53 protein-coding genes and 4 pseudogenes (1 of these 57 running past the window's edge) are annotated in these 55787 nt (G+C 58.7%); 15 read left to right on the top strand and 42 right to left on the bottom strand.

From position 1 onward, the window contains the following. The 3 genes from EV281_RS26585 to EV281_RS26575 form a co-directional block, all read right to left on the bottom strand. Positions 1 to 424, bottom strand: partial view of a Rieske 2Fe-2S domain-containing protein gene (locus EV281_RS26585; RefSeq protein ID WP_132657341.1) — the 5' portion only. The gene continues 218 nt to the left of window position 1, outside the view; only the first 424 of its 642 coding nucleotides appear in the window; it begins with the start codon at positions 422 to 424; the stop codon falls past the left edge of the window. Positions 425 to 567: 143 nt separating this feature from the next. Continuing rightward, positions 568 to 843, bottom strand: a complete 276-nt coding sequence (locus EV281_RS26580; RefSeq protein ID WP_132657339.1) for an acylphosphatase — start codon at positions 841 to 843, stop codon at positions 568 to 570. Positions 844 to 1242: 399 nt separating this feature from the next. Further along, entirely contained in the window at positions 1243 to 3852 is a 2610-nt protein-coding gene (locus EV281_RS26575; RefSeq protein WP_245508363.1) for an autotransporter outer membrane beta-barrel domain-containing protein, read from the bottom strand. Positions 3853 to 4347: 495 nt separating this feature from the next. On the opposite strand from EV281_RS26575, the pseudogene EV281_RS26570 reads away from it, so the two are divergent. Further along, positions 4348 to 4481 (top strand): annotated as a pseudogene (locus EV281_RS26570) (type II toxin-antitoxin system RelB/DinJ family antitoxin); the annotation flags it as partial. Positions 4482 to 4552: 71 nt separating this feature from the next. On the opposite strand, the gene EV281_RS26565 reads toward EV281_RS26570, so the two are convergent. Then, complete coding sequence (locus EV281_RS26565; protein ID WP_348631034.1) at positions 4553 to 5338, bottom strand: TetR/AcrR family transcriptional regulator C-terminal domain-containing protein; 786 nt, start codon at positions 5336 to 5338, stop codon at positions 4553 to 4555. Positions 5339 to 5399: 61 nt separating this feature from the next. On the opposite strand from EV281_RS26565, the gene EV281_RS26560 reads away from it, so the two are divergent. Continuing rightward, complete coding sequence (locus EV281_RS26560; protein WP_132657337.1) at positions 5400 to 6623, top strand: multidrug effflux MFS transporter; 1224 nt, start codon at positions 5400 to 5402, stop codon at positions 6621 to 6623. Between the two features lie 289 nt (positions 6624 to 6912). On the opposite strand, the gene EV281_RS26555 is transcribed toward EV281_RS26560, so the two are convergent. The 3 genes from EV281_RS26555 to EV281_RS26545 all read right to left on the bottom strand — a co-directional run bounded on the left by EV281_RS26555 (position 6913) and on the right by EV281_RS26545 (position 10088). Then, positions 6913 to 7947, bottom strand: coding sequence for an ATP-binding protein (locus EV281_RS26555; RefSeq protein ID WP_245508373.1), 1035 nt, complete (start codon positions 7945 to 7947; stop codon positions 6913 to 6915). Between the two features lie 310 nt (positions 7948 to 8257). Next, a complete protein-coding gene (locus tag EV281_RS26550; protein WP_132657335.1) occupies positions 8258 to 8614 on the bottom strand; it encodes a response regulator in 357 nt (118 codons plus the stop codon). 22 nt (positions 8615 to 8636) lie between these two features. Then, complete coding sequence (locus EV281_RS26545; protein WP_132657333.1) at positions 8637 to 10088, bottom strand: ATPase domain-containing protein; 1452 nt, start codon at positions 10086 to 10088, stop codon at positions 8637 to 8639. A 1709-nt stretch (positions 10089 to 11797) separates the two neighbouring features. Between EV281_RS26545 and EV281_RS26540 the strand changes: the two genes are divergently transcribed. After that, positions 11798 to 12031 carry a DUF982 domain-containing protein gene (locus EV281_RS26540; RefSeq protein WP_245508362.1) on the top strand — a complete coding sequence of 78 codons (234 nt, stop codon included), beginning with the start codon at positions 11798 to 11800 and terminating at the stop codon, positions 12029 to 12031. A gap of 938 nt (positions 12032 to 12969) precedes the next feature. On the opposite strand, the gene EV281_RS26535 is transcribed toward EV281_RS26540, so the two are convergent. The 4 genes from EV281_RS26535 to EV281_RS26520 form a co-directional block, all read right to left on the bottom strand. Next, positions 12970 to 13353 carry a VOC family protein gene (locus tag EV281_RS26535; protein WP_132657329.1) on the bottom strand — a complete coding sequence of 128 codons (384 nt, stop codon included), beginning with the start codon at positions 13351 to 13353 and terminating at the stop codon, positions 12970 to 12972. A gap of 251 nt (positions 13354 to 13604) precedes the next feature. Further along, entirely contained in the window at positions 13605 to 14732 is a 1128-nt protein-coding gene (locus EV281_RS26530) for a PAS domain-containing sensor histidine kinase (protein WP_132657327.1), read from the bottom strand. Then, positions 14733 to 15533, bottom strand: a complete 801-nt coding sequence (locus EV281_RS26525) for an alpha/beta hydrolase (RefSeq protein WP_132657544.1) — start codon at positions 15531 to 15533, stop codon at positions 14733 to 14735. A gap of 173 nt (positions 15534 to 15706) precedes the next feature. Next, positions 15707 to 16114: a GFA family protein gene (locus tag EV281_RS26520; protein ID WP_132657325.1), complete on the bottom strand. Its 408-nt coding sequence runs from the start codon at positions 16112 to 16114 to the stop codon at positions 15707 to 15709. Positions 16115 to 16740: 626 nt separating this feature from the next. Here EV281_RS26520 and EV281_RS26510 point away from each other — a divergent pair. Beyond that, positions 16741 to 17457 (top strand): hypothetical protein, encoded by a 717-nt coding sequence (locus tag EV281_RS26510; protein WP_132657323.1) that lies wholly within the window; start codon positions 16741 to 16743, stop codon positions 17455 to 17457. A 231-nt stretch (positions 17458 to 17688) separates the two neighbouring features. Continuing rightward, positions 17689 to 18045, top strand: a complete 357-nt coding sequence (locus tag EV281_RS32080) for a hypothetical protein (RefSeq protein ID WP_348631035.1) — start codon at positions 17689 to 17691, stop codon at positions 18043 to 18045. Between the two features lie 586 nt (positions 18046 to 18631). On the opposite strand, the gene ugpC is transcribed toward EV281_RS32080, so the two are convergent. The 16 genes from ugpC to oiaX all read right to left on the bottom strand — a co-directional run bounded on the left by ugpC (position 18632) and on the right by oiaX (position 36600). After that, complete coding sequence (ugpC, locus tag EV281_RS26500; RefSeq protein ID WP_132657321.1) at positions 18632 to 19702, bottom strand: sn-glycerol-3-phosphate ABC transporter ATP-binding protein UgpC; 1071 nt, start codon at positions 19700 to 19702, stop codon at positions 18632 to 18634. Between the two features lie 17 nt (positions 19703 to 19719). After that, entirely contained in the window at positions 19720 to 21240 is a 1521-nt protein-coding gene (locus EV281_RS26495; RefSeq protein ID WP_132657319.1) for a DUF5060 domain-containing protein, read from the bottom strand. A 31-nt stretch (positions 21241 to 21271) separates the two neighbouring features. Further along, complete coding sequence (locus tag EV281_RS26490; protein WP_132657318.1) at positions 21272 to 22156, bottom strand: carbohydrate ABC transporter permease; 885 nt, start codon at positions 22154 to 22156, stop codon at positions 21272 to 21274. Further along, positions 22153 to 23052: a sugar ABC transporter permease gene (locus EV281_RS26485; protein WP_132657316.1), complete on the bottom strand. Its 900-nt coding sequence runs from the start codon at positions 23050 to 23052 to the stop codon at positions 22153 to 22155. The genes EV281_RS26490 and EV281_RS26485 overlap by 4 nt, the downstream gene beginning before the upstream one ends. Before the next feature lie 94 nt (positions 23053 to 23146). After that, a complete protein-coding gene (locus EV281_RS26480; protein WP_132657314.1) occupies positions 23147 to 24400 on the bottom strand; it encodes an extracellular solute-binding protein in 1254 nt (417 codons plus the stop codon). Between the two features lie 182 nt (positions 24401 to 24582). Beyond that, on the bottom strand, positions 24583 to 26427 hold the full coding sequence (locus EV281_RS26475) for a hypothetical protein (RefSeq protein WP_132657312.1): 1845 nt from the start codon (positions 26425 to 26427) through the stop codon (positions 24583 to 24585). Further along, the gene (locus EV281_RS26470) at positions 26424 to 27458 is read right to left on the bottom strand and encodes a Gfo/Idh/MocA family oxidoreductase (protein WP_132657310.1); all 1035 of its coding nucleotides are present in this window, start codon (positions 27456 to 27458) and stop codon (positions 26424 to 26426) included. Before EV281_RS26470 ends, EV281_RS26475 begins: the two co-directional genes overlap by 4 nt. A gap of 1 nt (position 27459) precedes the next feature. Beyond that, entirely contained in the window at positions 27460 to 28524 is a 1065-nt protein-coding gene (locus EV281_RS26465) for an ABC transporter permease (protein ID WP_132657309.1), read from the bottom strand. Next, entirely contained in the window at positions 28521 to 30071 is a 1551-nt protein-coding gene (locus tag EV281_RS26460) for a sugar ABC transporter ATP-binding protein (protein WP_132657308.1), read from the bottom strand. The genes EV281_RS26465 and EV281_RS26460 overlap by 4 nt, the downstream gene beginning before the upstream one ends. After that, positions 30068 to 30712, bottom strand: a complete 645-nt coding sequence (locus tag EV281_RS26455) for a DUF2291 domain-containing protein (protein ID WP_132657306.1) — start codon at positions 30710 to 30712, stop codon at positions 30068 to 30070. Before EV281_RS26455 ends, EV281_RS26460 begins: the two co-directional genes overlap by 4 nt. A 77-nt stretch (positions 30713 to 30789) precedes the next feature. Next, entirely contained in the window at positions 30790 to 31731 is a 942-nt protein-coding gene (locus tag EV281_RS26450; protein WP_132657304.1) for a D-ribose ABC transporter substrate-binding protein, read from the bottom strand. Positions 31732 to 31868: 137 nt separating this feature from the next. Next, on the bottom strand, positions 31869 to 32696 hold the full coding sequence (locus EV281_RS26445; protein ID WP_132657303.1) for a phosphogluconate dehydrogenase C-terminal domain-containing protein: 828 nt from the start codon (positions 32694 to 32696) through the stop codon (positions 31869 to 31871). Between the two features lie 70 nt (positions 32697 to 32766). Continuing rightward, a complete protein-coding gene (locus EV281_RS26440) occupies positions 32767 to 33207 on the bottom strand; it encodes an RpiB/LacA/LacB family sugar-phosphate isomerase (protein WP_132657301.1) in 441 nt (146 codons plus the stop codon). 35 nt (positions 33208 to 33242) lie between these two features. Beyond that, a complete protein-coding gene (locus EV281_RS26435; RefSeq protein ID WP_132657299.1) occupies positions 33243 to 34007 on the bottom strand; it encodes a triose-phosphate isomerase in 765 nt (254 codons plus the stop codon). Next, positions 34007 to 35341 carry a four-carbon acid sugar kinase family protein gene (locus EV281_RS26430; protein ID WP_132657297.1) on the bottom strand — a complete coding sequence of 445 codons (1335 nt, stop codon included), beginning with the start codon at positions 35339 to 35341 and terminating at the stop codon, positions 34007 to 34009. Before EV281_RS26430 ends, EV281_RS26435 begins: the two co-directional genes overlap by 1 nt. Before the next feature lie 2 nt (positions 35342 to 35343). After that, complete coding sequence (oiaX, locus tag EV281_RS26425; RefSeq protein ID WP_132657295.1) at positions 35344 to 36600, bottom strand: 3-oxo-isoapionate-4-phosphate decarboxylase OiaX; 1257 nt, start codon at positions 36598 to 36600, stop codon at positions 35344 to 35346. A 182-nt stretch (positions 36601 to 36782) separates the two neighbouring features. On the opposite strand from oiaX, the gene EV281_RS26420 reads away from it, so the two are divergent. The 5 genes and pseudogenes from EV281_RS26420 (at position 36783) to EV281_RS26400 (ending at position 40919) form a co-directional block, all read left to right on the top strand. Beyond that, positions 36783 to 37487: a transcriptional regulator NanR gene (locus tag EV281_RS26420; protein ID WP_132657541.1), complete on the top strand. Its 705-nt coding sequence runs from the start codon at positions 36783 to 36785 to the stop codon at positions 37485 to 37487. Positions 37488 to 37705: 218 nt separating this feature from the next. Then, positions 37706 to 37909 (top strand): annotated as a pseudogene (locus EV281_RS31840) (type II toxin-antitoxin system RelE/ParE family toxin); the annotation flags it as partial. A 171-nt stretch (positions 37910 to 38080) separates the two neighbouring features. Next, complete coding sequence (locus EV281_RS26410; protein WP_132657293.1) at positions 38081 to 39337, top strand: sensor domain-containing diguanylate cyclase; 1257 nt, start codon at positions 38081 to 38083, stop codon at positions 39335 to 39337. A gap of 11 nt (positions 39338 to 39348) precedes the next feature. Further along, a pseudogene (locus EV281_RS26405) lies at positions 39349 to 40079 on the top strand (OB-fold nucleic acid binding domain-containing protein); the annotation flags it as partial. A 405-nt stretch (positions 40080 to 40484) separates the two neighbouring features. Continuing rightward, positions 40485 to 40919: a hypothetical protein gene (locus tag EV281_RS26400; RefSeq protein ID WP_207896895.1), complete on the top strand. Its 435-nt coding sequence runs from the start codon at positions 40485 to 40487 to the stop codon at positions 40917 to 40919. A gap of 343 nt (positions 40920 to 41262) precedes the next feature. On the opposite strand, the gene EV281_RS26395 is transcribed toward EV281_RS26400, so the two are convergent. The 3 genes from EV281_RS26395 to EV281_RS26385 form a co-directional block, all read right to left on the bottom strand. Then, the gene (locus EV281_RS26395) at positions 41263 to 41520 is read right to left on the bottom strand and encodes a hypothetical protein (protein WP_132657291.1); all 258 of its coding nucleotides are present in this window, start codon (positions 41518 to 41520) and stop codon (positions 41263 to 41265) included. 1014 nt (positions 41521 to 42534) lie between these two features. Next, positions 42535 to 43857 carry a hypothetical protein gene (locus EV281_RS26390; RefSeq protein ID WP_132657289.1) on the bottom strand — a complete coding sequence of 441 codons (1323 nt, stop codon included), beginning with the start codon at positions 43855 to 43857 and terminating at the stop codon, positions 42535 to 42537. A 326-nt stretch (positions 43858 to 44183) separates the two neighbouring features. Then, entirely contained in the window at positions 44184 to 45215 is a 1032-nt protein-coding gene (locus EV281_RS26385) for an ABC transporter substrate-binding protein (RefSeq protein ID WP_132657287.1), read from the bottom strand. A gap of 1160 nt (positions 45216 to 46375) precedes the next feature. On the opposite strand from EV281_RS26385, the gene EV281_RS26380 reads away from it, so the two are divergent. Next, on the top strand, positions 46376 to 47215 hold the full coding sequence (locus EV281_RS26380; protein WP_132657285.1) for an SDR family NAD(P)-dependent oxidoreductase: 840 nt from the start codon (positions 46376 to 46378) through the stop codon (positions 47213 to 47215). A gap of 245 nt (positions 47216 to 47460) precedes the next feature. Here EV281_RS26380 and EV281_RS26375 read toward each other — a convergent pair whose 3' ends face one another. Together EV281_RS26375 and EV281_RS26370 are read right to left on the bottom strand one after the other, a co-directional pair. After that, positions 47461 to 47832 carry a helix-turn-helix transcriptional regulator gene (locus EV281_RS26375; protein ID WP_207896894.1) on the bottom strand — a complete coding sequence of 124 codons (372 nt, stop codon included), beginning with the start codon at positions 47830 to 47832 and terminating at the stop codon, positions 47461 to 47463. An 824-nt stretch (positions 47833 to 48656) separates the two neighbouring features. Then, positions 48657 to 48890: a DUF982 domain-containing protein gene (locus EV281_RS26370; protein ID WP_281027641.1), complete on the bottom strand. Its 234-nt coding sequence runs from the start codon at positions 48888 to 48890 to the stop codon at positions 48657 to 48659. A 256-nt stretch (positions 48891 to 49146) separates the two neighbouring features. On the opposite strand from EV281_RS26370, the gene EV281_RS26365 reads away from it, so the two are divergent. Then, positions 49147 to 49452: a DUF1515 family protein gene (locus tag EV281_RS26365; RefSeq protein ID WP_132657282.1), complete on the top strand. Its 306-nt coding sequence runs from the start codon at positions 49147 to 49149 to the stop codon at positions 49450 to 49452. On the opposite strand, the pseudogene EV281_RS31835 reads toward EV281_RS26365, so the two are convergent. The 4 genes and pseudogenes from EV281_RS31835 to EV281_RS26345 all read right to left on the bottom strand — a co-directional run. Beyond that, positions 49442 to 49765, bottom strand: a pseudogene (locus tag EV281_RS31835) (thermonuclease family protein); the annotation flags it as partial. The gene EV281_RS26365 and the pseudogene EV281_RS31835 overlap by 11 nt on opposite strands. Next, positions 49762 to 49950: a hypothetical protein gene (locus EV281_RS31830; RefSeq protein ID WP_132657280.1), complete on the bottom strand. Its 189-nt coding sequence runs from the start codon at positions 49948 to 49950 to the stop codon at positions 49762 to 49764. The pseudogene EV281_RS31835 and the gene EV281_RS31830, both read right to left, overlap by 4 nt. Before the next feature lie 5 nt (positions 49951 to 49955). Next, entirely contained in the window at positions 49956 to 50225 is a 270-nt protein-coding gene (locus EV281_RS26350) for a hypothetical protein (RefSeq protein WP_132657278.1), read from the bottom strand. Between the two features lie 30 nt (positions 50226 to 50255). Next, positions 50256 to 50651: a hypothetical protein gene (locus tag EV281_RS26345; RefSeq protein ID WP_132657276.1), complete on the bottom strand. Its 396-nt coding sequence runs from the start codon at positions 50649 to 50651 to the stop codon at positions 50256 to 50258. A 265-nt stretch (positions 50652 to 50916) separates the two neighbouring features. Between EV281_RS26345 and EV281_RS26340 the strand changes: the two genes are divergently transcribed. Then, on the top strand, positions 50917 to 51210 hold the full coding sequence (locus EV281_RS26340) for a hypothetical protein (RefSeq protein WP_132657274.1): 294 nt from the start codon (positions 50917 to 50919) through the stop codon (positions 51208 to 51210). 249 nt (positions 51211 to 51459) lie between these two features. Beyond that, positions 51460 to 52506: a non-homologous end-joining DNA ligase gene (ligD, locus tag EV281_RS26335; RefSeq protein ID WP_132657273.1), complete on the top strand. Its 1047-nt coding sequence runs from the start codon at positions 51460 to 51462 to the stop codon at positions 52504 to 52506. 41 nt (positions 52507 to 52547) lie between these two features. Here ligD and EV281_RS26330 read toward each other — a convergent pair whose 3' ends face one another. The 5 genes from EV281_RS26330 to EV281_RS26310 all read right to left on the bottom strand — a co-directional run bounded on the left by EV281_RS26330 (position 52548) and on the right by EV281_RS26310 (position 54988). After that, positions 52548 to 52856, bottom strand: coding sequence for a hypothetical protein (locus EV281_RS26330; RefSeq protein WP_132657271.1), 309 nt, complete (start codon positions 52854 to 52856; stop codon positions 52548 to 52550). A gap of 21 nt (positions 52857 to 52877) precedes the next feature. Continuing rightward, complete coding sequence (locus tag EV281_RS26325) at positions 52878 to 53309, bottom strand: hypothetical protein (RefSeq protein WP_132657269.1); 432 nt, start codon at positions 53307 to 53309, stop codon at positions 52878 to 52880. Between the two features lie 212 nt (positions 53310 to 53521). Further along, the gene (locus EV281_RS26320; protein ID WP_132657267.1) at positions 53522 to 53812 is read right to left on the bottom strand and encodes a CopG family transcriptional regulator; all 291 of its coding nucleotides are present in this window, start codon (positions 53810 to 53812) and stop codon (positions 53522 to 53524) included. A gap of 47 nt (positions 53813 to 53859) precedes the next feature. Further along, positions 53860 to 54465: a hypothetical protein gene (locus tag EV281_RS26315; protein ID WP_132657265.1), complete on the bottom strand. Its 606-nt coding sequence runs from the start codon at positions 54463 to 54465 to the stop codon at positions 53860 to 53862. Positions 54466 to 54685: 220 nt separating this feature from the next. Beyond that, positions 54686 to 54988, bottom strand: a complete 303-nt coding sequence (locus EV281_RS26310) for a hypothetical protein (protein WP_132657264.1) — start codon at positions 54986 to 54988, stop codon at positions 54686 to 54688. Between the two features lie 40 nt (positions 54989 to 55028). On the opposite strand from EV281_RS26310, the gene EV281_RS26305 reads away from it, so the two are divergent. Beyond that, complete coding sequence (locus EV281_RS26305; RefSeq protein ID WP_132657262.1) at positions 55029 to 55316, top strand: pyocin activator PrtN family protein; 288 nt, start codon at positions 55029 to 55031, stop codon at positions 55314 to 55316. Positions 55317 to 55457: 141 nt separating this feature from the next. Here EV281_RS26305 and EV281_RS26300 read toward each other — a convergent pair whose 3' ends face one another. Beyond that, the gene (locus EV281_RS26300) at positions 55458 to 55658 is read right to left on the bottom strand and encodes a helix-turn-helix transcriptional regulator (RefSeq protein ID WP_132657259.1); all 201 of its coding nucleotides are present in this window, start codon (positions 55656 to 55658) and stop codon (positions 55458 to 55460) included. Between the last annotated feature and the right edge of the window lie 129 nt (positions 55659 to 55787).

The following is a 55787-nucleotide window of genomic DNA, read 5'->3' as shown; positions in this document are numbered from 1 at the left end:
CCGGAATGCCGGCCTCGACAGTCAACGAGCGCAACGGCAAGAGATCATCAAGCGATGGCTGTGATGCCAAGGGTTCTCCGACGGCAACCCAGATGACGCCACGCGATTCCTGGACCTTATGGCCTGCGACACGGATCGTTTCCGGCGGCACGAGGTCGGGGTGGGCAGGGATGCGGATGCATCCTCCTGCCGGAGAATAGCTCCAGCCGTGATAGATGCAGGAGAGTGCCTCGCCGCGCACGAAGCCGTGAGACAATCGCATCCCGCGATGCGGACAGCGATCCGACGATGCCGATACGCGTCCCGACTGAGTGCGCCAGAGAGCGATCGATCCTGCTGGCGTCCAGGCCGGTATCACGGTTGCCGGTGGCAGATCAGCAGAAAGGGCGACTGGCGTCCAATAGCCGGCCGTATCAGATAGCATAACGTATAAGTCCTAATTTCCTTACGGCCTTTGTACCGCCGGGCCGTGCACGGTTGCCGAGCTTTCGGCCTCGGTTGGTCAGAGGCTTGCATAAAAAAACTGCATTGGCAACAATGATTAAATAAAGGGCAAGATCAATGTGGTCAGGCCTGCGGTGTGTCGGCAATGTCCACAATCGTGCGCTGTATCTCGTCCACCCAGACGTCGATCGGGCCGAGCGAACACCCCATTTCCAGCATGTCAATCAACTCAACAGGACCTGCGACCTCAAGTTCGATTTTGTCGGCGCCGATGTGAAAGAAACTTTGGGATAGTCCGAGCTTATCGGCATGGCGACGGATCCACGGGATGAACGAGTCTGCATCAATCTCGCCGAGGATCGTCATCCTCTCGCGCAACTCGTTCTGCCGTGACTGCATTGTCGAATTTCCATTGTGCGTGCCGCGATGACAGCATAGCGCCTCGATTCATTTATGAAAGAGGCAGGGCGGGAACACGGTCAGCAATCGCAGCAATGCTATATCGCGTTTGCGTCGCGAAGGTCGATTTACGCTTTTGCGTTGCAGAACATAAACTTGCTTACCGTGATAAAGCATCCATTGATCATCCGCATCGTCTCGGTGGGAGGAGCGGTGCCGGCGCCTCTCCCAATGCCCGTCCATGAGGCAGCGCATTCTTCGATTGCGGCTATCGGCGTGCTCTGCTGGATGCGCGCCATGGTCCCTTGTAATGAGTTCCCCCGTCCCAAAATCAATGTGAAGGCTCTTGGTCTCCATTGGCGCAACGGCCGCTGGCGGACTGAGCAAATGCGTCCGCCTCTACCACTTCACGCGCAGGCCAGCGGTGCCACTAATCACATAGCTGTCGCCGAAATCTTTCAGCGAGGATTTCGCGGCGACCTCGCCATAGAGCGAGTAGCGGTCGTCGCTCCAGTTGTAGCTGCCGCCAAGCGTCAGCCCCGCCCAGAGCGGATCATTCTTCGTTTCGAAACCGGTGCCGGAGACGTCGACGGCGGTGCCATCCAGGAACTCGCCGTAGAGATTGGCGCTGCCATAGACTTTCGCCAATGCCCTCTGGCCATCGGCCCGCCGCATTGTCTCCTCGCGGTCGAGCGCCACGCCGAGCCGGCCGATCAGGCTGTCGCCGTCATCGAGCGACACCCGCGCGCCGAAGCGATCATTGAACGTGTCGAAGTCGACGGAGGAATAAATGAGCTGCGCCTGTGGCGTGATCGACCATGGACCGGAGGCTGCAAAGCGCCGTCCGGCCTCCAGGCTCAGCGCATAGCCGAAGCCGTTGTTGCCGCTTTCCATGGCGCCGTCGACGAGGTCGGATTTGAGATCGCTGTCATACCAGGTGACCTGGCTCTGCGCGTCGACATAAAAGCCGTTGTCGCCATACCACGTCAGCGTCGCGCCCAACCCGAAGCCGGTCGTGTCGATATCGCCATTGCCGTAGAGGGAGCCGATATCGTCGGAGACGGTGCCGTAATGGACGGTCAGCCCGCCGATCAGCCGGCCGCTCTGATCCTGATAGAGCTCGCCATCCAGGCCGCCCTCCAGCTTGAACAGATCGTAGTCGTAGCTGTCGACGGTGGTGCTGCTGTCAGGCTCGAGGCTCGCATGCGCGCCCTCGGTGCGCAGCCATACATTCTCCAATGCCTTGGCCGATGTCGCCGCACCGTCGCCCGACCAGTAGCGGTCGCCGACGCGCTGCTGCAGCGTGGAAAGTCCGTTCAGGGCGAGCAGGAGCTGCGGATAGGCCTCGTAGAGCGGAACGCCGGGCTGATAGAGCGGCCCTGCGGCTGCGGCGGGTGCAGCGGGATTGATCAGTGCGGAGCGAAGATACCAGTCGCCATCACCGGGTGTCGCGATGCCGTTCTGGTAGAGCCGATAGGCATAGGCGCCGCCGACAAGGGCCTGATTGCCCAGGAAGACGTAGTCGCCGAGCAGCGAAAAGCTTCCGGCCGAGGTGCCGCCGACATCGACGATCTTGATGCCTTCGACGGTCTGCGCTCCGCCGCCGCCGAGATTGGTGACACGCACATTGGTCGTGCCTGCCGTATTGCCCGTTACCACAAGGCGATCGGTCGGCGAGGTATCGCCGCCGAGCACGCTTTCGATCGCAAGGGTGCCGCCATTGCCGGTGTAGTTGCCATTGATCGTCAGCGTGCCGATCGAATTGCCGGGGGCGACCGTGTCGGAGTTGCTCACGTCGCCGATGATGGTTCCGCTGCCGCCGAGCCTGCCGAAATTGGTGATATCGCCGGTGACGCTGGAGGCGGCGCTGTGGTCGCCGACGAGCAGCGTGCCGTCATAGATCGTCCAGTCCGTCGTCACAGTCCCGTTGCCGGTCAGAAGCCATGTTCCGGCGCCGGTTTTTTCGAATGTGTCGAAGTTCTGGTATTGCCCGGCGGTACCGATCGACGACACGTCGAAACTGCCGGTTCCTGTACCGCCGAGGCGCAACGTGTCGGTGCGCGTGGTGCTGCCGACAGCGTTGCCGATAATGACCGAACCCGAATGGAGTTCGAGGGTCATGGCGCCTGCAGCCGTGCTCATGATGATGGCATCGGCGCCGCCGGCTCCGGCCTGAAGGGTGCCGTTGTTGACGATCAGTGCATTCGGCAGCTGGATGGTGATCGCAGCCGCATTGCTGCCGCCGACGATCGTCCCATTGTTTTCGGCCAGCAAGGCACCGAGGGAAAGATGGACGCCTTCGCCCGAACCGGTGGCCCCATCGCCGCCACGGATCGTGCCGTTGTTGATTAGGGAGGCCGGGCTCGCGGCAGTGGCAAATGTTCCGAGGCTTACTCCCGCGCCACCGGGTCCCCCGGCGCTCCTTCCACCTTGGATCAGCCCGTTATTGGTGATGGCGAGACCCCGGAGGGCATTGATGCCCTGGCCGCCGGCGGCAGCACCCGTGCTGACGCCGCCGGTCACCGTTCCGTTATTCACGAAGGTCCCGGGTCCGGCAAATGCGACACCTGAACTGGAGGTCGAGCTTCCGTCAGCCCCGCCGGTGATCGAGCCGTTGTTAACCAGCGAGGAGGGGATCAGGGTGTTATTGAACCAGAAACCGCGTTGGGCTGTATTTCCGATGAGTGTACCGGAAAAGGTCAATGTCTGACCGTTGGTTGTCGTGGTCTGGAAGCCGGTCATGGTGAAGCCGTTGGTATTGATGCCGATCGGCTTCGTGATAGCGGGCAGAGTGGCAATCGGTCCCGTGATATCGCCAGTCAGCGTAATCGTCGCGCTGGCATCGCCGTCGGCATTGGCGACCGTGACCTTGTTAAAGAAGTCGGTAGCGTCGCCGGCCGTGTAATCACCTGCCGACGCGGGGAAGGAGAGGCAGCATTGCAGTGCCAGCGCAGCGAGACTTGCGCCCGCAAAGAGTTTTGCTTTCCTGTCGACGACGCTGCCGCTCATGTCTGCCTCTGTAAAGTTGTCGTTAATATAAATACGATCTCAGGATGTACTTTTGTGCGCCGCTTCGGTCTAACTCACAAGCGATCGGCTGATCACCGAGCGAGCCTTGCTGCGCCAAAGGCGACGGGTTGTTGCCGGGCGGCAACAAAACCGTCAAATGCAGACGGTTTTGTGGATCGATATGTTAGGGTTTTGGTAACCTCCGGGGCTGTCGCCGGGTCTCCGCATTCCGTTGATGGCGCTAGGAAAACGACTGATGGTCGGATTGCATGACCTCAACAATGCGCTGAACCGTTAAGCGGAGCTCACAGTAATTTCGGTTGAATGCATTTCATCCCGCTTCTAAGTCGCTGAATTGTCCCCAGAAGGTCTCGACCTCTGGGGCCGCGAGTTCAATTCCGTCGAAGAGCTTAAAACGACGCGAGTGAGCGAAGACGACCGAAACCTGCCATTGCGTTCGTCATTCATTTGCAATAGCTCGAAATGGAGATGGCTATTGCTGCAAACGCACTCGTCCAAACCGTAGGGATGCCGAAGTTCGGGATTGCGCCTCCGCCGTGCTTGAAAACATGGGCCTAACGGTATCGGATGCGGTTCGTATCTTGCTCACTCGGACGGCCAACGAGGGGTTGTAGGTAACGCGCAGCAGGGACGAGAGGTTTGCCCGCGACCGTGTCATTTTTTACATGCGGCCGCGATATTAGCGCTTGCCGAATGCGCGCAAAAATGTCTTCGTTGCCTCTCTTGCCATGCGGTCGACCTCCTCATCTGGAGTTGGACGGCCGATCTGTTGGTTGATCCGCAGGTCTGTTGCGAGCAGCGCCATGTACTGGCGCGCGGCAAGTGCCGGATCCTCTATATCGAGGTGGCCAGCCAGTGTGAGCTGTGCCAGGCGAGCCGCGATGGCAGGATACTTCTTGCCCGGTCCGTATTCCTTCCAGGTCTCAAACAATTCCGGAAATCTGCTGCCTTCGGTCTCGACGAGCTTGCGTAGCCAGCGACCATTCGGATCGCAGACCGCCTTACGCAGGAGCAGCGCTGAAAATTCGGTCAGTTCCCTTTCGAGATCGATAGGGGCCACGGGAAATGTGTCCAAAACCCGAAAGAAGCCAGCGCTCGATTTCTCCGTGATCTCCGCAACCACGACCTTGAATAGATTATCCTTGTCGCCGAGTTGATTGTACACCGTCTGACGCGACACGCCGGCTCTTGCAGCGATGGCATCGATGCTGGCCGCCGCAAACCCGTCCTCGGCAAAAACGTCTGCGGCCGCGTTTAGGATTGCCTGACGTTTGCTAGTGGCGGGCTGACTATTCTCTGTCTCGCAAGAAGCGGCTGCGGGCGAAGTTTTCATGACACCACCATATAGGACTTGACGGGTTGGACAATACTGTCCAAAATATTTTACAGGTCTGACGGAATAGCTAGAGAACCATCTCCGTCTTACCGCCATCCCATCTATAATCGCCCACTTAGCCCCCGTCATATGTTTTCATATGAGACTTCGCTTCTTCGCCCGGAGGATGGTGTGCGGGAAAGGTTTTTCCATGCAGAGCAAGAATTCCATTTCATCTCCAGTCGTCGGCGGCTCCCATCATGCCATCGTCCTTGGCCTTCTTTCTGCCGTCGGTCTCTTTGCCCTCGACATGTATCTGCCCGCGTTGCCGACGATCAGTCTGGATCTTCACGCCGACAGCCATGCAGTTCAGGCAAGCCTGATCTCCTTCTTCGCCGCCATGGCGGTGTCGCAGATTGTCTATGGTCCGCTGTCGGACATGTTTGGCCGCAAGCGGCCTCTGTATGTCGGTCTGGTGCTCTACCTTCTTGGCGCGATCGGCTGCGCGCTCTCCACCGACATTAGCTGGCTGGTCGCCTTCCGTTTCATTCAGGGCACCGGCGCCTGTGCCGGCGTCGTGATTGCCCGGGCCATCGTGCGCGACCTGCATACGGGGGCGGCGGCCGCGCAACTTATGTCGCGGCTTATGCTGGTCTTCAGTATCTCACCCATCCTGGCGCCGCTCGCCGGCAGCATCGTGACAGTGTTCGGGAACTGGCGACTGATCTTTTGGGTCATGGTCTTCGCCGGCGTTGTCGGCTTCGTCGCGGGCCGCTTTTTCCTTGAGGAGACCCGTCCGGTTGCGGCTCGCAGTGAAAGCAGCCTCGGCGGCGCATTAAAAGCCTACGGGATACTCCTTAAAGACCCGTATTATCTCGGTCTAGTGCTTATGGCCTCCTTCGGCATGTCGAGCTACATGATCTATGTCGCCAACTCGTCCTTCGTACTCATCGGCCACTACGGGCTCTCTCCCTCGTTTTACAGCGTGGTCTTTTCGGTGAATGCTATTGGCTTCATCGGCATGTCGCAGATGAACGGCTGGCTTGCCCGCCGGATTGGTTTGCGCAAGGTGATTCGCGGTGCAGTTTCTGGTTATACGCTGACGATGTTGGCGCTGGCTGTCCTGATGGTCGGTGGCACCGATCGCCTCGACATCATGGCGGCCTTCCTGTTTGCGGGCTACGCTTTCCTTGGAATGATCGTGCCGAATGCGGCGGTACTGGCGCTCGAACACCACGGTCGCATCGCTGGTACGGCCTCGGCAATGATGGGGACGGTCCAGTTCATGACGTCGGCGCTGGTAGTTGGCATCAGCGCTATGTTTATGGACGGGACGGCGAGACCAATGGTGGTCATCATCGCCATCTGCTCGGCCGTTGTGTTCCTCCTTTCGATCGCAGTGCTGAAGAGCAGGTATGTGGTGGCGGCTCAATAGATCCTGGTGCCACCGATGACAGCGGCTCGTTGCAGGCCGCTCGCGCCGAAGCCTCTTCAGCCCGGGCGGAGTGCGCTTTCTAAAGGGGGTGACGCTTGGCGAAAAGGACCGTTGCTTAGCTGTTGTCGCGCGATTGATACGAAGGCGACGACCGCTAACTAGACCTGATGGGGCCGGCCATGGTCGTGGCCATCATCATTTGAGCGAGGCATCGCCGGTTCGGTTCCCTTTAACTGCGGGAATTGAACGTAGCACGCGAACCTTCTGTCGAGAGGCTCAAAACTCCAGGTCAGGCTTGTCCGATGAGAGTGGCAGCCATGGGAAGGGGCATTGCGGTAACATCATTCTTCAACGGAAGGCTTTCCTGACCCGGGTAGATAACTATGCGCCTTTCCGGCTGCAGATCCACGCATGCCTGGTAAAATCCTTTTTCGACCTTTGGAGAAAGACTGCGCTTAATCTCGATTGCCCATGGGCGCCCAGCCGGTGGTGTCAAGAGAAGGTCTATTTCCGCTCCGGCTGCTGTGCGATAGAAATTTGCGGATGTCCCCGCCGGAGCCGAAGCGATCATGGTTTCGACTGCAAAGGCTTCCCAGCTGGCGCCGGCAATTGGATGGCCAAGCAACTGTTCGGTCGGTCCCAGTCCGAGCAGGGCATGCGTGAGGCCGCTGTCGCGGACATAGACCTTCGGCGACTTAACGAGGCGCTTCCCGACGTTGGCGTGCCAGGGTTCCAGTCGTCGGACGAGGAGCAGATCGACGAGCAGGTCGAGATAGGAGGCGACGGTCTTGCCATCGACGCCGAGCGAGCGGGCAAGCTCGGCAGCGTTCAATAGGCCCGACTGATGATGGGCCAACATCATCCAGAAACGGCGCAGCGTTTCCGCAGGAATCCTTGGGCCGAGTTGCGGGATATCGCGCTCAAGATAGGTGCGGATGAAATCCTGTCGCCAGCGTAGGCTCACCCGATCGTTCGCCGCTAGAAAACTATCGGGAAAGCCGCCGCGCAACCACAGTGTTTCGAGCTCCGTAGGAGGCACTTCCAAGCCGTCGATCGGATACATTTCGAGATAGGATATGCGCCCCGCCAGCGTCTCGCCAGATTGCTTCAGCAGGTCGACCGAAGCTGAACCGAGGAGCAGAAACTGTCCGCTTCGACGACCGGCGCGACGTCCTCGATCGATAAGTCCCCTGAGGTTTTGGAATAGGTTCGGCAAGCGGTGCACCTCGTCGAGGATGACGAGTTTGTCCTTATGCTGATCGAGATAGAGTTCCGGTTCGGCGAGTTTTGCGCGATCCGCGTCGGATTCCAGATCAAGATAGATGGATGCTCGCTTCTTACTTACATCCAGTGCAAGCGTCGTCTTTCCGACCTGGCGGGGGTCCGATAAGGGCCACGGCGGAATTGGAATCTAGGAGCTCGTTTAGCACGGGTTCGATTCGACGCGCAATCATCCTCGCATTTATGGAATGAGTTTCCAGAATTGCAAGGATAATTTGTCTGCGGGAGCGGCTTTGGCTCTGCAATGGCCGATCTGTAGCGACTGACGACAGCCGCTCCGTGGGATTGCCCGACACGCGCTCTCGACTTATCTCAATCCAGAATTTGCTTCACCGCAGCATCGTACCAGGATTTTAGGGCAGTAGCCGGGACACCGTTTGGATCAGTTTCTTCTCACTGTAAGGTTTGTCCAGAACAGCATCAAAGACGTCTGGGTGGGCACGGCCAATGCTGCCTTGGGCCCCGCTGACGAGGATGATTGGGATATGAGCCAGCTCGCCGTCCGCGCGCATCGCCTGCGCCAGCTCTAGACCGGTCATCAGCGGCATCATAAAATCGGTGATGACGAGGGATGGACGCTTCTCGCGCACGAGAGCGAGTGCTGTTTTTCCGTGCGAGGCGGAAGCAACTTCATAACCGGCGTCTTCCAGCATGATAGCCAGCACCTGAGCGATCAGAAACTCATCCTCGGCAATTACGATCAGTGGCATCTGCTTTAGCTCATGCTTTCTCTCAGGCTTGTGGTTCGGGACTGACCGCGCTCGCCACTCCAGTTGTCGCTCCGGTCACCGGCTCAAGAGCAGAAATGACCTTCAATCCATTGTTGCCGAAGCCAAGCTCATGAATGACAGGTTCGTATTCCCTGTCCCTCACCTTCAACACCGAGATGGTGCGCTTGAAGCGGGAGTTGATCTCTACATGGCGCAGCATCACCAGATTATCCAGAAGGCTTGAAATTTCTGAACCGGGGGCCGTTACCGTCGGGCCGAAAAGATCGCGCAGTTCCCAGGTCGCAAGAGTAGTAACCCCTAGAGCGCGAAGTTCGTTCGTCAGGGCCGCAAAAAATTCAACGAGGCGCGAGGGATGGACCGCAGCCCGCTCGAAGCCGCCGAGCCCGTCGATCAGAAGGCGTTTGACGCCACGGGACTGGATCGCATCGAGAAGCCGATGACCGAGCTTGTCGAGCAGGTTTTCGGTCATCGGATTCCAGATCACGTCCAGAGCGCCCGATCTCATGGGCCTCTCGAGATCAACGCCGAGCGCTCGTGCCTTCCTCAGCAGGCGGGGAGGGGTTTCGTAGAACCCGAAATGCAGCGCCGGCTCGCCGGCGTTCGCCTGGCTCAGGAAATTAAGCCCCAATGCGGTCTTGCCGCATCCGGAGGGGCCGAACACCAGCGTCACGGAGCTTTCCGGCACTCCGCCGCCGAGCATGGCGTCAAACCCGGCCGTTCCTGACACAACTTGTTTTGCGCCCGGGTCGTCGTCGATGGACTCCGTCGACTGGATGGCCTCAAGACGGGGATAAGCCACTAGACCCGCGGAGGTGATCTCGAACTGGTGATAGCCGCCAAGCCCGGCGCTTCCCCTCGACTTTTTCACCTGTAGGCGGCGTATGGTTCGCACACCGACAAGTTCGTTGTGCAGCTCGATGACACCATCGACCATGGTGTGCTCGGGGCTGTCCTCAGTAATGCGCGTACTGGTCAGGAATAGGACGGTGCAGCCGGCGAAGGCAGCCTGGCTCTGAACCTCTGCCACGAAGGTTTTCACATCCAGATTGGTGTCGGCGCGATCACTGGCATTGAGGAGGCCGTCGAAAACCAGCAGCGTTGCTCCCTGTCGGGCGATCTCCTGCCGGATAAGGCTGACGACTGCGGAAAGGCCCTCGTCGCGCAGCGTCTGAAACACGCCGACGTAAGAGATGCTTAAGCCAAGCTGTGTTCGGTCAAAGAAGTCCAGCGTGCCCAGCGCCTGAAACAGACGATCATGGGTCTCCGCCAGCAACGTCACATACAGGACCTTGCCGCCGCGGGAGACGTTGGCAAACGCCACCTGGTTGGAGAAGATCGTTTTTCCTGCGCCGGGGTGGCCCTGGACGATATAGGAGGCACCTTCGACGAGGCCGCCGCCGAGGATGGTGTCGAGGCGGGGGATGCCAGTGGATAGTCTTGGGAGCTCTTGCATTGAGTGGGTCAACCGCTAGGAGAGAGTTATGGCACCGTAGGTCCCGCGCACGATATTGCAACAGCCAAGTCCTACAAAGTGCTTTATTTCGCCTGCGGAGGAGCTATGTTTGTCGCGATGGGTGCGTGCCCCCCTCGTTCAGGTTCTTTTCGATTCAGATCCTGGGGTACAGAACGCCAATGGGAGACGGGGACTATGACGGGAAGGCGGCAGCGCCCAGGACGGGCTCGAGCGACTTGAAGCGAGTGTCAGGGCTGCGCGGCCAGGGCAGATGCGGCGGCCTTTCTGGCGGCGATCGTTGAGTCCTCAGAAGGCCCCATCATCAGCATGCAGGGGATCATTATCACCAAGCCGCCCCGTAAGAGCGACCAATTGACGATTACCGGTGATCCGGGTACTCGACCGCCGCCACACTCACCTGACGAGGTGGCAAGTCGGAGGCCCGGTCAATACCAGTGACCGGGCCTCCGCCTTCGGCCAAAAATGACTGTCGCACCGGGAACTTTCGTAACGCCGCGAAGTATTACACTTGGGTTGCACGACGAAGGTTAGTTCAGCTCACCAGTCTTCACAGCAGTCGGCGGCCCGTCCTAACTTCCCGACTCGCCCGCTTCGGCGGGCTTCTTTTTCCCCTCAAGTGTTAGCGTTAGACACCGAGCCGGCATCCTGTTCTTCTCCTGGCAACAAGGAGGCAAATCCATGAATTGTTTCCACATCGCATTGCAGCTCGACAGCGGGCTTAGCGGTAATTGTCATTCACTCGAACGGCGTCGTTCACACCGTGATGGACAGCAATGATTTCATGGATCTGATAGCCAAGGAGGCGCGCAGCGGGGCCTGACTCCGTGCGGGTGGTGGGGCGGCCCGAGCGGTAAAGAAAAGCTTTCCGCTGCATAGACTCCATCCGTACGGAAGCGTGCAATTCGTCCACCACCGGCAGATCTCGGCTTGTTGGCGCTGATGGCTGAGTGACGCGTGCACCCGCTAACTAAGTTAGGAAGGGGGCTAGCGTTGAGCCATCTGCATTTACCTGCCATTGATGTCCTGAAAAAAGGTGCACGCGGCTACGCAAAGTCGGAATGCGACGCAGCTCGTCTAGTGGAGCGAACAGTTCAGGTAATAGCTGACGATCCGTCCCTTTTGGATGGCCCCGATATCGATGAGGCCTTGCTTCATGTTCTTCACCACGTTGCGCAGCAAGATTTCCGGCCCACGTGAACGTGAACGATATCGGATCGGACTTGAGTCCGATTGACGCCAGGAGCCTCAGGGCTAGCTGGCCAAGAATGATGCGGATTGAGATCCTGATTGCGATTGCATTAACCCTGATCATGGTGTCTGTCGCCTATACGGTTGCGGAACTGTCGACGCTATTGGCCCCGTAGCTCCAGACCCTGGCTTTCGCATCGCAATTTCGGGGCGGGCGGCACTGTCCATTTCTTCTGCTTGCGTTTGATCCTCTTCAACGGATTTGCGGTCAACTCGAACATCTTCCGAACGCGAGCGGTCTCCAGTTTTGGTCACGGGAGCGGACATTTGCCGAAACGACCCTATTTCGGCGGTACAGTGACTATCCGAATATGTACGCCGTTGAATTCGGCCTACGAATCCATTCACTACGACTGGCGGTTGTCGGTTTGATTCAACACCTCCCGCGCTTTTCGGGCGCTCCGAGCGTACTATCACAAAGGTCGTCGAGGATGCTGGTCTTGCGCGAGCGCCGTGCGCGGTCGATCGTCCAAACAATTAACGGATATCGCAGATGTCCTATTGAAGGGCGCCGGCCGGACGACGACAGCGAAGAATACGTCACGGCCGTCAAATCGTGCGCCGATGCCGTCACTGGAAAAATCGGCATTGAAGAATTTCGGCAACCTTTCCTCAAGGCAGCTTCGAAAACAAACATCGCGACCTTCTTCCTTGCTTCCGGAAATGCGGCATGACGCGCTTTACGGCTTGCCATAATCGGTCTCAAATAGCTTTCGTTTAGGGGGCCGCTGGACCGCCTCAACGCAATGGCGGTCTAACGCTTCGCGTTTCAGGATAATGAATGTCCCCAGATCCCCTGAAAGGACCACGAGCCCACACGGCGACAAGCCGATTGTGCTCATCGGAGAAGACGAATATTTGATCAAACGTAGTCTTGAAGAGGTCGTGGCGGACGCGGGTTTCGCGATCCTCGTCTTTGCAAATGCGGCCACGGTAATGCTCGAGTTCGAGAAGGACCCGGCTCACTTTTGCGCCTTGATCGGACCTGAGGATGCCAGGAAAAGCAGACGGCTGGGACTTCATCATGGGGCAGTCCTTCACGAACGTGCCTAGAGTGTCTGCGCCGTCCGTTCTGGATGACTACGGGTTTTGGCATGCGAAACACATTTGTCGAGCAGCCAAACACTCAACTCTTTCAAGCACTTGACCTGCAGGCGCGGCGAAGAAGCCCTCGAACAAGCCAACGATGGCATGCTGGCTATGGGATGCACGAGATATTGCTTGCACATCTGCAGAACCGGCGATTGTAGCGGATGATAGCCAGCTTCGGATCCTGATCTACGGCAAGGCCACAAGGTCGACCATGTTATGAGTAAAGACGTAGCAGACTCCTATCAAAACCAGGAGCGTGATCGCTCCAGCGATAGGCCGGACAGATTCACGCATTCAATGCAGTGCCGCCAAACGCTCATCTCGCCCAGTAGGCGTCCGTAGTCTGTCGTAGACATCGCGTGAAGGTGCCGACGCAAATGTCTGCGCGAACCTTACTCGTCATGCGAAAGCAGGATCCGTTCTAAAGGCATGAGGGTCGGATCACGCATCTTGGGAACCGCAGGGCGAACGATCGTTGGCCGCCAAAGGCTCTGTCCTCCTAAGCCGTACCTCCCTTTCGCTAACTCCGCGCCGGCTGAAACAGTTCGACCAGGTTCCCCGACGGATCAACCAGCAAAACCTGGGCTCCTCCTGGCCCGCGAACGACGTCGTTGCGGAACTGCACGCCGGCCGATCGCAGCCGTTCCACTTCGTTTTCGAGATCGTCGACGATCAAATGGATCCGGTTCCACCCTCCTGGACAGGGCAGCTCACCATCGGCCATGGGGCGGCCCGCTGAACTTGATGGGCCGCTCAAGAGCAAGCGAAGTGCGCCTCGCTGGACATCGGCGAAGGCAGGGGGATACTTGGAGATAACCGAAAAGCCCAGATGAGTGACATACCACTTGATCGAAGTTTCCACGCTTTCGACCATATAACGCACATTGACCGTCTCGTTTTCCATCTCGGCCTCGCCAGGTTCTGGAACGCCGGCAGGATAGCTAAAATTAACAGGGTAGGAAACTGGCTGATGCTGTCACTTTCGGGAGTGGTTGTGACGCGGGGCAGAAATCCGCTCAGAGGAACCTTAGCCCGATACCAGCAAGCGCTACAGGACTACTACCGACGGTGAGAAAAGACATCAACTCGTCCGCATCGATGCAGTTGTTACACCGTGACGGCTTCGGCGATGCAATCGTAGAGGCGCCGATCGCGCTACCCGAGCTCCAGCCGGAAGACCGTTTTCTCTTCATCCGACATCGCGGTGAGGGACCCTCCATGAGCCTTGGCAATCTCGCTCGCGATATAAAGCCCAAGGCCAAGCCCCTCCTTGCCGTCGCCGGCTTCTCGGGTGAACGGTTCAAAGAGACGGGTGAGGGCGCCCGGAGGAATCGGGTTTCCGACGTTTTCGACAGCGAGTTCGAATCCAGCGCCGACCGACCCCGCGGAGATCTTGATCGGTCCGTCGGCCGCGCCATGGCTTATAGCGTTCGCAAGCAGATTCGACGCAAGTTGTGCGATCTTCGGGCCATCGCAATCGACGTTGACCGCGAGCTGAAAATCGACCTCGATCTGCCGCTCGGGATGCGCGCCCGCGACTTCGTCGACCACCTGCTGAAGAATCGGGGCGAGATCTGTTTCCGTGCGATTGATTGGGATGCCGCCGCCGAGTCTGCCGCGCGCGAGGTTCATAACGTCGTCAATCAAGCCGGCCATGCGCCGGACGGCAGCGTCCATCAGCGGGATCACGCGCGCCTGCCGCTCATCGAGCTGGCCTTTCGCGAGAACGCGCAATCCCGCGTTGAACGCGGCAAGCGGGTTACGCAAGTCGTGCCCCAGAACCGCGATGAACTGCTCGCGTAAGACCGCGGTCTGGCGCTCGTCAAGGAGTGTCCCTTCCGCGTTTGTAAGCGCGTCGCGGGCCTGTTTTCGAGCCTGGCGGAGGTTCTGTTCGTACAGAAGCCGGTGGGATGCCCTGACGACGGCGATCCTGGTCAACACGGGACGACCTTCGGCGTCGCGACGCTCAAAGCCGTTGACGAGAACGGGGAGCTTGCCGCCATCCGCCGTCCTCATTTCCAGCATAACCTCCTCGAATGCACCAGACATGCGCAGCATTGGAGCAAGGTGGGTTTCGAGATAGATCTTGCCTCCAACAGTGAGGAGATCAGAAAATCGTTTGCCCACGACTTCAGCGGTTGTGAACCCCAGCCATGTCGCAAGGCGGCGGTTGACGCGGCTGACGATGCTGTCGGGGGTAATGATGATGTTGCCGACAGCGGTGTCTTCGAAGAGGCTTTCGTAATCATCCTGTGCTGCACCGCAAGCGCCGTCCCCGCACATTCAGGCCGCCTGACCCAAATAGGCCTCAATGGCCGCAATCGTTTCTTCCGGAGCACTCAGGTTGGGGCAATGGCCGGTCGCCTTCAGGATGACCAATTTACTGTTCGGGAGCTGTCGATGGACGTACTCGCCCACTTCGATAGGGGCAATTACGTCGCTTGAGCATTGGAGGATAAGCGTCGGGATCTCGAAGTCCTTTAACAGATCGCGACAGTCGGACAGAAAGGTCGCCTTGGCGAAGTGCCGGGTGATCTCGGGGTCGGTTCGGCAGAAGCTTTCCGTCAGTTCCTTCCCAAGTTCAGGTCTGTCAGGGTTGCCCATGATGACTGGGGCCATCTGTCCAGACCAACCGAGATGATTTGAATCCAGGAACTCCAGAAGCTCTTCGAGCTGCTCCTGACTAAAGCCACCGACATAGCCATCGCCGTCGACATAGCAGGGCGAGGGTCCGACCATGACAAGCGACCGGAAAAGATCGGGACGCTGCCTGGCGGCGATCAATCCGATCATCGCGCTAACCGAATGACCGACGAAGATGGCCTTTCCGATAGCCAGGGCATCGATGATTTCGACAAGATCGCCGGCGTAACCATCAAGCGTGCGGTATTTGTCAAATGAATAGGCAGACAAATCCGATTTTCCGGCGCCGACGTTGTCGAAGAGGACGATGCGGTAACGCTCCTCGAAGGCAGGAGCGACGTGACGCCACATGTTGCTGTCACATCCGAACCCATGGGCGAATACGATCGTCTCGTCGCGCGAGCCGCGTACGATGACGTTGTTTCTGTGCAAAATATCCATGAGCGACGACATAGTACATTTGCGAGAAATAGACACCGGCCCGATCCGGATAAGACAACGTACCGTGCATGCGCTGGCTGCGCGTTCGAACCCGCGCGCGATCATGGAGCCGCCAACCACCTCGCTGTTTCGACGGCCGCCACGGCCACAAGCACGGGGCGCCATTCTGGGGTTCAATTTCCGGCAAGGCGCTCGATTGGCTCGGCAAGCTCGATCCAATGTGGGCGATTGTCCCACCAATGAACATGATCGGGCGCAGGGAAGGACGGATCGGCGAATGTGCCACCTGCGATTATGACGGTGCCCGGAAAGTATATTCCGGATCTCGAAAACCCGCCCCCACCGCAGATCCGGCAGAAGGCTTTCATCACATCAGGTTTAGTTCCGCCCTGTGGGTACCAAACGGAATACTCTCCGGAGGCGAGCCGGACATTCTCCTCACGGAACCAGACATTGTGCGCAAGAACGCTTCCGGATGCACGTTGACAACGCGTGCACGTGCAGGCGTGGTTGTGCACAGGATCGCCATCAACCTCGAAGGATAAAGCGCCACAAGTGCACTTCGCATAATAGGTGGGCATAGCCAGTTCCGGTTTTCCAACCCGTGTCGACCCCCACGACGCCGGGATACACCGCTTCTATCATAAATTGTCAACACCCTCGAAGGCAACAAACCTTTTCGGTGTTAATATGCGCTGAGACAAGTTGACCCGGGGGGCAATTCTCAGTGGTATTTCCTGCACTCTCAGGTCAACTCAGCGCAAATTGACATTCTGATTTCTTCGCGGAGGGTCGCTCGTCATGCCACCGATGCTATGTCCGACAAGAAGGGCATGGGAGGGAACATGAGACAGAACGGCGGCCAGGTTGGCCGCCATCTGGTCGAGCGACACCCGTTTGGCTGTCGATCGTCCAATCCCCGGCAAGTCCCACGTGGTCACCCGGTACATTTTCGACAGATCGCCCACCGCGTATTGCCAGACCGACTGGTCAAGCGACCATCCATGCGTCGGCAAAACAGGAGGAGCACCGATTCCGGACAATAGGTTTTTAAGTTTAGGTTCTCGCCATCGGGTCCCTTGATTATCATCCCGTCGTTGGCCTCGGTTCGTAGAGGAACGCCACCGCTCTTGGCGAACAACAGCAGTATGGCCGCTCGGCCGATGAAGGACCAAACCAGAAGGGGCATAGATGTAAGGAGGCGAACATGGTCGCTACCGCTCGAAAGTCGCAGCACAACGGTGGGATTGAGGTCGACAAGGCTGTCGTCGCCGACGTCCTTAAGGTCTTGGCGCGGCACAATCCCCGCCTCTCCAAAACAGCCCTTGCAGCAACAGGCAAGGTCGTGGCGGCGATCTCGGCCGCAACCGCGCGGCTGTCCGCTGAGCAGCAGCGACGGATTGCCGCCGACGAAAAGGAACTGGCCCAGGCTGTGGAGGCGGTTGTGGCTAGCTTGGCGGAAAAATCCGGTCGCAATCTCGAGGAGGTGCCGGTCGGAAAGCCCTTGGAGGTCAGCACCGGGCAGGGCCTCGGACAATCCTTGAACATCGAAGAGGGGCGTCGCCGCCTTGCCGAGTTCGCAACACCGGCTCGGATTGAGGACTGGGCGGGACCTGTTGCGGGTCCCGGCGACATAGAGAAGATGTTTGGCACGAAGCGGTCGACACTACACGATTGGCAGAAACGCGGGGCGGTGATCGGTCTGCTCAAGGGCGAGCGAAAACATGTCTTCCCCCTGGCCCAGTTTGTTGATGGTCGACCTGTCGAGGGCATGTCGCGTATCACGAAGATCATTTCCAATCCGCGCGTTGCCTGGCAGTGGTTGATCCAGACGAAGCCAAGCATCGGAGGAACGCCGCTCGACAGGCTCAAGAAAGGTCATATTGACGAGGTTGTGGATGCCGCTGCGCGGGATTTCGGCTGAACCGTGAAGCTCGATTCCAGCACCGTTGCCGATCTCGCGTTCGCGTTTCGGCCGCAGTCATATCTCCGTGTCATGCCGGTCGCGCACAAGGCGACGCCGCTTGGCATGGGTTTCGGGAATACCAGGTTTTCCAGCCCAGCCAGGCGTTCAAGCTCCTCTACATTGCGAGTGATTTGGCCACTGCCATCGCCGAGACGATTGTTCGTGACCGCTTTGAGGGGACGCAGGAACGTGTACTGGACGAGAGCGAAATCGAAGACTGGGGCGGTAGCCGAGGTGACGGCGACCGATCCGCTTGTTGTTCTCGACCTGCGCACGACCGGGCTGCTGAAGTTGGGAGTCAGCACGGATGCGGCTCGGGCGAAGGAGCATCGCGAGGGACGGAAGCTGAGCGAAGTCGTCTATGGCTCTTTCGCCGTCGACGGCTTGCTTTACTCTTCCCGCCTCACGGCGGCGGCATGCGTTGCGGTCTATGATCGCGCTGCCGGATTGAAGCTGGCCGCTTCTCCAGCCGTGGAACTGGTTCGACAGACGGATCTCGTCCGCGCCTTGCAGTCGCTTGGCGTATCGATCCGGGCCGGACGATAGCGCGATAGCCTTTAGGCTTATTCGATTTTCGCAAGCGGTTTTGCGGTGTGGCTCGCTGCAGGCGCTTTATCGCTTCGGTTCGAAAGTCTCGACGATCTCGCAATTCGCAAGTGAAGGCCGCCGGACCATCACTACTTGACTTGCCGGAATTCGCTTTAAGATGGGGCTCGGAATAACCATCTTATATGCGATGGCAACCGGACTAGGCGGATATTAAAGGCCCGATCAAAAGCTTGCCGCGCGCCTTCTTAACCGATCGACGCGACAGCTCAGCGCCACCGAAATCGGACGGGATTAATCCCGAGCGGGCCTCTGCGACCCTGGCAGCGGTCGAAGCTTCTGAAGCCGAAGCCGCTCTCGTGCAACAAGCCAGGGTGCAATGCTGAATTCGGAACGACGAGGGTCGGCGGCTGGATTGCCACTTTTCTGCACAGGCCAGCTCATCTTCTGACAGGGCGGCACTCTTTGGGTCATGCAATGAACACCGGACCCTTGCGGCCGAACCGCCGCCCTAGGCCTACTACGGCCTCGACACTGACGACGGCAACAAGACCTTCGAGATTAGCGTCGAATCCTCGCTAGCATGTCACGCTTCGATGCGCTGTTGAGTCTGCCGATCGAAAAAGTGAACCTTTGGGCTACTCAAGGACAGTTTTACACGCTGCTCTGGAACGAGCTCGACACGTTCACGGACTACCCAAGTTAGCTCCTTGCCCTCTACCTCCACGGCAACATGCGTCTCGGAACCCGTTGGTTCGACCACCTTCACAATCGCGTCTACGCCATCTTCACCGCCGAGAGCGATGTCTTCCGGACGAATTCCGAGCACCAACGGCCTGCCGGCCGAGGCACCCGGAGCGTGCGAGAGGTCTACCCGAGAGCCGCCTGCGAGGGTCAGCGCGGGGCTGCCGGAGTTCCCCAGGGTTCCCTCGAGGAAGTTCATGGCTGGCGATCCAAGGAAGCCTGCGACGAAAACATTGCGCGGCCGATCGTACAATTCGAGCGGGCTGCCAATCTGCTCCACCCTGCCGCCCTGCAGCACGACGATCTTGTCGGCCATGGTCATGGCCTCGATCTGGTCATGCGTGACATAGACGATCGTCGTCTTCAGGCGCTGATGCAGCGCCTTGATCTCGGCCCGCATTTTTACGCGCAGTTTGGCATCGAGGTTCGACAGGGGCTCGTCGAAGAGGAAGACTTTGGGATCGCGAACGATGGCGCGGCCCATGGCGACGCGCTGGCGTTGACCACCGGAAAGCTGTGCCGGCTTGCGCTCAAGCAGAGGCTGCAGGCCGAGAATGGCGGCGGCTTCCGCCACCTTCCTGTCGATTTCCGGCCGCTTGGCACCGGCAAGTTCCAGCGCAAAGCCCATGTTCTGGGCGACCGTCATCTGCGGATAGAGTGCGTAGTTCTGAAAGACCATCGCGATATTGCGGTCCTTCGGCTGCAGATCGTTGACGACGCGTCCATCGATGCTGATCTTGCCGGCGCTGATATCTTCAAGACCGGCAATCATGCGCAATAGCGTTGACTTGCCGCAGCCAGACGGACCGACAAGGATGACGAACTCGCCCTCGGCGATGTCGACATCGATACCATGGATGATGTCGACCGCGCCGAAAGACTTTTTGACGTTCTGGATGTTTAAGCCGGACATGAGCTCCTCCTAAATCCTCAGCGCTTCCTGCGCACGCGCAGCGCCTGATGCGGCTTGCGCGGAAGCTTGACACCGAACGCGGCGTCGGGCTTGCCGCCGCGCACGATCGCGCCGTGACGGGTCGGATGCGGGACGGGTGCTGCGACCTTTTCGGCAGGGGTGATCGTCATCTCCCAGGTGTCGATGATATCAACGTCATAATCCGTGCCTTCGAGCGGCAGGCCGGATGACCAGATGATCGGCTGGTGTTCGCCGAGATAGATCAGCCGGAAATCGCCGTCGCCATCTCGAGCACCCGAAACGCGCGACCAGGGCCATTCGCCGAGAATGCCGAGCGGTTCCAGCCCGTGTTTGACGTCGGCCTCGAGCAGTTCGCGCAGGAACCCGATGCGCTTCCACGCCTCGCCGCGCAGTTCGCCGCCCTTGGCCCACCAGATCAGGTCCTCGGGGTGGGAATAGGTTTCGCCATGGCCGGCATAGCCGCCGCGCGTCACGGTGATCCAGTAGCGATGCACCAGTTCCTGCGCCGAGAGATTGCCCCAGGACTGCAGGATATCGCCTTCATATTCCGGCTCGTCGTTGATTACGGGCTTGCCATAGGCATTGCGCCATTCCTGGGTGCGCTTGACATCGGGGTTCTGTATGCAGGTATGGGTCACCCAGGGCTTGCGATGGTCGAAGTTCGCCGTGACGTCGCCATTATGGATCGAACGCAGATGCTGGTACGGATCGTTTTCCTCCAGGATGTGGAAGTAGCGGTCCCACTGCTCCATCGGCTTGGTGTCGATCAGGAAGTCATATTCATTGGCGAGCGACCACCAGACATTCCGGTAGGCGGCAAGTCGCGCCGCGAGATAGGCGACATAGCGGAAATCCTGCTCGGCGGACATGTCGGCATAACCCCAGCGGTCATAGGGGTGGAAGATGATGATGTCGGCCTCGATGCCGAGCGCGCAAAGGGCCGCAACCTGCCTGTCGAAATGCTGGAAGAGGGCAGGGTTCGGACGGTCGAAATCGAGTTTGCCGTCGGTGCCTGTCTCGAAGCAGGCATGTAGCGGCTCGTTGGTGTTGTAAGGATAGTCCTTCGGGAAGACGCCCATGCGGATCTTGTTGAACCGGGTCTTCTTCAGCGTGTCCAGCGTCTGTTGCTGCATTTCCAGCGGCTGATGTGTCCACGCGTAACAGGTCGTGCCGAAGGAGAAGAAGGGCGTGCCGTCGGCGTAACCGAAGTGGAACTTGTTGCGCACGCGCACTGGACCGTGATTGCCCGCCGAAGGCGCGGTCGCCGCAAACGATCCCGTCTTGCCGTCTAGCGCCGCCGTCTTCGAGCGCGTCCTGAAGGACCATTCGCCTTCGGTATCCGGCATGAAGCGGATGCGGTAGGTGCCGTTGCCGTCATAAAAGCCCGGCACGCGAACCTCGCGGCTCTTGTGCGTAAAAACGGCATCGAATGCCACGTCGAGATAGGGATTGCCCTCGGCCGGGCCGGCAAAGGCCGCTCCGAACACACCCCATTTTTCGACTGCTGCATCGGACATAAGTCTCTCCTCGTAGAACAAGATTTCGGTGTCAGCCCTTGACGGCACCGGAGGTCAGTCCGGACACGAAGTAGCGCTGGAACATGAGATAGACGATCGTCGCCGGAAGCACGGTCATGACGATCGCGGCGTTGAGCTGACCGTAATTGCTGGAGAACTGCCCCTGGAAAGACATGAGGCCGAGCGGCAGCGTCCACATGTGCTGGTCCTGCAGGAGGACGAGCGCCATGGCGAATTCGTTCCAGGTGGAGACGAAATCGAGGATCAAAAGGGCGGCGAGAACCGGCAGGCAGACCGGCAGGAAGATACGCCGGAAGACGGTGAAATGTGTCGCGCCGTCGATGAGTGCTGCCTCGGAGAGTTCCTTCGGAATCCCCTTGAAGAAGCCGTGCAGGATGAAGACCTGGTAGGGAACGCCGAAAGCGATATAGGGCAGGATGACGCCCGGATAGGTGTCGATCAGTCCGAAGGCATTCACCAGCGTGAAGAGCGGTGCCAGCATCACCTGAAAGGGGATCATCGTGCCGAAGACCACCAGCAGCAGGAGCGCCTTGCTGATCTTGAGCTTGATCTTGGCGAGCGCATAAGCCGCCATCGCCGATAGCGCCAGGCCGAGCGGCACCTTGATGACGGTGATGATGACGCTGTTGAAGAAGGAACTTGCGAAATTTCCGCGGCTCCAGGCGTCGGCATAGTTCTGGAAGGCGAGTTCCGTCGGTGGCATGAAGGCGCCGGTGCTGGTAACGGCCGCCTGTGTCTTCAGCGAGGTGAAGACGATGAAGACGAAGGGCGCGACCCAGATCAGCGCCACGAGGACGAGGGCGATCCACAGTCCGATGAGCACAGGATCGCGCTTCAGGCGCAGGGGCTTGATATCCGTGTCGATATCATCAGCTTCGGCGGGGAGAGCTGTCACGCTTCGACCTCCTCATGCTTTTGCGTCCAGCGCAGATACGGAATGACGATCGCCATGGTGATCAAAAGCAGGACGACGGAGATCGCAGCACCCCGGCCGAAGTCGAAGATCTGCATGGCCTGTGTGAAGGCCCAGAGCGCCAGCATTTGGGTCGACTGGGCCGGCCCGCCGCCCGTCAGGCCATAGACGATATCGAAGGCCTTCAGCGACGAGATGATCGACAGCACCAGCACGATGGTGATGGTCGGGCGCAGCGCCGGCAGGGTGACATGTTTGAACACGGCCCAGCGGCCGGCGCCGTCGATGCGGGCGGCCTCGACCAGCGTCTGCGAGACATTCTGAAGACCTGCCAGGAAGAGCACCATCGAGAAGCCGACGGTCTGCCAGAGATAGGCGATAAAGACGGAATAGAGCGCAATGTCCTTGTTGCCGAGCCAGTCCTTGATCCAGGTCTGCATACCCCATGAGGTCAGCATCTGGCTGAACAGGCCGAAGAAGGGGTCGTACATCCACTTCCACATGGTGGCGACGGCGATCGGCGCGATGATAACAGGCAGGTAGAAGATTGCGCGCAGCCCGTTGCGGCCGAAGATCTTCTGGTTGAGGCTGAGCGCCAGGAGAAGACCGACCAGCGGCGGGAAGATCAGGCTCATCAGCGTCCAGATCACGGTATTCTTGAAGGCGACCCAGAAGACCGGATCGCGCGCGAAGATCGCTGAATAATTCGCAAGGCCGACGAAGGGGCGTTGCGGATCGAGGCCGTTCCACTTCTGAAAGCTGATGATGACCACGTTCAGCATCGGATAGAGCGCGAAGATCGCGTAGATCGCGAGCGCGGGCGCGAGCAGGAAGACGGCCTGCACCCGGGGATCATGTGTTGTTTGGCGCAAGGACATTCTCACCTCCGGGGCAGGGCATCACCCCGCCGGTCTTGCGGATACGGCGCCAGCCGACCGACACGATGTCGGCCAGCCGGCGTCTCGGGAGGGGTCAGGTTCTGCCGGCGATGAAGGCCTGCATCTGCTTGGCAGCTTCAGCCGGTTCGATGCTGCCGGAGGCAACATCGTTGATGACGCGGAAATATTCCGTCGTCACATCAAGCGGGAAGGCCTGGTCGCCGTTCATGTAGATCTTGCTGTAGGTCTTGAAGATATCCAGCCACTCGGCTTCCAGAGGCTTCTGGTTGGTATATTGGACATTCTTGTTGACCGAGATCGAGCTGATCTGGCCGACGAGATCCTGCTGCACCTTCGTCGACAGGAAATAGTCGATGAACTTCGCAGCCATGTCCGGGTTCTTGGTCTTGGTGCTGATGTAGTTGTATTCAGCAAAGCCGTAGAGACGGTTGGTATTGGTCGGGAAGGGGAAGATTCCGTAATCGTCGAGATTGGCGCCACTGCCGGAGAGCTGGCCGACCAGCCAGTCGCCTTCCAGCATCATCGCCGCACGGCCTGCGGTGAAGAGACTGTAGGACTGCTTGTTGTCGATGCCCATGAAGGGCTGAAGCGTATAATCCTTCGTCCACTTGGCGAATTCGGTGAATGCATCGGTGGCGCAGGGCTCCTTCGACCAATCGAGCTTCATCAGCTTCAGCTGGTCGTGCTTGTCCGCACCGCACTTGGTCTCGAGGATCACGTCCATCAGGCGCATGACGTGCCAGTTGACCGTGCCGCCGAAGGTAAAGCCCGGAATGCCAGCTGCCTTGAGCTTGTCGGCTGCTGCCAGAAGCTCGTCATAGGTCTTCGGCTCTTCGGTGATGCCGGCCTGCTGGAAAAGCTTCTTGTTGTAGTAGACTGCTTCGCCTTTGAAGGTGAAAGGCGTGCCGTGTTTGCCGCCTGGATAGAGATCGGCAAAGGCCGCAGCTGACGGCAGCAGTTCGTCGTTCCACTTGTATTCGGTGTAGTACTTATCGAGCGGCAGCGATAGGCCGGCCTTCACGTATTCCCCGCCGAGGCCAAGACCTGCCCAGCTGAAATAGATATCCGGGCCGCGGTTGGAACCGGCAGCCACGCGCAGCGCCGTCTTGTGCTCGTCGACGGCACGCTGGACGATCTCGATATGAGTTCCGGGGTTTGCCGCTTCGAAGTCGCTGGCAACCTTCTTCAGCGCTACGTTGGCGGCATTGTTGTCGAAGTTCAGCGTCCAGAGCGTGATGTCTTCAGCCTTGACGGGGGTGACCGCGATGGCCGCGAGCGCGATGGCGGCCATAGATGAAGACTTCAATTTCGCAGAAAGCGTCAGCATTACGTCCTCCTCTTGTAAGCTGGTCCTCTTCTTGCAGCAAGCTCATCAACATGTCAACTGGTATGATGACATAACCATGCGAGGGCTGCTCACATTTATGACCCGGCATCGAATGCGGCCGAATAGAAAGACCAGCAGCGGCGAGGAGCTGGCGCCTTCACATCGAACGGGCTTCGACCGGATCAGAGGGCGACGTCGATCGCTGCCGAGCCGAAAGCGCCGAGCGTCAGGCTTCCCTTCTGCGAAGCCGGCCGGAATGCGCCGAAATCGATGCCTCGCTCCTCCGCCGTCAGATTGACGACATGAAGCGTTGGGCCTGACTGGAAGGCCAGAATCTCTGATGGCCGCGCGGAGGTGCAGCCGCGCCAGGATGTGCCGGCAAGGCGCGAGAGCAGCTTGACGACGTTAAAGAGCGGCCGAATGCCACCTTCGATGGTCGGCTCGCCCTTGCCGGCAACCAGTCCGAAGGAACCAGTCAGCGCCGACAGGGTAAGGCATTCGATATTGGCGTCCATCACGCGGATTGCGTAACCGAGCGCAAACGCTTCCGCGAAGCGACCATTGTGGCGCGGATCTCGGTTTGCCATGGGAATGCGCCTGCCGGCGGGATTGTCCATCGTGCGGCTGCCATAGGGGTTCTGCCGCATGGGAATAGTCGATGGGCCAATCCGGTAGGGCTTGTCGCCATAGATGGCACGCACCGAACGGGTGATGAAAGGCAGCGCCTCCAGCGTCTGCATGACGCTGAGATCATCGGCGGCATGGACGATCGGGTTGGTGCAATGGCTGACGAAGCCGAGGCTGTCGGCCGGCACGCGCTTGCGATTGAGTTCGGTGAAATAACTGAGCATGCCGCCGCCGATGCGAATGCCGGCGAAAGCCTCGTGCGCTGCTGAATAGACCTGTTCGAGCGGCGGACATTCCGGCCACTTGCTGCCCGGAGGCGTCGATTGCCGGTCGACGGAAGGCGAGATCAGGATAGCGGTCGGGCGGAAGCCCGCAGCCTGCATCTGTCTGGCAATCTCATGGGTCTCGGAGGCCGGTGCTAGTTTGCAGGGCAGGGCGATCTCCAGCGTCGAGCGGCCGCGGTGAACAGCGGCGACCGCCGCGAAATCCCTGAATGCCTGTGCGTCATGCCCCGCATCGGGATCGAAGTGGAAGAGCAGTTCCTGCGGCGCAATGTCGGACAGGAGGTCGCGGGCGGCAAGCGCTGCCTTGGCTTCTTCGGGTGTGACGATCAGGCCGATATCAGGCATCGTGCCGCGCCCCTCGCCCGGTTCGAGCCTGATCGTGCGGTCAGCGCTGTTGGCTGGCCTCTGCCCGCTTCTTGTGTCGTGAATGGAAAGAACGATCCGCTGGCCCACCAGTTCGTTCGCCGCAATCCGGTAGGGCCAAGGCAGCGCCAGCGGGCGCACATAGGTTTTGTAAGAAGCGTCCGACCAGTTGCGCTGATCCTCCATCTCGAACGTATCGCCTTCCATGCGGCATTCGGCCGATACGCCCGGCAGCACCTGATGGGTAATCGCCCGCATATCCTTGAACGGTTGCCAGGGGGCGATCTGATCGGGGAAACGCGTCTTGGTGACGCCGCCATCGACATGCTCGACCTTGGCTGGGCTGCCGGCAATGCCTGCGATCGGGTGCAGGATGCAGAAGCCGCAGCGGTTGGTTTCGAAACCGGTCGACGAGAGCGCTCCTGCTTCGAAGGTCAGCTCCCGCTCGGTTGCGGCAATATGCACGGAAATGGCAAGTCTGGTATCGTCAGGTCCCTTGCAACGAGCGATATAGCGGACGGAAAAGCTGCCATTGTCCTGCTCGACCCAAAGATCCTCGATTGCGGGGCTGTAGGTGCCCCAGTCGCGGTCACGCACCAGATAGGAGACGGCGCGCAGCACCTCGACGCCCTCATAACGAATCGTCCGCAGATTCCCATTGGCAAGATCGGCAGACAGGCGTCCGGCGACGAGCTTGACAGGATGCTCTTCGGCCTCACGCGTGCCGTAAAGGGCGAAGGCGTCCGTAGTCATCTCAGCATCGCCTCCACGTCGACGGCCTTGCCTGACGCGGCACTGTCATAGGCTGCCTCGACAAGGGCGAAGGTCTTCAGGTTGTCGGCGCCTGACGTTGCCGGTTCGCTACCGGTCTGCAGCCTGTCGATCCAATGTTTCTGGATCGCATAAACGCTTTCCTGGATATTGTGCCAGGGCCGCGATGCCCAGGAGAGCAGCTGCGGCGAAGCATCGGAAACGACGGTACCCGTCGCATTGGTGACTTCGAGCCGGTAGCCAACGGAGAGACGGATCGTTCCATCGGTGCCGTCGAGCTCGATCAGCGTTTCGGGAAAGGGCTCCGTGGCGAGCTTCGTGGCGTAGCTGATATCGACAACAGAGGTCGCACCATTTTTGTGGTCGAGCAGGATGGTCGCGACATCCTCGCCCTTGATCTTTGGATTAACGCGCTTCGTGCGGGCCGAAAGCGTCGTGACGTCGCCGAGGATGAAGCGGGCGATGTCGAGCGTATGGATGCCGAGGTCTTCGATGATGAAGCGTTCGCCTTCGGCAAGGTAGGGCTGGCCCGAAAACACGTCATAACCCGAGCGGAAGGAGAAGCGGCCCCAGAAGGGCGTACCAATCGCCTTGCTGTCGAGAAGTCGGCGAACCGCCTGGATCGGTGTCTGCCAGCGGAAATTCTCGTGTACCATCAGCGGAATGGCGGCCTTCCGGCAGGCCTCGACCATCGCCTTGGCATCGGCAAGCGTTTTGGCGAAAGGCTTCTGGCAGATGGCGGGGATCTTGTGGCTGGCGGCAAGTTCCACCAGCACCCGGTGGCTCTGGACCGTGGTGGCGATATCGACGAAATCGAAACCGCCATCGGCAAACATGACTGCGGCGTCGCTATAGCGCCGTTCGATGCCAAACTGATCGCCGACGATCTTCAACCGTTCAGGATCGCGATCGCAGATCGCCACGATCGCGGCACCCTCAACGTCCCTCCATGCATGCATCTGATTGATCGCAAAGAAGCCGCACCCGATCAGAGCACCTTTGAATTCAGCCATTTCAACCCGCCTTTGCCATCTGCATGAGAGTCACGCGCTGCTGCAGCCGTCGCTGCGCCTGATCGACGACGACCGCGATGATGATGACCAGACCCTTGATCACCATCTGCCAGAAAGAGGAAACCCCCATCATGACGAGACCGTCGGAGAGAATGCCGATCACGAAGGCGCCGATGATCGTGCCGCCGATCGTGCCGCGTCCGCCCGACATCGAGGTGCCGCCGAGCACGGCTGCGGCAATTGCGTTGAGTTCGAAGCTTTCGCCCGTTGCCGGATGCGCCGCCATCAGCTCCGAGGAGATGACGATGCCGACGATCGCGGCGCAAAGGCCGGAGAACATGTAGACGAAGATCTTTACCAGATCGACGCGTATGCCAGACATGCGGGCGGCTCGCTCGTTGCCACCGACAGCGAAGATATGGCGGCCGATCGGTGTCGAGCGCGCCACATAGGCAGCGACGAGCGCCAGGAAGATCAGAATCCAGATGGAGACGGGCAGGCCGAGGATGCGGCCGGCGCCGAAGAAATCGAAACCGGTCGTGGCATATTCCGGCCGGCCGAGAAGGTTCGGGAAGGTCTGACCGTCGGAGGAAAGCAACGCCAGGCCGCGGGCGACATAGAGCGTGCCGAGGGTTGCAATGAAGGGCGCGACATTGAGCTTGGTGATCAGGAGGCCATTGATCAGGCCGATGATGAGGCCGATCGAAAGTGTGATCAGCACGATTTCTACGAGATTGAAATAGACCGTATAGCCGATCGGCAGTTCGACGCCATAGAGGATCAGGCCGCCAGCGACCATGCCGCAGAGGCCAACGATCGAGCCGACAGAGAGGTCTATGCCGCCGGTGATGATGACGAAGGTCATGCCCATCGCCAGGAAGGCGTTCAGCGCGACATGCTTCGACATCAGAATCATGTTTGCAGTCGAGGTGAAGTTCGGCGCGAAGATCGAGAAGAAAATGATGACGGCAAAGAGCGCGATGAAGGTTCGAAGCTTCATCAGCGTCAACAGGAAGGAGCCGTTCGCGCCCTTCGGCGCGGAGGTGGATGCGGTAGCCGCCGTCATGACGCGAGTTTCCCTTGATGTTCGTGCCCCTTGGCCGAGGCCGCGATAATGGCGTCTTCAGTCGCGTGCGCGCGCTCGAAGACGGCGATGAGATGGCCGTTGCTGAGCACCGCGATGCGATCGGAAAGCGCCATGACCTCTTCGAGGTCGGAGGTTGAAAACAGGATGGCGAGACCATTGGCGGCAAGCCGGCGCATGGTGCGAAAGACGTCTGCCTTGGCGCCGACATCGATGCCCCGGCTTGGCTCGTCCATCAACAGAACCTTCGGATTGGTCATCAGGGCCTTACCGATGACGACTTTTTGCTGGTTGCCGCCAGACATGGAGGTCACCTCGAAGTCCGGGTTCGGCGCCTTGATGGAGAGATCGCGGATCGCTTCGGCGATGGCGTTCTTTTCGGCCCTGGCATCGATGTGAAAGAGACGCGTGAAGCGGCCAAGGCTGGCGAGCGTCAGGTTCGATGCAATGGAGAGAACCTGCACCAGCCCCTCGCGCTGCCGATCCTCCGGGATGAGTGCCAAGCCGCGGCGGATGCGTCGCGTCGTATCGCGGGCACGCACTTCCTCGCCGTCAATGAAGATCTTGCCGGTCGAATGCGTATGTCGGCCGATGACGCATTCAAAGAATTCGCTGCGTCCGGCACCCATCAGCCCGTAAATACCGAGGATCTCGCCGGCCTTGACCGACAGCGAGACATTGTCAACCGCAAGCCCACCCGTCGGGCGCGGCAGACTGATATTTTCGGCGCGGAACATCTCCTTGCCGAGTGCATGATCCCCGGATTTGGCAAAATCCTTGGCATCCGAGCCGATCATCGAACGCACAATCCAGCGGGTATCGATATCCTTGACCATCGCCTGACCGGTGATCTGCCCGTCACGTAGTACGGTGATGTAGTCACCGATCCGCATCAGTTCTTCCAACCGGTGCGAGATATAGACGATTGCCACGCCTTGCGCCTTCAGCTCGGCGATCACCTTGAAGAGGATCTCGACTTCGGCGGCCGACAGTGCCGACGTCGGCTCGTCCATGATGAGGATGCGGGCGTTCAGCGACATCGCCTTGGCGATTTCGACGAGCTGCTGCTGGCCGATCGGCAGATCCTCGACCATGGTCTCGGCATCGATGCCGGCATCAAGCCGCTCGAGGAATTCGTTGGCCCTGCGGACCTGCTCCTTATGGTCGATGCCGATGATGCCGCGGGTCAGTTCGCGCGCTGCAAAGATGTTTTCGGCAACCGACATATTGGCGAAGAGGTTGAGTTCCTGAAAGATCATGCCGATGCCATGCGCCTGCGCGTCGGCCGGGCTGTCGAAGGAAACGGTTTCGCCGTCGAGGATGATGCGCCCGAGTGTCGGCCGCTCGACGCCGGCGATGATCTTCATCAGCGTCGATTTGCCGGCGCCGTTTTCCCCGACGAGCACATTGACGGCGCCGCGCCGCAGTTCGAGATTGGCGCGCTTGACGGCGACAATACCCGAATAAACCTTCGACACGTCGTCAAGGCGCAGAATGATATCGTCCTTCGCGGCTTCGGCCATGATCATCGTCCCACCGTCAGCGCTGAGGGGGTGACGAGCGGCAGATCGCTGCCGGAGGGCAGCGGGAAGGCGCCGGTCACGGTCACGGTCTTGCCGACCAGCCCGTCGCGCGGGATCGCCGACAGGAATGCGGCGTTCGCCTTCTCATTGAAGGACTTGCCGAATTGCGCCCATTCGATCTGGTTCTTGAATTCGTTGAAATTGACGAAATCCAGCGTGTCGCGCAGTGCGGTGCCTCGAATGGCCGGACCGATCTGCACCGTGGCATCCGCCTTGCCGTCTCCGTCGGCATCGACATCGAGTGTTGCCGCACGCGAGGCCGTATCGGCGGCAACGACCTTGCCGGCAAATTTCACCGCATAGGTCCAGGGCGAACTCGCCTGCTTGTGCGGATTGCCGTATTTCTCGCCGGCCTGATCGGGGCTCGAAGCGGCCAGCGCCACAACGTCCTTCAGCTCGCCGGCATGCTTTTCATAATAGGCAACGACCTGGCCCTGCCATATGGCCTCGACCTTGGCATTCGGATCAAAAGCGCTCTTTGCAGCGGCTGCGGCCTTTTCCTCCGCAGTCGGCGTCTTGATGATCTTGCAGCCGGGCAAAGCCGCCGCCACGAGAGCGGCAATCAGGGCGAGCCTGATCCTCATCATGCTGTCAACCTCGAAATCTATGAGAACAGGTTGCAGGGAGCACGGTCTTCCGCGCTCCCTGCACCAATCGGTCCGCCTTATTTTGCCAGTGCGAAAGTCTCGAGCTTACCGGCGTTGTCGGCATTGATGAGGACGCAGTCCATGAGCTGCTTTTCTTCCTTCGGCGCCGTCTTGTTCTTGATGTAGGCGTCAGCCTGTTCGACAGCCATCTGGGCCTGTGCGTAGGCCGGCTGCAGCACGGTTGCCTTGATGCCGCCAGCCTTGATGGAGTCACGCACGTCGTTCGAGCCGTCGAAGCCGACGACGATCACATCCTTGCGTCCGGCGGCCTGGAGAGCGGCGATTGCGCCCATGGCCATCGTGTCGTTGCCGGAGATCACGCCCTTGATGTCGGGATTGGCCTGCAGGATGGTTTCCATCTTGGCATAGGCTTCCGTCTGGCTCCAATTGGCCGACTGCTTGGCGACCGACTTCAGGTCCGGATAGTCGTCGATGACATCATGATAGCCCTGCGAGCGGATGCCGGCATTGGTGTCGGACTCCTTGCCGACCAATTCGACATAATTGCCCTTCTCGCCCATGAGCTTGACGAATTCCTGCGCGCCGAGCTGGGCGCCCTGATAGTTGTTGGAAACGATCTGGGCGACGGCCACACCGGTCGCATTGATTTCGCGGTCGATCAGGAAGGAGGGGATGCCGGCGTCCTTGGCCTTTTTGACCGCGGCAACCGAAGCGTCGGCACCGGCATTGTCGAGGATGATTGCCTTGGCGCCGCGGCCGATGGCGGTATCGATCATTTCGGACTGCTTGTTGGCATCGTCGTCATGGGTCATGACGAGCGCTTCATAGCCGAGTTCCTTGGCCTTGGCCTCAGCTCCGACGGCTTCCGCCTTGAAGAAGGGGTTGTCGTGGGCCGGCGTGATGATGGCGATCAGGTCAGCCGAAAAGGCCGGCATGGCGACGCCAAGCGAAAGCGCGCTGGCGAAGGCGGCAAGGGTCAGTCTGCGGGTAAGCTTCATGGTTTCTCCTCCCAGGTTTGACGCATGGTCGAACCAACCCCGGTTCGGCTAAAATCCATGCGAAAAAGAAAACCGGCCCGTCAAAGTCCCCACGCGGGCCGGTAGAGCGACATGGCCGCAGCCTTGTCGCGGCATTGTCAGGTGATACGCCGGATGCTGTCGGCGATCTCCTGAGGTTCGAAGACCTTCTTCCAGTCGTCGCGCATGAGGGCCGGAATGCCGAATTCGATCGCCTTGTTGCAGGCATCCGAGAATACGCCGTCGACCTCCTTGAAGATGACGGCGCCGAGCACGTTCATGTGGCCGAGCAGGAAGTCGCGGGCGGCTTCCGCGGGAACGCCGCGCGCAACACATTCGTCCATTGCCTGTCGCATGATGACGAGCAGAGAAGCGCAGACAGTTTCCGAAAGGCCAGGCTCGAGCATCGCCATCTGCTCGACGGTGACGCGATGCGAGCGCATGACCGGAGCCCAGATCACTTTGGCAATCTCTTCGCCGAGGCTATAGGCGCTTTCTGGACCCTGCATGAGTGCCGAGACGATGTGCTGCTTGGCAAAGAGGCCGCCGAAATGATCCTTCTTTGCCTGCATCTCCGTCTCGTCGTTGAAGATCGGCGGATGGCAGGGGTGGGTGACGAAATAGGTGAGATCGCTACGCTCCGGCAGGTGGCCGGCGAAGGGGGCGGCGGCATCGAGAGCGACGACCATCGTGCCGGGCTTCAGCTTGTCGACGATGCCGGCGGCGACTTTACCGATCGCCGTATCCGGCACGGCGAGGATCACGACGTCTGCACCGTCAAGGCCGGTGTCGGCCGACACGCAGTCAATGCCGAGATCGTTTTTCAAGCGGGCTTTGCCGGCATCGCTGACTTCCACGTGGCGGACGTCGAAACGGGAACCTTTGAGATTCTTGGCCAGCCGGTATCCCATTTTTCCGCCGGCGCCAAAAAGGGCAATTGCAGTCATGTTTCCTCACCTTCGTTGTGGGGATTGGTATCGCAACTGGTATGATGAGTCAATCATCATTCCATAGGTGTCAAACCTTTACCGCATCGAGCCGGTCGATAGCTTGGACGTTGTCGGCAGAGGGGCCTTGAGGATCGAATTCCGATGCGAGCCAGGTGTCGACGATCGATTTCGCAAGCTCCGGCCCGATGACGCGGGCGCCCATCGTAATGATTTGGGCATTGTTGGATTTGGCCGCGCGCTCGGCCGAATAGGTATCGTGGGTCAGCGCGGCGCGGATGCCGGGTACCTTGTTTGCCGAAATGCACACGCCGATGCCCGTGCCGCAGAAGAGAATACCGCGCTCATGTTCGCCGGCGACGATTGTCTGGCCAAGCCGCTGGGCAAGATCGGCATAAAAGCCGGACTGGCTGAGATCGTGAACCTCGAGATCGGCGCGACCGGCAAGATGCGAGGCAATAATGTCCAGCAGCGGCTTGCCGGCGCTGTCTGCTCCAATGGCTATTTTCATGGCAGTTCCTTTCGATCTTTGCGGCTCTGCTGCGGTCAGAATGAGATCGCCCGGCTGACGCGGGCGAGGATGTCGAGATAGCCTTCGACCGCCCAGGCTGAGCGGCCGATGAACAGTCCATCGATGTGTTTGCAGGCGATCAGCTCGTCGCAATTGTCGGAATTGACGCTGCCGCCGTAGAGAACCGGCACCGACCGGCCGAGAACGGCGCGCGCGGTCTCGCCGATTGCGGCCTGGCGCTCGTCGGCATAATCGGCCGTGGCCGGAATGCCATTCACGCCGATCGCCCAGACAGGCTCGTAGGCCAGCAGGATCTGAGGCTGGCCGACGGCGTCGGCGACCTGTTCCAGCGCACCCCTGACCTGTCGTTCCAGCACATGGTCGGCCATGCCGGCCTCGCGCTCGGCCCCCGTTTCGCCGATGCAGACCAAGGGGGTGAGCCCGTGGCGTAGGGCAGCAGCCACCTTCAGGCCGACCGTTGCGTCCGTTTCACCAAAATGTTCGCGGCGCTCGGAATGGCCGAGCTCGACGATATCGAGACCGCAATCTCTCAGCATGATCGGCGAGATCTCGCCGGTCCACGCCCCGGCATCGTCCCAGTGCATGTTCTGCGCACCGACCTTGACGGAGGTCCCCGAAAGCCTCTGCTTGACCTCCCGCACGGCCGTGAAGGGCGGAATGACGAAACGCTGCACACGGGGATCGCGCGCCTGATCCGTTTCGACGAGGCGCTCCGCAAAGCGGATGGCCTCGGCGAGCGTCTTGTTCATCTTGAAGCTGGTGCCTACCCAATAGGTCATCAGGCTTTCCTTCCATCCCGGATCTGCGCGAAATAGCCGTCGGACCCGACCTGCCCGCCTTTCAGGGCGATCTGCAGCCCGTCGGTCGGGGCGTAGCTGCCATGGGCCGTGCAGAGTGGCGAACCTGGCGTTTGCGGCAGCGGCAAGAGGGTCGTCAGCGCATCGACGCGCAATTCCTTCAGCGCGTGGCTGGACGTATCGCCGCCTGCAATCACGGCACGTGACAGTCTTTCGGTTTCGACAAGGCGGCGCAGGATGGTGCCAAGCGCCTGCCCCAGCCGATGACGGGCGCCGGGCAGCTGGTCGATATCGGCGCCACGATCGGCTGAAGGGCCGAGCGCAGTGTGAAGGATGACGCTGCGGCCGGCTTTCAATGCGGCAAGACCCGCGGCAACCGCCACGTTCTGGGTTGCCTCGGCATTGGCCCCGATCAAAGCCAGCGGATCGAGCGGAATATCGTGAAAGCCTTCGGCAATCGCCGTTCGGATCTGCCGTTCGGTCGTTGGCGAAACGCTGCCGGAGACGACGGCGACCCGCTCGACCTTGCCCGGAGACTGGAATTCGACGCCGGGGCCGATCAGGCCCTCGTCGCGCCAGGCATTGATGAGCGCATATTCGATGCCGGAGGAACCGGCGACGAAGCTCCCCTTGGCAGCCGCGATCCGCTTCAGCTGCCGGCCGGCAGCGGCCTGGCTTTCGGCAGAATCGACGTCGAGGAGCAGGATGCCGGAGAGGTCGGCAATCATCTGATCGATTTTCGCATCGGCATCCGGCGCCGACAGCAGTGCCAGATCGGCCAATGAGACGGGAAGTTCCGTTTGCTTGCAGAGATGCAGCGCAAGATCTGCCTCATGCATCGGCGTGACAGGATGGCGGCTCATGACCGGGTGCCGGTCGATGCGGAAGACACGGCCCTGATAGGCGGCAAAGAGATGGCCGAAGGCTGTGTAGCGTTTCAGCTGCGGCGCACCGACGATGACAGGCACGAGCGTCTGTTCGAAGATGGCCCGGCCGATCTCGATCGCCTTGCCGATATTGCCGACCTCTGGTGCGGAATCGAAGGTCGAGCAGACCTTGTAGTGGCAGATGCTGGCATCAAGCCTCTTCAGCCATTCAAAGACGGGCGAAAGATGCTGCTGCATCCAGGCGGGGGTCTCGCTGCGGCTCGTTCCGGCGATGCCGATGGCGCGGCAATTCCGGAAGCGATTGAGCAGGGCCTGGCCGGGAATGCCGAGGAAGAGCACCGGGGCAATGCCGTTGATCGCGAGCGCTTCCATCACATCGGTGGAGCCCGTGAAATCGTCGCCGTAATAGCTGACGAGCAGGTCGCCCATGATCAGGCCGCCTTGCCGTCGCCGAATTTGGCGATCGATGCGGCAAGCTCGGGATGATCTCTGGCGTATTCGTCGAGCGGAATGTCGGCGACTGCTGCCTGCCAGGCCTGCTGGACGGCGCGCACGCCGGCTGCCGGTCCCTGTGGATGACTGACGATGCCGCCGCCGCAGAGATAGAGCAGATCGGTGGTGCGCCCTGTGCGCTGATAGGTCTCCGGCGCCTGGCCGCCCCACTGGCCCGAACCAGCGACCGGAAGCGGGCAGTCGGAAGCGTCAAAGAGCGGCGTGCTGATCGCCTTGAAGGAGGAGACGAAGCTCTCGTCGGGCTCCCAATATTTCACGCGGATGCCGTTGATCTGGAACTGATCGACGCCGAGCAGCCGCCAGAGCTGCTGATAGACCTTGAAATCGAGACCTATGCCGGGATGGCGCGTCAGCACGTCCCAGCCGTTACGATGCGCATGCAGTACGAGGCCGGAGCGCTTGCGCAGGAAGCTCATGCCGCCGAAGCCGATCGAATTGATGTTGACGACGGCGCAATTGCCGCCCGCCTCGAGCACGAGGTCATGGTTGCGCATCATCTCGTCGGGATCGGCATGCGAGATGCCGAAGGCATACATGACCTTCTTGCCGGTCTTCTGCTCGTGATCGAGGATGCGGGGCATGATCGCCGCCACCCGCTCCCTCAGCGGCGAATAGGCGGGGCTCATCAGCTTCTCATCATCCTTGACGAAGTCGACGCCGGATTCGATCAGCTCGCCGACGAGCTCGGCCGTCTCGTACGGCCGCAGACCGAGCGCCGGTTTGACGATTGTGCCGATGATCGGCCGGCCTTCCACGCCGGTCAGGCGCCGGCTGCCGGGGATGCCAAATTGCGGGCCGGGATGTGCATCCCTGAATGCCTCCGGCAACTTCATGTCGATGACGCGCAGGCCGGTCATGCCCTTGATGGAAAAAGGTCCGCCGATGGCGATCGTCATCAGCGCCGAGAGATCCGTGCCGATCGCATCGATCGGGAAGGCGATATCGACGTCGGCGCGCTGCAGCTTCACGCCCTCGGGCGCTTCCGGCCATGATGGATGGCTTGCATCTTCCAGCGAGCGGATAGCGAGGACGCGGGCTGCCACGCGCGACTTCAGTTCCTCCGTCTCGCCCGGAACAGGAACGAAGGTGCCAGTCGATTGATCCGATGCGATCTTGTTCGCCATCGCTTCGACGCTGCCGGGCGTCTCGATGCGGTAGGTCAGGACTATCATCATGAAATTGCCGGTTACTCCTCTCGCCACGTCAAGAAGTCATGGCGTCAACTCATGATCTGGTATAATGAGTATTCCATTTTCTGCAATGGAAATTTTCAACAGGTGTGAATTTCGCGTGCTGCGCTTTGTCGTCCATCGGTGAAAATGCTAAGGAGAGAGAAGATTTGAGCCAGCGAGACGCCATGACCTCAGCCATCGAGCCTATTGTCCGTCGAAAACTGTCCGACGAGGTTTTTGACCGGCTAGAACGGCTGATCACCTCCGGAGAGCTGCAACCGGGCGACGAGATGCCGTCCGAACGCGTTCTAATGGAGCGCTTCGGTGTCGGCCGGCCTGCCATTCGGGAGGCGATGCAATCTCTCGCCAACAAGGGGCTCGTCAGCATTTCGCATGGCGAGCGGGCGAAGGTCTTGCGGCTGACGGCAAAGTCAATCTTCCGCCAGGTCGATCTCACCGCCAAGATCATGCTGTCGCAATCGGCGGACTCGCTGGAACATTTAAAAAGTGCACGTATCTTCTTCGAGCGCGGGATGGCGCGCGAGGCTGCCCAGCGCGCCTCGACAAACGACATCAGCGATCTCCGAGCCATCATCGAGCGCCAGCGCACGTCGCTCGGCCGCGCCGAAGAGTTCATCAATGCCGATATGGAATTCCACACCCGCATCGCCCAGATCTCAGGCAATCCGATCTATGTCGCTGTCAGCGAGGCCATGCTTGCCTGGCTGAAGGAATATCACACGGAAATGCTGATCTGGACCGGCAAGGAAAAGTTCACCTTGGCTGAACACGAGGAAATCGTGGACTGCCTGGAGGCCAATGATATCGAAGGCTCGGAAACCTCGATCCTCAAGCACCTCGAACGCTCGCGCGCGCTCTACGCAAGGTGAGGATTCGTAGCAGCGTGCATGCAGACGTCTGGCGCGACTGGCCATTCTTGAAAAAAGCAACTGCCCTGCAAAGCGGCCAGCGCTTTTAGGCTTTGATGTTGTTGGGTTGTGGCCGCCGCCCCGGTCCTCTATCCAATGTTCGCTGGAGGGATCTGCTATTTCGAAGAAGACGCCGATCCTCCCTATCTGCCTCTGCTCGTGCACAACGCGTCCCGGTTTTGGAGCGAGGTATCGCAAACCTTCCCGAGGGCAAAGGTCCTTTCGAGGATATGAACGCGCTTTATCCGGCGTTACGAATGGCGCGATGTCAACATCACTACGTCTTTTGTCTGTCTCGAGAAGATGAGCCCGCCCTCATCGTGGCGATTCTTCATGAACGAATGGATCTGATGAAGCGCTTGGTTGATCGTCTGAACGAATGATGTTTGGACGGAGGCGAGTTTCTTTGGCACGGCCGGGTAGATCATGAGAGGCCGGCGTCAGTTCCAAACGTGACGAACGGCCGCGAACTCGTCCTGTAAGCGCACCGTTGCAGAGGGGCGTTGCTCTTCCTTAAGATCCGAATCGTACGATGGACGAGCAGGGGAAGAGGCATGGCTGCATCGCGGACATTCGGAAGATCATCTGAGAATATGATTGCTCGCGAAGAGGCGCGGCTTGCGGCACTCCAGCAGCTCGAGATGCTGGACACGCCCAGAGATCCGGGCTTCGATCGCCTCGTCCGCCTTATCAAGGAGATCTTCGACGTCGACATCGGCATCGTTTCCTTCATCGACGCTCATCGGCAGTGGTACAAGGCTTGCTTGGGGCTCACGCCGGACGAGATGCCCCGTCAGGACACTTTCTGCCAGCAGGTTGTCGCGGCCGAAGATCCGATCGTCGTCCAGGACGCCACCAAGGATCAGCGCTTCTCGCAGAACTCGGCGGTGACCGGCGAAGCTCATGTCCGCTTCTATGCTGGAGTGCCGCTTAGAACAGCGGACGGGCACGTTGTGGGAACCGTCTGCGCTATTGACCGCCGCCCGCGCTCCTTCAGCAGTCGCGATCTGACTATTCTCGAAGAGCTCGCCGGTGCGGCGATGGATCGTGTGGAGCTTCTTCGCACCGCATCGTCCGACAGCCTGACCGGAGCCATGACGCGGCGGGCGTTCAAGGAGGAGGCCGACCGGCTAATCTCGCTCGCAGTCCGTCACAGCCACGACATCTCTTGCCTCGTGCTCGACGTCGACCACTTCAAGCAGGTTAACGACAATCATGGGCATGCCGCAGGCGACGAGGTCCTGAGGGCGGTCGCCTCTGCTTGTCGGACGGTGATGCGGGCAGGGGACCTGTTCAGTCGTCAGGGCGGCGAGGAGTTCGCGATCCTACTCCCTCACGTCGACCTCCAAGCCGCGCTTGCGACGGCGGAGAGGCTGAGAGACCTCGTAGAGTCGCTCTCAGTTCAACTGCCTGCAGGCGCGCTCCAGGTCACCGCGAGCTTTGGCATAGCCTCACTTTCCATTGTAGCGAAGGATATCGAGACGCTTCTGGCTCAAGCGGACGCTGCCATGTATCAAGCCAAGCAGACCGGCAGGAACAAATGCCTTGTCTGGGGACAAGCCGGCGGGGCGGCCGAGATCACGCAGCGCCGGCGGGTGCTGAAGGCAGGATCCATCATCTTCAACGACCGGCGTTCGACCATCGACTGCACGGTCAGGACTCTGGGAATAGACGGCGCCGGCTTGTCGGTCTCCAGTTCGACCGGAATTCCACCAGAGTTCGTCCTCGCCATCCCGAGTGACGGGTTCCAGACTAGGTGTAAGATCGTCGCTCAGGACCGTCAGAGTGTGGAAGTCGCATTCGCCGGCTGAATGGGCGGCACCGGATCGTCGCCGCCCTCGCTGATCAGCCGTTCGACAGCGTCGGCGACATGTGGCGACGGTCCGGTCGTTCCGGCCGCATCCCTGGTGGGTTGGCCGAAGCGGACGCCTTTCGACCTTCCCTTGGATTAGCGTCGTGATGCGCTCTGGGCGATCAAGGCATTGCGGGCCTTTGCCGCTCTTTGCGGCCGCTGCGGAACGGGAAGCCGAAACGATTGCCGAGCAACAGGAACCGACAGTCGAACTGCGTCAAATGACACAGGGCCACAACGTCGTTCTCGATCACGGGCATACCCGGCTGACCTTGCGGGAACATCCGGTCAGCTTCCTACGTCGTGAACTGACCGAAAAACGCATCGTCACCTGCACCTACGCAATGTCAGCTCGTGACGGGCGGTGGCTGATGGCGGCCGGACTGGTTCCCGTGCGACAGAGGCCCGGCTCGGCAAAAGGCGTGATTTTCATGACCATCGAAGACGAAACCGGGGCCGCCAATGTGGTGATCTGGTCCAAGCTGTCCGACTGGTCGACGCGGGTTGCGCTCGGAGCGTCGATGCTGGCGATCAATGGCCGCATCCAACGAGAGGGAGATGTCGTGCACCTGGTCGCCCAGCAGCTGTTCGACCTGTCGGGTGACCTGACGGGTTTGGCTGATCGCGACCTGGAGTTTCAATTGCCAACGGGCAGGGGAGACGAGCTTGCGCACGGTACGCCCGGTAGGCCGGATACCCGGCGGTCTATTGACCCATTTTTGATGTCAGATCATCTTTGTCACATGGACGAGATATCGCCGCCAGACGTCCCCCGAGATGATCCTGACCGCTTCATTCGCTGTCAGGACGCGCTTCATGTCGCATTCGCAAGCTTGGTTGACCGAGCCGTTACGGCAGGTTGGCGACCCGATGAAGTCCTCACTGCATTGATCGAGGTAGCTGACAATCACGCCCTCATGATCGCGGCTAACGCCGACCTCGAAGCCGCGCTGTTGATCCTCAAAAAGAAGCGTACTTGACTCCTCGGGGAAAAAGAACAAAATAGGAACATCCGTCGGTGCCCGATAATCTTAGCCATTCAAGGATGATTCCACATGCCTACGATCCAATATAGAAACCAGCCGGACGTCTCATCGCAGGATGTCATGAAGGTGGCAGTCTTCGCCGAATATGTCGGCAATCACTGCTACGATGTATTCGATGACGATGGGTTGAGGTCTCGGTCGGAGACGCTGTCACTTCGAGCACAGGAAGTGTCCGACGCGCTCGATTTCGCCGATGAGCCACGCTTCTCACAGGATGCGGTTCAGAAAATCATCGATCTTCGAAGTGTGGTCGCAGATATGTGCTTCGACAGGTTCGGCAAGCGAGGGTTCATGGGCAAGTCCATGGACTTGATCCACATGGACCAGGACGTGGCAGACGTCCTCGACAAAATCATCGTGGTCCAACTATCTCCAGAGGAGGCCGAAGAGGCCGAAGCCGATTGGGACCATGAATCTAAGTTCAATCAGACCGTGAACGGTGGCAAGTCAAGTGTAATTCGCAGCGAAAACATTGGTTTTCGGGCGCGACCTTGAACGGTTGCTTGGCCAAACCGACTGAGCTTCGATATGGCACGGCGGCCACTGGCCGCCATCGAACCTCCTCGACATCTTTCGCTCGCGGCAAGCAAGCAGGTCGGTTATCGTGGCGACCATTTCGGCATCCCCAGATCGAGGGCATTCCGGCGGCGGGCCCCTCTAACTTAACATCCGTTACCGATGGCGTAGTGAGGCCGCATGCACACGTGCAATTAATCCACGTTCCCGACCATTGAATGCATGGGTCGAACGTCGACAAGGTTCCTGCCGAACGGGTTGATCGCCACCAGCACGACCAAGATGACCAGTGAAGACGCGGCGAACAATTTCCGCTGAAAGCTCATGTTGTTCTACCGGTTGGTCCAGTTGATGTTTCGTAGGCGTCCGCAAGCTTGATGTCATCCCTGATGACGCGGGCGAGTTCATCCTCGCTTCGAACGCCGAACTCGAACCAATCCACGAGTGTCTTGGCTTTCGATTGCGCTTCGGCACTGTTCGGAGAGACGCCTGCTTCAGCGCACCATTCCCGGAGAATGCGGTCGAGCGTCTGCATGGTCTCGTCCGTAATCGGCTCTTTTGGCCAGTCTGTCTTCGACATTTCATTCCCCGCGCCGTTGATCTGATCCAACTCACGGCAGGCCTCACGGTTCCAGCTCGTAGATAGAGCCTTCGTCATCAACGTCAGGCAACCCTTTAGCAGGCGTGGCGTAGCTTTCCGTCATCGTAAATCGGAGGCTCAAGATATGACGCAAATTGCACACTCCAATGCGGCTGCGACATACTCTCGAAACTCGATAGGCTGCGCGGCATTGTTTCCGGATTGAGGTTCTCAGAGCTAATCGGTTCGACCCGTCGCTTCGAAGCGCTGCCAATCAGGCAGGTGAGAGTTTGTGGTTTCCGCCAAAGCGCCGGGCAACAGCCAACAGGAGCGTCCGCAAATCCGGCTCTCTGACATGGCGCGCCGCATCGGTCGCCTTCATCCAGATGACATTGCGCTCGGCCATCTCTGGAAACTGCTTTTTACGTCGTCGCACTTTGATGAGGTAGACTTGCCCTTAATGACTGATGAATTTTACCGAATGCTAAAATGCCACACGCGCGTGTGAGAGATTAGCAACCGCGGCGCACTCAATTTCTTGTCCTATGGCGCGCGAGAAGGCGGCCGTTGCGTTTTCCTCGGCCGCGAGCCGAACTCAAATTACCAGGTCCAGCCCAGTCGGCATGGTTTACATCAACCAGTCGGAGGGGAGTGCAGCTGCCCCTCCTGCGGTTACAAGCAATCGGGCAACGACCGTGAGCATGATGAATTTAGCCTGGCCGAGTTTTTGGAGATTAAGGCGGCAGGTGGTTATGTTTACCTGGACGCGACCGCGAAGGTTTATTGGCGGAGTGGCGAGGACGTCAACTTTTGCTTCTCGACGATTGCCCGTCGCTCTCGTCAGGAAGCTCCCGGCCTGTGTGCAATCCAACCGCAGCGCGATGGTGGGCCGGTCACGGCCCATCTGGCGATTGCGGGGTTATGAGGAATACGAGCGGTTCTCGTTCCGCGGCGGTACGTGGCTGTTCGGGGAGGCCCCACATGAAAGGTCTCCGCCCGTTTCGAACCGCAATGTCAGTCTTGCGACCACCGATTGTTCGCCCAATTGGCGAGATAGTCGTAGAGGTTCTTCGTTGCGTTGTCGTAGGAGATGCCGGTCTGTTCCGAGCAGGGCTTGCAGGGCGTCATGCCATGGACGGCTCCCTCGACGACGATGAAGTCCTTGTCCTTGCTGGCGGAAAGATCGAAGATGATCTCTCCGTCACGAACGAAGTAGTGACCGCCCATCGACATGACCAGCGTTGGTATCGTGATGGATTGCACCGCGCAGAGCGTCGAATTGTTGCTCGAACAGATATCGATGTCGTTCAGCGCGTCCTTGGATCTGATCGCATTGGCGCTGAGGAACGATTTGACGGTCAGGAACAGAGCGCCGCCATTCAGGCTTCCATCGACTTTGGCATTCTTTGGCGTCGAAACGCGAACGGAGTGGATGACCTCGGTCGAAATCGAGCCGTCATTCTTCAGGAGCTTTTGCGGTCGCTCGGTGCAGCACCAGATATCCGTCGAGATGTCGGAAAGGCGGGCGCGGTCACGATAGGCAATGAAGGGCTCGTCGTCGCCGCGCGGATCCTTACCCGATTTCAGATCAGCCTCCATCTGCCGTGCCTTGTCGATCAGCTTGTTCATGCGGACCGATTGCGCTTTCGAATAGCGCTCGATGAATTCGGCGGAATAGTGTGAGTCACCTTTGGGGTTGAAACCGTTAGCCGGATTGAAAGGATCGAGCGCCGGATCAAGGTCGTCTGGCTTACTTTCGTCTTTTACCGCTGGGTTCAAGCCGCGCAACGTGTTGATCGTATTGCCTGGATGGGCATCGAGGAAGACAATGCCATCGGCTTTCGGCAGGTCCTTGACATCCTCGTCGGAGCATTTGGAAAGTTTGTCCGACCCATTGCAATAGGAGGAGCCTTTTTCTGCGACTGCTTCGTAATAGCTGGTGCTCGGCCCGCCACCGGAGTGACCGATCAGAACGACCGCTTTGATGCCGGGCTGTTTTTTCAGGAATTCGACGCCCTGTTTGATGTCGAGCGCGATGTCCTCGAAATTGACCGCTGCCTCGTTGTTGTCCGAGCGCGGGTTCATGCCGAGCACCATGAAACCACGCTGTGAAAGTTCCTTGGTGGCGATCATGCTCATGAAATTGGAGGTGCGGTGGATCGCCAGAAAGGCGACGGGCGATGGCGTACCGCTGTCAGGCCGGTAGAGTGCGCCTTTCGTAGCGCTCGGTGAAAACTGGACATATTCCGGATGGCTCTGGGCATGGGCCATCTCTCCCGTCGCAAGGCCAGCGGCAAGTGTCAGGCCGAGAGCCCATAGCCTGTGGATTGCAAACATGTATTCCTCCGTCTCAGACATATTGAAAGGTAAAGGGAAGGGGAGGCGCCGATGTTTGGCGCCTTGGCAAATCGGGTGAGGAAAATGGCAGACGCTGCCTTGTGGTGCTTGCCCGACAGCAGAACTTGTCGCTGAACCGCTCTTTATTGGGGTCAGTAAAAGCGGCCAATAGGGGTCGTGGCGAACTGCGGTTTACCTATCATCGTGAACCTCCCGTTCGGTGCTGCTGTTTCATGACTGTTCCTGTAGAAGCCGCGCCAATGCAACTGTGGATTGTGGCTCCCGCGGAAGGAACGCAGCGGCCGAGTCCTCGGCCATGTCGCCGATCAATTCGCCTTGGGATCAGCATAAACCTTGTCGATGAAGCCGCTCTTGTCCAATTCCGCGACGAAACTATTGTCATAGAAATAATCGGCGTCGCGCCGCTTGAGCTCGCGATAGCTGAAGAGTTGTTTGACGAGCTTGATGCCATCGACGGCGGGATAGGGCTTTTGCGGTGACGCGACGACCTGGGCGTACATGTCGTCTTGCTGCCTGGCGTCGGTGATGCCGTACCATTTGGCAAGCACCGCCCTGACGACGTTTTCGTCTGATTTCATCAGTGCATAGGCCTCGATCGTCGATTTTACGAAGCGCATGACCTCGTCATGATGATTGGCAAGCCATTTGCGTTCGACATTAATGCCGGATCCGGCGAGCGGAATATTGTAGTCGGTCAGATTGACGAGATCTTTGGCGTCGTTCTTGTCCGCCATCGTGTAGTAGATTTCGCTGCCGATGAAGGCGTCGACCTTGCCGTCCTTCAGCGCCGAATAGGCCATGCCTTCTTCCATCAGCGAGATATCGTCGTCCTGGCTCCAGCCCTTCTGTCGCAGCAATTCCAGCGCCATCAGATGGCTGACGGAGCCGTAGCTGGAAAAACCGAGCCGCTTGCCCTTGAGATCATCGACTGAATTCAAAGCCTTCGAGCTGATGACGTGGAAGCGTGCCTGGTTATCGGTGGTTGCAATGATAACGCGATCGGTGGAGCGGGCGTCTGTCGTCATCGATACGATCAACGGGCTGCCGCCGCCGATCGAGATTGGCGCTCTCTCGTCCTGGTCATCCGTTCCGACGAATTCTGAGGGCACGTTGATACCGCTACGGCTGATGCGCGCGGCAGCTCCCTTGGTTATGAACTGATGGATTGTCAGGCCGTTTTTTTGGTAGATGCCGTTATCGGCGGCGACCAGAAAGGCGACCTTGTTCAACGAAACGTCGCCGAGGGAAACGTCGATGGCACTATCGGCGGATACGGCTATGGTGGCGCAAAAGATCAATGGCAGTGCTGCTGCTATTCGCGCTGCGAGCAGTCGCATGGATTTTCCTCCCGTATGTTGCTCTGACGTGCAAACGAGCGCAAACCCGCACAAATGCAGGCTGAATTTCTATGGGTTGAAGATTGATCCGTCGTCGGCACGATGTTCCGACGATGCTCCTCCACGGCCGGAATGAAGTCAGGCTGGCACAAAGCTCGCTCGTAGACAAAGATTAAATTGATCGGCGAGAAAGCTAAAAAATAGCTGGTCGGGAGGAGCAGCCGGCTGAGTATTTTGTCATGGATCCACTGGCGTCGGGTATTCAACAGCGCCTCGAATGCGCGTCACGGAGGTGAGCGCTTCGGCGAGGCGGCGCTGCATGCGACCATGAAAGCCATCGGGCAGCGAACGTGTACTCACGCTTGGCGGCGGCAACCAGACCGGTTCGGCAGACGTCGGATCAAAGAATGGCTTGAACGCGGTTGGCGAGTGATAGCCAGCGTGCGTATTCCCTCCGACGAGCTCAGAGCTTTTGGTGCTCGATATCCAGACAGGTTGGAAATCGAACGTTCGACCTGAAAAACTGCAGCGAGCGTCAAAGCCCTGAAGAGTCCTCGTGCGGGCCGTCAACTCGAGGTCCTTTACATCAACGCCGGTCTTGCTCGCGCTATCGAGCAGAGCCCTGCAAGTGCTGGTGAGTGCGATTTCTTGTACACGATGCTCGTGAAGGCGTTCTCGCCCGTTCGCGCAGGCGAGCTTCTTCGGAACTTGGTGCCGGCCGGAGGAACGATCGCAATCATGAGGTCCGAACTCGGCAGCATCCAAAATCCCCAGGGATCTTGGCCACTCTATTCTTCCGTCAAGGCGGCTCTAAACATGCTGATGAAAGGCTAGCCGCTCAGCATGCGGAGAACCGCCACACCTTGCTGTTGCTCCAGGCTGGGTCCGCAAGGAGATGGGTGGCTCGGATGCCCTGCTCTCGATTGAAGAGAGTATTCCACTCGTCGTCGACATGGTCGATGCAAACAGGAGCAAACCCGATCTGCGCTACGTCGATTGCTTCTACGCGACGCTGCCTTGGGGAGGTGATCTTGGCCGGAACATAGACGGGGCAATATGTCGCCACAGGGGATCCGGAAAGTCGGGGCGCGTCATTGCCTTCAGCGGCCGCCGCACAATAGTTTGTATCCAGATCAATTTCAAAATTTAAAGGAGTTAGCATGGGTCGTCTTTCGAACACGGTCGCCGTCGTAACTGGCGGCGGCAGAGGGATAGGTCGAGAGATCGCTCTCCAGCAGGCGAGGGAAGGGGCTAAGGTCGCGGTTCTTGCCCGAACAGCGACGGAGATCGAAGAAACAGTCTCCCTCATCGACGGAGAGGGCGGACAAGCGATCGCTGTTTCGGCGGATATCATTGACCTTGCGGCTGTTGAAAAAGCCCTTACTCGCGTTGCGACCGAATTGGGCCCGGTCGACATTCTCGTCAACAACCACGGCTCGTTTCAGGGCTTTGGTCCTATTTGGGACTGTGATCCCCTCGTGTGGTGGCGGGATGTCGAGATCAACCTGCGAGGTACATTCAACACCTGCCGCACGGTGTCACCTCAAATGTTGGCGCGGCGGAGCGGCCGGATCGTAAACCTCGTTGGTGGCGGAACGGGCAACAGCTTTCCTCACGGCTCCGGTTACGCGTCCAGCAAAGCCGCGATCATGCGTCTCACGGAGTGTCTGAACGACACGACCATCAGTAACGAGGTGCGCGCCTTTGCGGTCGATCCCGGTCTTGTTCGGACTGCGATGACCGAACTGCAGCTATCGTCACAGGCAGGGAAAATGTACCTGCCCGGCATCCAGAAGCTTTTTGATGATGGTGTTAACATCGAGCCGTCGCGGGCTGCACTCTTGATTGCTGATATCGCCGCCGGACGTTTCGATACTCTTGCAGGCCGTCTCCTGCGGGGAGTCGATGATCGCGATGCGCTTGCAGAAGAGATGGACGCCATAGTCGCGGCAGATGGCAGAGCGCTCCGCTTCAGCGACCTCGAACAAGCCAAGCTGTAATTTAGCCGGTGATCATTTGATCGGATCGATATTCCTCTGATATCGCTCGTTGGCTTTGTTCAGCAGGAACTGCAAAAAGACCCTGCTTCCGCCCCTCCGATGAAAAGCATGCAGGACTGCTTCACCGGGATATCTTGGGACGGCATAGACCTTATTGCCAATACATGGAGCTGTTGCAGAGCGGCGCAATTACGGTGTTGGAGTTCACCAAGTAAGCGGTTTGCGGAGCTTTATGAGTTCACGCCCTAGTCTTCGACCACATCAACAGACACCGTCTTGATCAGGTTCAGCAGTGCTCTCCGCACTCTAACATCTTTCACATGTTCGAGACCACCTGTGGAAAATGTGCGGCCGGATGGCTCCAACGCCTTATCATCAAGGCTGACCGTTTCGGCTCCTCGGAAAAACTCGTCTACGGAAACAGCGAGGGCCTGGCCGAGCTCGAAGAGCACGCTGGCGCTGATGCGGTTTTTGCCTTTCTCGTATTTCTGGACTTGTTGGAACGAAATGCCCAAGGCGTCTGCGACGGCGGACAGGCTCAATCCCTTCGCTTTACGGATACGTGCGAGGTTACCGCCGACGATCGCATCGATGGGATGTCCAACCTTTTGTGCCAAGATCTATCTCCGTGACTATGTCATGACCCTCGGTGATTGCCGATGACTTCTGCCATGAGCAATTTGCTCCGGCAACCCAAGTATCCGCAGCCGTATCCCCGCATTTACCGTTACGCACTTCCAACAACGTTCCTTCGGTAGCAAAATCTTCCGCGCGTTTTCTGAACCGGTCCGCTGTCCGGATGACGGGCTTTGATGCTGCGACATCCGTTCAGGCTTGAGACCTCATTAAGAGGTCGTCCTCCGAGCCAGACCGGGAGGTCTGTGGATAGGGGCGTTCAGTCGGCGAGTTTCGGTGGCACGAATGACTCAAGGGGATGAGCGAGCCAGTCGCGGTCTATGCATTGACTGACGAAGTGCCCCGACAACAGCCGGCGCTCACGGTCGCGGAATTGAAGATCTCCGGAACCTGAGCCGCTCTTTTGCGCGGAATGGGGGCGGCGAGCTTTCCATCAACGGAAGCCAAGCGAAGCCTGCGACGGACCGCGTTGCCGTTGGGCGAGAGGGCCTTGTGTCTGCGGACCCGGCTGGGGGTCTAACCCTCACACGTGAGGGGAAAAGAAGCCCGCCGAAGCGGGCGAGTTCAGGGAAGTTAGGCCATCCGACTGCTGTGAAGGTTGGTGGGGTGACTTAACCTTCGTCGTGCGACCCAGATGCATTACGCCGGATCGTTACGAAAGTTCCCAGGACTCGCGTCTTTTGTTCGAGAAGGCGGAGGCCCGATCTCACGTATTGACCGGGCCTCCCCCTTGCCGCTTGGTTCAGGGGCAAGTGGCGCCGGTCGGATTAACCGCACCTTCTTAGTGCGTCAATCCGAGAAACGCTCAGCCAGTCATGGCTATCTCAATTGGTATATCCGCTTCCTTGGCCGCAGCTATGAAGGATTCGCGCGCTTCGTGGGGCGTTCGCAGGCCTACATCTACATCGGCACAAGTTTGAAGAGCCTGCAGAAACGCCTTGCCCGTTGATGCCGGCCATGCGTTCAGCAGGGTGTACAACGCTTCCTCAGTTGTCGCTACCATGATTATCTGGCCGCTACGCCTGCAGACAACCAGCACCGGCGCTTCCCATCGACGTTTCACAGTCGGACTCCCGCTCGGCCAAAGATACTAACTGTGTTCGCGCGCGCTAAAGGCCATGCCTTCGGAAAAAAAAGATCTCAATGAAGAACAGCGATGGCAGTAATGTCCGCTTCGTCGGCTGCTCGTCATAATGGGTAACTCTGCAAAACGCGTGCCGCGGCGTTAGCGGCGCGGCGCGATGCAGGCATTGCATTGAAAGGGCAAGGAATTGGCACCAGCGGACGATGTTTCAATGAACCGTGAAATCGCAGTTCTCGCGACGAAGGTCGATATGATCCTTGAGGGCATCAGGCGATCGGAGGAAAAGTCCGATGTCAGCCGTGCGTCAATGCATCGGCGCATCGACGAGATTGTCGAGCGAGTAGGGACTCTGGAAACCGGCGTTGTGTCCGTTCAGAAGGATGTGACGGAAATGAAGCCCACTGTCGATGATGTACGGCGGTGGAAACTGATGGGACTTGGTGCGCTGGGCGTGATAGGTATAGGGGGAGCGGCATTGGGTGTGACCTTCGCCGACGCCATCCGCAGCCTTCATTGAGCAGCTTGGCTCCGATCTCTTCACCATTCGTTCGATAGATGTTGATCAGCGGCCGATGCTTAGGAGTATTGTCGTAGCCCTGGATTTCGATCCGCAGGCCACGTTCTTCCAAAAGTTCTTTCAGCCTGCCCTTGGCGATCAAAGCCAGCTTCCGTTCCTTGATGCACTTCGCGTGCGATCCGATTTCGGGGGTGTCTATACCCCACACGAACGGCACTCCTCCTCCCAGCAGTCGCATCAGCTGCCCATCGCAGCGCACGGTGTCGCCATCTACCGCGGTTAGCGACAAGCATGTCATCATAGCTGCCATCATTGCGGGCGAACCGGGCCTTCGGTGGACTCCTTGTACGGATAGTGCTCCCAACACCACCAACGCGTCTCAACATTTTTGCCGGATGAGAAGCCGAATCCTCCCCATTTGCCGCAGCCGGGGACACAGCAATGATGCTCAACGATGACATTGGCGCCAGGCGCGGTTGAGTGATCCTGGATGCTCATGCTGGCTATCTTCCGTGCATTTCTTTCAGCTTGTCGTAATGCTCTTCGGCCATCCGTGCCGCCTCGCGCGCGTCCGGCCCCCATCCCTCCTGCGGCATTAGCCTGCGGCGTATCCAGGAGGCAAAGCCGCCATTCCAGCGCCACATCCCTGATCTGCTCGACGTCGTTTGGTCCATGTGGATGCGGCCGACGACATCTTCTCCGTCATAGCCTTCGAAATCCTGATGACCTTCTCCCGGCCAGGTCTCCCGCCATTCATAGTGTGGCTGATACACGCGCCAGCACTGAATGCCCGGTAAGCGTCATCACGAAACGTAGCCTTCATCTCTGGCGAGACAATAGAAGTCCGCAAAAGCGATGTCGATGTCACCCCTGAACGCGAATTTCATCGGTTCGCTCAAGCCAAGTTCGCCGTCGCGATGGGAGACGCCACAAGCACGATTGTTCTCTCGGTCGAAGCCTCCAATGGGGAAGCAAGAAGCCATGTCGACAGTTCCTGCAGCATAGAATTCAAATCTTCCGTGACCTTCGGTTGTCGCGAGTACCGCAGGACCGCGGCGGCCCAAAGCTCCGACCAGGAGTGCGCGAATCTCGGGATGGATCTGCCCGATGTTCAAAGGTGCTGGCGGTGTCCAATACGTGCCAGTCGGCTCGTCATAAGGTTCATCTTGACGCAGTTCATCGATCGGCAAGTTACTCATAGCCGTTATCCTTTGGTCCGAGTGGTGATGCCTCAGAAGAGGCGCTAAGGGCCGCGCAACTGGTGTAAAACAAGGAGGCCGCCCGCGCAGCCCGTTCTATCCCTTTTGGATGTTCTCATTATGTTCCTGTTTTCGGGAGAGTCAAGGACAGCCGAAAGCTTGCTACAAATCTTCATCATTCTGGAGCGAGCTAAGCCGGCGCGCCTACGGCTGAGCTGAAGGTATCTTGCGCAGCCATAGGCTGACAGCGAAATAGATGCATGCAATGAGCGATGATGGTACGGCGAGAATTAACAAAACCGGTAGGGCGCGAAAGTCAACCTTATCCTCTCCGATAAATAATGCCAAATACATTAGTACTGAAACACCGACTGAAATAAAAAATGAAACAAAGGACCATAGAAACGGACGTGAATTTATTTTAAGAAAGTTGAAATGGTATATACGATATAGCAAAATTATTACAGGTGTCGAAAAAAGAAATTTAAAAAACAGCGTAATTATTCCAACGCCTTCGAAGAACAAAGGTATATGGGCTATGATCATGCCTAAAAAGTAGGCTTGTAAAAATAAGCTGGTCTGGCGAACTTGTGGATCTATACGCTTCATTTTACCAGCCGGGATTGAATGGATTTGACGTTATGGAATCTTGAATTCTTATCAAGGGGGATTTTCAATGGGTAATTTTCATCGATACCACTAGTATAAGTCGGCTAGAGTCATCTCTCGGAATGTCATGCGGGAAAACGACATTCATGGACAGCCCTCGGTCGGTAGCATTTTAAGCAATTGCTGATGTAATGGTGACATGACAAAGTCGCCGAAGTCAAAGCCGCTCCTGCAGTATGACAAGCCGCTCCGCTCCCGCCCGCGCAAGCCGCGAGATCCAGCACAGCCAAATCTTCCCCTCGATCCCATGCCGGCCCGCATCGAGCCGTGCCTTGCGCTGCTGAAGCAGAAGCCGCCCAAAGATGATCAGTGGGTTTTCGAAATCAAATGGGACGGCTACCGGATAGCCGTCCACATCGAGCCGAGGGGTGTTCGTATCCTGACGCGCGGCGGCCACGATTGGACGCACCGTTTCCCGGCCATCGCGGCAGAGGCGGCGCAGCTCGGCGCGGCGACTGCCATCCTTGATGGGGAGGCCGTGATCCTCGACGAGCGGGGTCGCGCGGATTTCGGGATGCTGCAGCAATCACTCGGCGGACGCGGCGGGAAGCTTAACTCCGGTGCGTCCGTGATGATGGCTTTCGACCTTCTATATTTCGACGGGCATGATCTCAGGACTACAGAACTCGAGTCGCGCCGGCATCTCCTCGAAGGCTTGATCTCGCCGGCTCGAACAAGCGCGATAAGGCTTTCCGAAGAGATCGAGGGAGATGGCGATAAGCTATTACAGATTGCTTGCAAACACAGTTTAGAAGGCATTATCGCGAAGCGGCGCGATAGCCTTTACCACTCCGGCAGGGGCGGTGACTGGCAAAAGATCAAGTGCATCCAGAGTGACAGCTTCGCAGTTGTCGGCTGGGAGAAGTCCACGGTCGCGCGGGCTGGCATCGGGCGGCTTCTGCTCGCTGCGCGCAAAGGTAAGAAGCTGGTCTATGTCGGCGGGGTAGGGACGGGCTTCAACGAGCGCAATGCGTACGAGCTTCGCGAGAAGCTCGATAACCTCGTGACCTCCAAGCCGGCTGTTGCGACCGATCGCAAGGGCGCAATCTATGTGAAGCCGAAGCTGATTGCCGAGGTCGAATATCGCGCCTGGACGCGTGAGGGAATGCTGCGGCACGCGTCATATAAAGGGCTGCGGGATGCTGCGGACCAGGCTGAGATTTACGAGATCACGCACATCTCCTGAGGACTTCGGATCCTGCAAGATGTCGTTCGCTTGTCGCGTCGTCAGCTTTTCCAAAACGGCCAGGAAGGTGCGAAACAGAACGGCGGCGCGGCAATAAGACTACCGGAGTAGCAGCGGTTAACCCGCCGATAGCCGAGAGCGGCCATGCATGTGTCATGATAAGCGCCCGTGCTTTCCTCCTCGATGTGATGATCCATTCGACGAACAACGCACTCGTTGGATGCGCGTTCTGTACTCGACTGAGACCACTCCATAACGCTGATCAACGCCAGACCGACCACGATCAGGCCGGCAATTATCGCGCTGAGCACCTTGATGAGTGATCCCAGAGCGCGCGTAAATCTCTCCATAGGATGTCTCGTATCTAACGATTACCAGCCGCCAGGCCGTGACATTGCGCTACGATTTCCGCATAAGCTCCCATCGGCAGCTCTGTCATAGTAGGAGTAGCAATTGCCCGGGTACTGTCGGTAGGGCGTGTACCCACCACCGCCACAGTTCCCGTTAGCGCAAACCGCAGCCGCCGTACCAACGAGCGCCAAAGCTACCAGAGCCGCAGCAGCCTGCTTCTGCTGAGCGACCATCTGCTGGCATTCCAGCATGTTCATGCCGCGCCGGTTTACTTCCGCCACGAGCTGGAATTGGAACGCTGGATCCGTCGTCTCCAGTGCCGTCTTGCAGAGTGCGGCTTTACTAACAGCCGATGGCTTGGCGTTAAACTCGGCAGGTGTCGTTGTGCAGCCCGATACGGCGAGCGACAGTACAGCGGCGCCGGCGGCCCGCGCAATTAATCTGATTTTCAAAATGTCCCCCAGCCGGCGCGGTCTTGTTCGCCGCATCTTCCGGTGGAGTGGATTTAATTGCAAATTTCGCGCGGGAGTCGAGTCCGCTAATCAGACTTTTTCTGGACTCTGGGGACCAACCCGGAACTTCCCCGACCAGGGCAGTTAACGCGCGGACCGCACAGCCGGGGGACTGAAGCCCTTACCCCACTAAAGTCGGCTGTGCGGTCTACCTACGCGCTTCCATCAACTTCGCCCCCCTCATCCAGCATGTGCACCGGCAGATAGGTGTTCTTCTCCATCCACTCACGGACGATGAACCTGACGGTATCATTTCGGGTCTTCCCGAACTCGGCAGCCAGATCCCTGAGAGCTTCTTCAATGTCATCGTCGAAGGCGATTGACCTGGAATTGCGTAACAGCATAGCGGCGCGGCGCAGCATAATCTGCAGATCGGGCCGCGATACGTCGGCGATGCGATCGGCGGCATCTTCGAGGAGTGTGGGCATGTCGGGCTTGGTCATGTTGTCTCGACGGTTTCAAACTCGTGCTGCCGCACGTTGCCGTCTCATTATTGGCGGCCCAATTGCGGATCTGCAAGCTTGTCTAAAAGCGTTAGCCCGTCGTGTCCGGCCAGAGGGGCATCAAGGGAGATAGTCTTGAAGTGGTCGTATTCTCGGTTGTAAGCGCTGACAAATTTCTTTGCCTCTTTGGTGATATTCTCAACAAACAATTGCCCATCCAGGACGGCCAGGCACATCGCCGAGATTATGTCGTCGCGAACAAACTTCGGAAGAGAGCGGGAGATTGCGCTGTCGATCAGTTTGAACACCGCGTCGGGGGATAGGGAAATCTGTCTCTTGGAGCGTTCCCTGGCCCATCTTCGCTTGTGCTTCTCGATCATCTTCGAGTGGTGACTATAATAATACCGCCGGGCCGATTCTCTCCGCTTTTCGATATTCCTATGAAAGTATTCTCGATCTTTTTTTCGTCTCTCTTCCGGATTATTCTGACGCCGTTCACGCGATTTGGCGTTAATTTGTGCGCGTTTTTCCGCGGGCACTCTGGCCCACGTTGCCTTGGCGCAATTCTTTTTGGATAGTTTGTTGTAGTAATAGTTTCTCTGCCCGTAGGTTAACGTCGCCCACACACTGAGTAGAACGCCGTATTTGTTCACTTCTTCATCCAGTATGGCTGCGTCTGATGGTAGGGGCGGTGGTTTCTCTGTCCGACTGGGCATGACATTGCCTCGTGTTGGAGTCGTTCCAAAGGATCAGACGAGCGTGGAGGCACGGTCGCAAGTCGACGGCAATCCACCAAATCCCCATTACGCGTCCCCGCTATCCACAGCGCAGTCACAGCTCGGAGGCTGATCGATCCCATCTCCGCGATGATGGCTACTTCTTCGGCCTGTCTCGCGGCCTTTTAGGACTGAGGCGCTCTATCAGCTTGTCAGTGTCAGCCTCTGTCCAGCGCGACACAGCGGGCGCCGTTTCCCCCGATGCTTTTGGTTTTGGTTTCAACGCGTCGATAAGCGCGTCGATGTCTTCGGGCATGAAGAACATCGCCTTTCCCATTTGGCGAAATGCTCCTAGCTGGCGCGCTCGCTCCCGGAGGGTGCGCTCTGAAATGTGAATGCCGGCTCCAGCGAATTTCGCTACAAGGTTTGCCGGCGTAATCGCGCCTTCAATGTCAGGCATGGCTAATCCTCACCCAGTTTCGCTTATGTGGAGGCACACTATGTCAACGATGACGGAAATGAAGCTTTCGACAAGCTTCCTGCTATTTGCACAGTATGGCGGCCGTGCGGTGATCCCGGTGGAACATATATGCAGAGACTACTTCAACCATCTGACGCCTGTTAAATTTCTTCGAAAAGTCGGATCAGGCGAAATTGCGATACCCGTTGTCAGGGCCGAAACATCCCGTGCGCTGGGTGTTCACTGCCGGCCGGTCAAGGACAAAGAAGCACCGGCCGACCGCAAAGGGTTGGAGCTTTATACCGGGCTCGATGCGCTGAATGTCTAAGAGTCGGTGGGTTGGCTAGCTTCACAAAAGAGATGGCGCACTTCGTGACCAATGTGGATAGTTCCACAAATCAACGATATGCCGCACGAGGGGAATCCCCTGGTCGGCTGTTCTGATCCTCCCTTCAAGGCGATCAAGCCTCTAATCGGACTCGGCTGATTTCATGATGGCGTAAGGATCCGCACCGATCGCTCTACTAATCTTCACGAACTCTGCTGGATCAAGCCGCCGTTCGCCAAGCTCAAATTTCGAAACGAAAGTTTGCCGCTGGCCGATCCGCTGGCCTAGCTCGGCTTGAGTGACGTTTGCGGCTTTTCTCGCCGAGACGAGGGCGTCGATCATCCGCCCATAAACGATTGCATGAAAAGAAGACAAGTTAGATCGCCAGTTGAAGAAAAACCAGCGACCTCAATAAACCCACTTTCGGGATACCCCAAAATAGGGTATCAGTTTGAGGTAGAGAGGGAGAGG

The sequence above is a fragment of the Rhizobium sp. BK418 genome (genome assembly GCF_004341105.1).
Classification (GTDB): domain Bacteria; phylum Pseudomonadota; class Alphaproteobacteria; order Rhizobiales; family Rhizobiaceae; genus Rhizobium.
Note: the sequence above shows the minus strand (reverse complement) of the source record. Positions and strands in the feature narration are given on the sequence as shown.

What these genes read in the sequence shown, in the direction of transcription:
- EV281_RS26580 (WP_132657339.1), bottom strand. Translation starts at nt 843, where the DNA reads ATGCAGTCACGGCAGAACGAGTTGCGCGAGAGGATGACGATCCTCGGC.
- EV281_RS26575 (WP_245508363.1), bottom strand. Translation starts at nt 3,852, where the DNA reads ATGAGCGGCAGCGTCGTCGACAGGAAAGCAAAACTCTTTGCGGGCGCA.
- EV281_RS26565 (WP_348631034.1), bottom strand. Translation starts at nt 5,338, where the DNA reads ATGACGGGGGCTAAGTGGGCGATTATAGATGGGATGGCGGTAAGACGG.
- EV281_RS26560 (WP_132657337.1), top strand. Translation starts at nt 5,400, where the DNA reads ATGCAGAGCAAGAATTCCATTTCATCTCCAGTCGTCGGCGGCTCCCAT.
- EV281_RS26550 (WP_132657335.1), bottom strand. Translation starts at nt 8,614, where the DNA reads ATGCCACTGATCGTAATTGCCGAGGATGAGTTTCTGATCGCTCAGGTG.
- EV281_RS26545 (WP_132657333.1), bottom strand. Translation starts at nt 10,088, where the DNA reads ATGCAAGAGCTCCCAAGACTATCCACTGGCATCCCCCGCCTCGACACC.
- EV281_RS26535 (WP_132657329.1), bottom strand. Translation starts at nt 13,353, where the DNA reads ATGGAAAACGAGACGGTCAATGTGCGTTATATGGTCGAAAGCGTGGAA.
- EV281_RS26530 (WP_132657327.1), bottom strand. Translation starts at nt 14,732, where the DNA reads ATGTGCGGGGACGGCGCTTGCGGTGCAGCACAGGATGATTACGAAAGC.
- EV281_RS26525 (WP_132657544.1), bottom strand. Translation starts at nt 15,533, where the DNA reads ATGGATATTTTGCACAGAAACAACGTCATCGTACGCGGCTCGCGCGAC.
- EV281_RS26520 (WP_132657325.1), bottom strand. Translation starts at nt 16,114, where the DNA reads ATGCCCACCTATTATGCGAAGTGCACTTGTGGCGCTTTATCCTTCGAG.
- EV281_RS26510 (WP_132657323.1), top strand. Translation starts at nt 16,741, where the DNA reads ATGGTCGCTACCGCTCGAAAGTCGCAGCACAACGGTGGGATTGAGGTC.
- ugpC (WP_132657321.1), bottom strand. Translation starts at nt 19,702, where the DNA reads ATGTCCGGCTTAAACATCCAGAACGTCAAAAAGTCTTTCGGCGCGGTC.
- EV281_RS26495 (WP_132657319.1), bottom strand. Translation starts at nt 21,240, where the DNA reads ATGTCCGATGCAGCAGTCGAAAAATGGGGTGTGTTCGGAGCGGCCTTT.
- EV281_RS26485 (WP_132657316.1), bottom strand. Translation starts at nt 23,052, where the DNA reads ATGTCCTTGCGCCAAACAACACATGATCCCCGGGTGCAGGCCGTCTTC.
- EV281_RS26480 (WP_132657314.1), bottom strand. Translation starts at nt 24,400, where the DNA reads ATGCTGACGCTTTCTGCGAAATTGAAGTCTTCATCTATGGCCGCCATC.
- EV281_RS26475 (WP_132657312.1), bottom strand. Translation starts at nt 26,427, where the DNA reads ATGACTACGGACGCCTTCGCCCTTTACGGCACGCGTGAGGCCGAAGAG.
- EV281_RS26470 (WP_132657310.1), bottom strand. Translation starts at nt 27,458, where the DNA reads ATGGCTGAATTCAAAGGTGCTCTGATCGGGTGCGGCTTCTTTGCGATC.
- EV281_RS26465 (WP_132657309.1), bottom strand. Translation starts at nt 28,524, where the DNA reads ATGACGGCGGCTACCGCATCCACCTCCGCGCCGAAGGGCGCGAACGGC.
- EV281_RS26460 (WP_132657308.1), bottom strand. Translation starts at nt 30,071, where the DNA reads ATGATCATGGCCGAAGCCGCGAAGGACGATATCATTCTGCGCCTTGAC.
- EV281_RS26455 (WP_132657306.1), bottom strand. Translation starts at nt 30,712, where the DNA reads ATGATGAGGATCAGGCTCGCCCTGATTGCCGCTCTCGTGGCGGCGGCT.
- EV281_RS26450 (WP_132657304.1), bottom strand. Translation starts at nt 31,731, where the DNA reads ATGAAGCTTACCCGCAGACTGACCCTTGCCGCCTTCGCCAGCGCGCTT.
- EV281_RS26445 (WP_132657303.1), bottom strand. Translation starts at nt 32,696, where the DNA reads ATGACTGCAATTGCCCTTTTTGGCGCCGGCGGAAAAATGGGATACCGG.
- EV281_RS26440 (WP_132657301.1), bottom strand. Translation starts at nt 33,207, where the DNA reads ATGAAAATAGCCATTGGAGCAGACAGCGCCGGCAAGCCGCTGCTGGAC.
- EV281_RS26435 (WP_132657299.1), bottom strand. Translation starts at nt 34,007, where the DNA reads ATGACCTATTGGGTAGGCACCAGCTTCAAGATGAACAAGACGCTCGCC.
- EV281_RS26430 (WP_132657297.1), bottom strand. Translation starts at nt 35,341, where the DNA reads ATGGGCGACCTGCTCGTCAGCTATTACGGCGACGATTTCACGGGCTCC.
- oiaX (WP_132657295.1), bottom strand. Translation starts at nt 36,600, where the DNA reads ATGATGATAGTCCTGACCTACCGCATCGAGACGCCCGGCAGCGTCGAA.
- EV281_RS26420 (WP_132657541.1), top strand. Translation starts at nt 36,783, where the DNA reads ATGACCTCAGCCATCGAGCCTATTGTCCGTCGAAAACTGTCCGACGAG.
- EV281_RS26410 (WP_132657293.1), top strand. Translation starts at nt 38,081, where the DNA reads ATGGCTGCATCGCGGACATTCGGAAGATCATCTGAGAATATGATTGCT.
- EV281_RS26400 (WP_207896895.1), top strand. Translation starts at nt 40,485, where the DNA reads ATGAAGGTGGCAGTCTTCGCCGAATATGTCGGCAATCACTGCTACGAT.
- EV281_RS26395 (WP_132657291.1), bottom strand. Translation starts at nt 41,520, where the DNA reads ATGTCGAAGACAGACTGGCCAAAAGAGCCGATTACGGACGAGACCATG.
- EV281_RS26390 (WP_132657289.1), bottom strand. Translation starts at nt 43,857, where the DNA reads ATGTTTGCAATCCACAGGCTATGGGCTCTCGGCCTGACACTTGCCGCT.
- EV281_RS26385 (WP_132657287.1), bottom strand. Translation starts at nt 45,215, where the DNA reads ATGCGACTGCTCGCAGCGCGAATAGCAGCAGCACTGCCATTGATCTTT.
- EV281_RS26380 (WP_132657285.1), top strand. Translation starts at nt 46,376, where the DNA reads ATGGGTCGTCTTTCGAACACGGTCGCCGTCGTAACTGGCGGCGGCAGA.
- EV281_RS26365 (WP_132657282.1), top strand. Translation starts at nt 49,147, where the DNA reads ATGAACCGTGAAATCGCAGTTCTCGCGACGAAGGTCGATATGATCCTT.
- EV281_RS31830 (WP_132657280.1), bottom strand. Translation starts at nt 49,950, where the DNA reads ATGAGCATCCAGGATCACTCAACCGCGCCTGGCGCCAATGTCATCGTT.
- EV281_RS26345 (WP_132657276.1), bottom strand. Translation starts at nt 50,651, where the DNA reads ATGAGTAACTTGCCGATCGATGAACTGCGTCAAGATGAACCTTATGAC.
- EV281_RS26340 (WP_132657274.1), top strand. Translation starts at nt 50,917, where the DNA reads ATGAGCGATGATGGTACGGCGAGAATTAACAAAACCGGTAGGGCGCGA.
- ligD (WP_132657273.1), top strand. Translation starts at nt 51,460, where the DNA reads ATGACAAAGTCGCCGAAGTCAAAGCCGCTCCTGCAGTATGACAAGCCG.
- EV281_RS26330 (WP_132657271.1), bottom strand. Translation starts at nt 52,856, where the DNA reads ATGGAGAGATTTACGCGCGCTCTGGGATCACTCATCAAGGTGCTCAGC.
- EV281_RS26320 (WP_132657267.1), bottom strand. Translation starts at nt 53,812, where the DNA reads ATGACCAAGCCCGACATGCCCACACTCCTCGAAGATGCCGCCGATCGC.
- EV281_RS26310 (WP_132657264.1), bottom strand. Translation starts at nt 54,988, where the DNA reads ATGCCTGACATTGAAGGCGCGATTACGCCGGCAAACCTTGTAGCGAAA.
- EV281_RS26305 (WP_132657262.1), top strand. Translation starts at nt 55,029, where the DNA reads ATGTCAACGATGACGGAAATGAAGCTTTCGACAAGCTTCCTGCTATTT.
- EV281_RS26300 (WP_132657259.1), bottom strand. Translation starts at nt 55,658, where the DNA reads ATGATCGACGCCCTCGTCTCGGCGAGAAAAGCCGCAAACGTCACTCAA.